This window comes from Acinetobacter sp. TAC-1, from assembly GCF_029025845.1.
Classification (GTDB): Bacteria; Pseudomonadota; Gammaproteobacteria; order Pseudomonadales; family Moraxellaceae; genus Acinetobacter; species Acinetobacter guillouiae.
On record NZ_CP118892.1, the window covers coordinates 346,030 to 403,700 of the forward strand.

The window sequence follows — 57,671 nt, forward strand, 5'->3', positions numbered from 1 at the left end:
CAGCGATATTTCGCTGCTTTTTTTATAAATGCCAAATTAATGATCTCGATTGGCTTTTTCAACTAAGCCAGAAAGCCCTTGACGGCGTGCAAGCTCGTTGAGTACCAATTGCACGTCCAACTCAAAATAACCAAGCATCACAATGGTATGGAACCATAGATCTGCAACTTCATAAATCAGATCATTTTTATGATCTTCACACGCTTCAGATTTAAAATCTTTAGCAGCAATGATGGTTTCAATACTTTCTTCACCAATTTTCTCTAAGATTTTATTTAAACCTTTATGGTAAAGCTTTGCCACATAAGAAGAATCTGGATCAGCTGCTTTACGTTCAGCCATCATTTTGCCTAAATAACCCAAGACTTCGACTTGTTCAGCCTGCGCATTGGAGCTATTCATGGCAATAGTATGCGAATTCGATGAAGGTTTTTCACCGTATATTGCATTTGGATCTTTTAATTGTGCATCGACAATTTCCCAACCCGTTGCAGTGAGCTTGCGATAGAAGCAAGACTCTCGACCTGTATGGCAGGCGATTCCACCATGCTGTTCAATTTGTAAGACGATGACATCTGCATCACAGTCTAAACGGATTTCATAAACGGTTTGAAAATGGCCAGACTCTTCGCCTTTAAACCATAATTTATTTCGTGAACGAGAAAAATAAACGCCCTGCATTTTTTCAGCAGTCAGTTGTAATGCTTCACGGTTCATCCATGCCACCATCAAAATACGTCCAGTTTGATGATGCTGTGCAATAGCAGGAATAAGTCCTTGTTCGTTAAATTTTACTTCATCGAGCCATTGCAGATTGTTCATAGGATTTCACCAAGTTATAAAAAGAAAGAGCGCTACGTTGACATGGTAGCGGTTGTATAGTGTACGTTATTTCCAGCATTTTAGGAAAATATTGATTATGGATTGAGTCGAGATTAAAACGCTTGTCCACACTTTAAAATTACAGAATGGGTAACTTGAGTGCACATTATTTTTCTCTTACCAAGGATGATCGAGCAATATCTTCATACTTCATTTGGGTAAACATACCTGATTTTAATCCCGACACAGTGATTGCCATTTCTTTACGAAAATAAGGGATACGATACATCCAAGAGAAGCTTAGATCTCGTAAACCGCCTGCCCACCAAAGATCAGACTGGTAAAGGGGCGTGAGTAAACGGCTTAAAAATTGATAGAATGCAGATGAGCTTTTGCGATGTTGGTGATAGCACTGCCATAGCTTTGTATAATCGATCGTTTGATTGTTTCGGGCAACTTGAACTGCTTGTCCCAAAGCCCATGCATCTAAAAGCGCCATATTTGCACCTTGTCCAAGCTGCGGGCTCATGGCATGTGCAGCGTCTCCAATGATACCGATACGTCCTTGCCCAAATTTAGACAGCACTACATCACGATAATGGGCAGAAAGCCATTGTTGCTTTTCTTCAGGATTGGCGATCACTTGCTCTAACCACTCTGCTGCGGGCTTCCAGCGTTTGGATAGCGCTTTTAACCACTCTGTACGGGCTTGTTGATGAGGTAAGAAATTTCCAAGCTGATCGGTTGGAAGACTCCAGAAGATACTGGAAAGTCGTTGCTTGGGCTGAGTGGGAATTGCGCCTGTAGGTAAGATTCCCATCATGATCTTAGAGCGATCATAAAATTGGTGCAAAATTTGAGTATCGAGCTGCAAACATTCAGGCACAATGGTCCATTTCGCGCCCCAAGGGTAAGCTTGATCGATTTTAACCCATTCGATCGGTCTTAATTGGCTTCTTGCACCATTGGCAACAATAACGCTATCAAAGACTTCATCAAAAGACTCACCATTGACCTGACCGAAAACTCGGATTTCATCTGCTGATTCTTTAAGTTTTTCAATATCGGCATTCATGTGCCAAGTGATCAGTTCAGGAAATTCATGGCATTTATTTTGCAAAACATGACATAAGCTTGCTCGATGGATACCTAAACCATAAAAATCGGGATGGGCTTGGGCATAATGACTATCTACCAGTTTAAAGCCATTGGCGAGTTGTCCCTCTAAGCCTGTGACCATTGCACCAAGTTTAACCGCATCATCAAGCACACCTAAGTGCTCAAAAACTGCAAGTCCAGACGGTTGAAGCAATAAGCCAGCACCGACAGGTTCAAGCTCAGATACTTTCTCAAAAATAGTAACTTGAATATTTTGTTGTGCGAGTAAAATTGCTGCAGCAAGCCCTGCTGTTCCTGCACCGACGATGGCAAATTTTGGCGTTTTAGTTTGATTCATTATTAGAGTAAGTGCTTTGAATGATTTAAATTTAACAAAAAGCAGGGAATTAACAAGCAGTAATTTGAATCAAGCTCTTTTTTTACTAGTCCCCGCTGCGCCTTGCGCTGCAAACAAAGCAGTGCTTTGTTCTTGCTCAGGGTTGTGGCTAAAATTATCTCAGTACGTTATGAAACTCGGAAATAGTCCCGCTATTCTCTTCGTTTCCTGCTTTACGACGTATACGTCTCATGCTCAATTTTAACCTACAACGCAAACCATTTATGAAATGTCAACAGACCCTAATGGATCTTAGCCAAAAATCAACGCCTATAGGCGAAACCAGATACGGATTAAATTCAGTAAAAAATAATACGTAAAGCTTGAGCCATGACTGGCTCATTTCTCAGGCTGATATCTCAAGTCATCGAGAATACTGTTGTGATGTATTTAAGTTGTTGAAAATCATATTTATTCACCGTTAGATGAGGTAGTCAATGGGGGAGAATAATTATAAATCTAGCATCACTTCAGCAAAATTTTGTTTCTCCAGCATTTCTAAAAATTCATCACCTAGTCGCTGACTTTCTGCCACAGACTGCTTCCATAATTGTTTTCGCTTCTGATCATCCAGACCTTTCATCACAAAATCTTTGCGATCTGGTAACCGTCCTAAAGGCAAAGATTTTAAATAGTCTTGAGAAGGCGAGATCAGTAAAGTCCGTGCTTGGTTTGCAGGATTGGCTGTGCGAGATTTAAACATTTTGTCAAACCAGCCTGGGATGATACTGTCGGCAAAATGTGGATATAAAACAATCCCTTTACTCTCAAAAGGCAAATCGATGTGATAGTCGATCAAACCACCATCTCGATACGCGCCTTGTGGCGCATCGGCAATATTTTTTACCGCAGGTGTAACTGCCGGAATCGAACCTGAGGCCATCAACCAATCCGCAACATTGTGCTGATTAAAATTTAAATAATGGGTTTTAAAAGCATCATCCTGAATTTTAAATTGTGGGAACTGAGCAGGTTGACAAATGACTCGCTGCATAAATTTATTCAGATGGTTTCTTGAAATTGCATTACTGCCGATAATGCCGAGTAAGGAGCTATACAGTGCAAGCTTTTGATCACTTTGAAATAAATGTTCTGCTTTGGCTGCGATAATCGTAAGGTGATATTCGGGATGTTCGACCAATTTTTGGCTGTGTTGGTCTAAAATGCTGTACAGCATCTCGCGAGATATTTTTTCAATCTCTGCAATGGTCATCTTTTTATGAAAGGGCAAGTTGATATATAACTCTGCCAAACGCTCAGGACCGAGTTGTTCACCTTGCGCTAAAATTCCAGCAAAGCGCCATGCACCAACAGATGAACCAATTAAAAAACGTCGTTGTTTGGCACGCTGTAGAAAATCACCGAAAATCGCCTGATCCAAGCCCATTAAACCAATGCCTTTGGGGCCGCCAGCTGCGCCGGGAATCATATCGACTTGATGTGCAGATAAGCCTTCTTGTTGTATGTGTTGTTTGGCGAGTGAGCCTGCACGTAAGGTGATTGCTGCAGGGCGTTTTTGTAGAATTTGGGTCATGATTTCACTCACTCAAACGAATATTTTTATTTTAGAGTGCGTGATAGATTGAACAATGGCGAGAGCTGTCACTCGGTGACTTAGCAGTCATAGACAAAAAAGCCTATTCATTGAATAGGCTGAATCACTTTATTTGGCAATCCGCCAAACTGCTAAAACAGTGGCCAAGACAATCAAAACAATTGAAATATACCACGGTGCAATGATTGCAATAGAGAGCAAAATCGCCATGATGCTGCCGAAAATCCAGCTACGTTTTTGTTGCTGTTCCACTTCTAAACGCATCATTTGCAACTCATGCAGTTGTTTTGCATGCCATGCAGATTGATTTTTTAAACCATTTAAGCTGTCAACCATCAAGGTTGGGAAATCCTGTGCGCCTAAAAGTAAGTCAGGAATTTTCTGTCCTAACTCTTTTAAGTTTTTCTGAGGATTCATTTGTGCTTTTACCCATTCGGTGAGAATCGGTTTTGCCAGTTTCCAAATGTCGAGTTCAGGATATAAATCGGTACCTAAACCTTCCACATGTACTAGTGTTTTGAGTAATAACATCAATTGTGGTGGAATTTCTAAATGGAAACGACGCGCAATGTCCATGACTTGAATCAAGATACCTGCAAAGTCCAATTCATGCATCGGTTTGGACACCATTGGTCCAACAGTGCGACGCATTTCACGGGATAGCGCATCTTGATCGGTACCCGGTGGAATCCAGCCCGCCTGATGCACAATTTGAATCAGTTGTAAGAAGTCGCTGTTCATGACCGCAAGCAACATACGTGCAACGGTCATCTGATCTTGTTTAGATAGCTCACCCATAATTGCACAGTCAAGGGCAATATAACGAGGGTGGCTTGGATTCAAGGTTTCAACAAATACGTTGCCGGGATGCATATCGGCATGGAAGAAATTGTCACGAAATACTTGTGTAAAGAAAATCGTTAAACCCTTTTCAGCAAGATCTTTACGATCCATTCCGAGCTTTTCAAAGGTTTCAATATCCGAAATGGGAACACCGGTGATCCGCTCAGCAACCATAACATCTTTGCTGTCCATATAGACTTCAGGCACATACATCATGCTTGAACCCGTGAAGTAATGACGCATACGACGGGTGTTGTCTGCTTCTAGCGTAAGATCTAGTTCATTTAAAATCACTTGACGATAATTCTGGATGATTTCAGACAAATGCACTGCACGAGCTGCTTCAAGCCGTTTTTCTAAGCTTGCTCCTAGCCATTGCAGAATTTCAAAATCCTGTAGAATCTGACTGCGAATATCTGGACGAGTGACTTTCACCACCACTTCACGACCATCATGGAGCGCAGCAGTATGGACTTGTGCAATAGATGCAGCAGCCAAAGGTTGTTCATCAAAACGGGCAAAAATTGTAGAAATATTGGCTTTCAGCGATTGCTCAATACGCGCTTTTGCAATATTGACCTCGAAGGGTTTAACCCGATCTTGTAATAAAACCAATTGTTGTAAAATTTCAGGTGGAATTAAATCACGACGCGTGGAAAGTAATTGCCCCAGCTTAATTGCTAAAGGCCCCATTTCTTCTAATGCTTCTTTAAGCTTGAGCGGGTTTTTACGTTCTTTACTTGACCATGCCGCAGGGTGTAAGCGAATTAAAGCTAAAGCATGCCGAGCTTTTTCAGGTAATTCTTCCGCAGGGACCAGTGTGTCGAGTCTATAGTGCGCGGCGATGCGCCAAAGTTCGAATAAACGGGCAATATGCGGAATCATATATTAAATTACCTGATCTTGATTTTGAGTAAAGTGAGATTGAAGTTGCTGAATTTTTGCTTCAAGTCGGTCAATATTTTGGTTCAGTTGGCGGGTATCTTGTTGCAGATCATCCATTTGCCAACGCGGAGCCAATACACCCGTATCTTCTTTTAAAAAGTCTTCCACAAAAAATAAATGACTTTGCAGTGAGCGTTTGAGATGCTTTGGCGCCAGTTGGATTTTGCCAATTTCATGTGCGAGTGCAGGACCAATCCACGGGCTAAGCTGGGCTGCCAAATCAGGCTCAAGCTGTTGGATAATATTTTGAATGTCCTGTAACAGGTGATAATCACCTTGTAGAGGAATATTGCCAATATCATCCGCAACAAATAATTTAGCCAATTCAACAACATTCTTTACATGTAATGTTGCTGTCGCTTCTGCAATCGCAACATTTTTGTCAAAAGGACGTTGTTCAAAAATTGAAGGTGTTTCGCTTTTACCAGTCACAGTCGGTTCAAGACGGATTTTATTTTGATCAAAGTAAACATCGACAGAAAGCTGAGGCGTATCCATCACGACACGTAACAGTTTGCCTTGTAACTGATTAAATTGGATGCGGGTAATTGCATCCAAATTAATAAACTGATTGATTAATCGTTCAACTGCACCGAGTGCCAGAATTGACCACATAATTCAACCTTGCTTGTTATATCTTGAGGAAATTACAGTTTAAAGCCACGGTGTACCGCCACGATACCACCGGTTAAATTGTGGTAATCACAGTTTTGGAAACCGGCATTTTCCATCATACCTTTTAAGGTGCGTTGGTCTGGATGCATACGAATAGATTCGGCCAAATACTTATAACTTTCTGCATCATTGGCAACAACTTTGCCCATAAATGGTAAAGCCGTGAAAGAATAGAAGTCATATAGCTTTGAAAATGGTTCAAATACTGGTTTTGAGAACTCAAGGATCAGTAAACGACCACCTGGCTTTAATACACGATACATCGCTTGGAGTGCAGCGTCTTTATCGGTCACATTACGTAGACCAAAGCTGATGGTGAGCAAGTCAAAACTATTGTCTGCAAATGGCTCTAAGGTTTCAGCATTGGCCAATACAAAATCAACATTGGTACAGCCAGCATCAATCAAACGATCACGACCAACATTCAACATTGACTCGTTAATATCAGATAAAACCACATGACCTGTCGGGCCAACTTCGCGGCTGAAAACTTTGGCTAAGTCACCTGTGCCGCCTGCAATATCAAGCACGTGCTGACCACGACGTACACCTGACATATTGATCGCAAAGCGTTTCCAAAGGCGGTGAATACCAAATGACATTAAATCATTCATAATGTCGTATTTGCTTGCGACAGAATGGAAGACTTCAGCGACTTTTTGCGCTTTTTCTTCACTATTAACAGTTTTGTAGCCGAAATGCGTAGTTGCGCCGACATTACCTGTATTGGCACCACGTGGGAGGTTGTATTTTGGCACAGTCCCTGAAACTGGCGTATCTACCAGTTGTTGCTGCAAGGACTGTTGTTGACCTTGTGGAGTACCTTGCGGTAATGGTTCTGTTAGAAATGGACTCACTTTGTCTGTATTCGTTGCCGTTTCAGCAGGGGCTGTAGGCTTTTGGTTTTCATTCGACATTTGAGTCACTCCTGAACACAAAAATGGGAAATTTTATATTGCTCTGCATAATGACAGATTCTGCATAATTTTGCAGTCCTGATCATGAAATTGTTATGAATAATATACAAAAACCGATCTTAGAGATCGGTTTGATACAGCCAAAAATTAAATTAATCCTGAAATGGATTGGGATCTCCAGCATGCACTTTTTCGACAATATCACGTTCTTTTAGGGTAAATGCATGGATAAAATCAGCTGCAGATTTCATCGGTTTCATCGCAATAAAACCTTCGCCAATAAAGTCATACATCAATTCAAATTTATATTTGATTGCAGTGCCTTTACACATTTTAAATGCAGTATGCATAATAAATGAACGCATGTATTTGTCTAGTGCACCACCCAAATCATCCAATAAACCCAGCTGTTGTTGACGGGCTTCTGCTTGATCTAATTTCAGCAAGGTCAGTCGCATCATTTCATCATCAATCACTTGATCAACAGGGTAATCCTTGAGTAATTGTGCCGCGACTTGTTCATCGAGTTGCATAGCAAGTACCGCCAATCCAACAGATTTTAAACCGGTCTTAATGGCATTTTCAGGGAGAATTTTTTCTGCTTTATGTGCATATTTTAATAAACGTTCAATCTGTATCGCCAAATCATCAAATTCAGGTCCACCATATAAGCGGTTGATAAAATATTTTGCCATCAATTGATTTTCTTTTTGATTGAATAGCGCATGATGGGTCTTTTCAATACGCATTTTTAACCAGTCTTGTGCTTCATGCAGGCGTTTTTCTAGAATTGGGTCAGTGTGATAACTCAATTGTTGATATTGTTCTAAAAGCTGATCAAGTGCAGCAAGTTTTGACATACAAAAACTCTAGATTTCGTTTAGTAACAGCATAAAGGCAGTTGGCACGTATCACTATGACAAAAGTTAAAAAACAATAGAGAAATATGGTCAGTGGCTTTTTAAATAGCCAATATCAAAGATTTTATACAGAAAAATAATATAACTCTATTTTAGGGAATGGGTATACTCAGTTGAAGTTTCAGACCATAGAGAAGCAGATGATTGAAGAACAATTAGCGTTTGCATTACGTGATGAAGAAGAGTTATCCGTTGATCTGATTGAGGCACAATATGCCTTAAAGAATTCTAAAGATAAAAATAATGCCAAAAGCTTGGTTATTTTAGTCAGTGGTATCGAGCTTGCGGGGAAAGGGGAAGCGGTTAAACAATTACGTGAATGGGTTGATCCTCGTTACTTACGGGTTAAAGCAGATCCAGCCAGTTTATTTAGCAGTAAACAAAGTTTTTGGCAGCCTTATGCACGGCACATTCCATCAGAAGGGCAAATTCAGCTGTTTTTTGGCAATTGGTACAGTGACTTATTGTCAACAGCGATGCATGTTTCTAAACCTTTAGATGAAACCTTGTTCGATACCTATATTGAAAATATGCGTGCTTATGAACAAGACCTAAAAAATAATCATGTTGATGTGATTAAAATTTGGTTTGATCTACCATGGAAAAGCTTACAAAAGCGTTTAGATTCAATGGATGCGTCTGAACAGCGTTGGCATAAGTTAATGGGTTTGGATTGGCGGAATAAAAAACAATACGACATTGTGCAAAAATTACGTCAACGTTTTACTGATGATTGGTATGTGATTGATTGCGAAGATTGTGTTGCTCGAGATCAACAATTTGCTCAGTATATTTTGCAAGCGTTAAAGCAGTTGCCTCGACATAAAACAGCAGTGAGAACCAAGTGGAAACAGGCGACTGTACCTGAGTCGTTATTGCAACCTGCTACAGAAGAACTGGATAAAGATCAATATAAAGCTGAATTAAAGAAATTAACCAAAAAAGTATCGGAAGCGCTACGCAATGATTCACGCAATGTCATCATAACCTTTGAAGGCATGGATGCAGCAGGTAAAGGTGGGGCAATCAAGCGGATTGTGAAAAATCTTGATCCGCGTGAATACGAGATTTATACCATTGCTGCACCAGAACAGTATGAATTGCGCCGACCCTATTTATGGCGTTTTTGGACCAAGATTCAACCTGAGGAAAAGATCAGCATTTTTGATCGTACTTGGTATGGTCGAGTATTGGTTGAACGTATTGAAGGCTTTGCCAAACCTGCGGAATGGCAACGTGCCTATGATGAAATTAATCGCTTTGAAAAAGATTTAACGGATAATCAAACCGTGTTGGTTAAATTCTGGTTGGCAATCAGCAAAGATGAACAAGAAGCACGTTTTAAAGCACGTGAACAAACACCGCATAAACGCTTTAAAATTACCCCTGATGACTGGCGAAATCGTGGACATTGGGACGATTATTTAAATGCGGCTGCGGATATGTTTGAACGAACCAATACTGAGTATGCACCGTGGCATGTGGTTGCGACCAATGATAAGTACACGGCACGTATTCAAATCCTTAAAACGATTTTAAAGCAGTTAAAAGCGGATTAGACATGATCAGGCGTTGGTTCCTATGAGAACATTACACAAGATTTTGCTCGATCATAAACAGCACTTAACTCAGCCGAGTGAAAAGTTAGTTCAGCAGTTGATTCGAAAACTAGACAATGATTCATATTTACCTGATGGTAAAAATGTTCATAAATTACACCTACTTTCTACCAGTGAAGTAGATAAGTTTTTACTCAATTGTTTAGCTAAATATCAACTGAGCAATGAACTTTATGATTTAAGCAATCATGATATCGGAAGTTTAAGAGCCGTCTGGGCTGTATTGAGTTTCTCTAAAAATCCTGAAGTCATTCAATATTTTGATGATTTTATTTTAGAAAATATTCGTCATCAGCCTGCGTATTTAGCAAATCTTTTTGAAATTTTTAATTTCTTGGAGGCGCCTCATCCTTCTGTTGAGCAAATTCGACAGTATTATGATCAACGCTTGCCCGAGTTGCCTGCTTATCAATTATTGAAGCGATTAGATATTCATCCAGTTGATCTATTCAATTGGTCAATTTCATTTATTTTAACAACCGATGGTGAATGGTTGACACCAAGAGAACTTACTGATGAAGAAAAGAACCGTCGTTATATATTAGAAATTAGATTAAATTCGCCTGAAGCATTGAATGATACTTATAGGGTCGAGATAATGAATGATTTTTCTTTAAAGAGAAAAAGGATCATTTTAAAACAAAGCGGTACATTTACAATTGATATCGATCAGATGAAATTTCCATCAGTGGATTTGTTGAATTTAAACCTGTTTTTGACGCATATAGAGCAATTTTTAAATATACAATTCAATTTCGAAAAGTTTGCATATCTATCTGTAACGAAAGGGATTCAACGTAAAAAAGTCGAGGCATGGATCAAAAACCGATTTGTAATTTAAAGGGTTATTTTTAAATAATGTTTTGTTAATGGAGAAAGCCTATTGCTTAAAATCTCCTAATCTAATGAATGCCCCAGAATTTTTTTAAGTAAAAATTTTAAAGCAATTTTTTCGGCGGGATTTAATGCAGCGAGGGTTAAGTCACTAATACTTGCAGCAATCGGAATCGCTTGTGAAAGCTCTTGAATACCCGATGGTGTAATATGAATCAACACCTTGCGTTTGTCATGTTGATCAGGATCTTGTGAAATAAAAAGCTTGTCTTTTAATCGCTGGATAATGCCACGAATGGTTGCTTGGTCGATACCAGTTTCCTCAACCAATTCTTTTTGCGAACATTCTTTTAATTTATTGATGGCATAAAGTACAGCGAACTGAACCGAAGTGAGGCGAGTTTCATCCAAACTTTGTTGAAAAATCGTTAAATGATGAAAGTAAGTCCGTCTAAGTAAATATCCCACTTGTTCTTCAATTACATATTCATCATTCATGTTTGACTTCTTTATCATGTGAGGAAAATTAGACCCGAAGATTTAAAATATTGAAGCTTTTTTTAAACTTTAACAGGGCCAGTATAAAAGGATTGCATAAAAATAACGACCATAATGCTACTTGGTCGTTATGCTTTGGTTGGATGTATTAAACATTTGATTTTAATAGTTAGTTTCTTCGCGTTAGCTGAGCGCTATAGGAACGCCTTGATCAACAACCACTAAATCATCGAGTTTCACTGTACAGTTACGAAGTGGAATATCCATATGACATGGGGTCTTACGGCTACCACCTACTTCTGTGTTAGGTCCCGTTGAAAATAAAAAGTTACCATTAAAAGCACGTGCATCCATACACATGCCATCATTTTTATCATGCAAACCCATCGCTGTCCATTGTGCTCGAGGTTGTAAGCCCCAACCAATGTGTGAAATTCCATACACCTCTGGATCATTAAAATATTTCATATAATCACGGAGATATTCTGCTTCAAATCCACCATGAATTTGAGTAATTACCCCCTTTTCGATTTCTAAAGTAACTCTTTCACGGGCATAGGTTTTAAAGGGTAATAAAATATCACCAATATCTAAAACCAAGATGCCTTCTGCCATATTTTCATTGGGCCAAGTGAATAAGAAACCACTCGGCCAGTGATCCCAGCGCCCAACTTCGTCAGCAAAGCCATATTCAGTTACAGCAGGGTATTGCCCAAGCGGAGCATAAAAATCTGTGCCTGCCTTTGAGGTCACATGCATACTTTTCGCTTTCTTTAAGTATTTTTCAGCAGTTTGAACCCGATGTTTGTCTTCTTGTGTGGGCAGCATACGAGCGAGAATTTCTGGGGGTTCCACGGCCAGTAAAATTCGTGTTCCTGTTTTTAAAATCTGTTCTTGTTCTGGTGAGTGCAGCAACATCATGGTGTCAATGATGAGGTCGACAGATTCAAGTGCTTGTTGTGCAGCAAAATTACCCGTTAACGCAGTATCACCACAATAAGCGGTCATATCGTTCCCCCATGGCTTGGGGATGATTAAATGAAGGTAATTCTAAAATAAATACTTTGGCTTTTAACCGACATGCTGCATCAAGTGCGGCTTGAACGGTTTGTTGATGTGAATAATGACTTTTTAAAATCGCCACACTTTGTGTTTCATCGATTTTGGATAAGGTTAAAACATGCTCAAACATTTGGGTCAGTTCAGTGCTATTTACAGGCATGATGGTGCTCCTTTTTCATCGCTGTTTTTTGTATTTTTAAAGAGTATACACTTTGATAAGATGGATTGTACATTTATTACATCATTGTAATTAAATTAATTATTAATAATAAACAAATATTTAATTGATTTTATGGATTGAGATTTGTTTGATAATTTAAAGTGTGTAGACTTTAATATTATCGTGGAGTATATCTATTAAAAGAAAAATTTGTTTGATGGAGTAAACAATGAATAAAGCAAAAAAAATTGCAGTGATTGGTGCAGGTCTTGGTGGCGCTTCAATGGGACTGCTACTACAGAGAGCGGGTTTTGATGTTGATGTCTATGAACAAGCAGCAGAATTTTCTCGTTTAGGTGCTGGTATTCATATTGGCCCAAACATTATGAAAATCTTTCGAGAAATGGGTTTAGAGCAAGATTTGGAAGACATGGGATGTCATCCAACGCATTGGGTCAGCCGTGATGGAAATACTGCAGACTATATGTCCAATGTTGGTTTGACTGGATATGGGGCAACCTATATCACGATCCATCGTGGTGATATGCATGCCCGACAAATCGAAGCATTGCAGCAAGACAAATTACATTTTGCCAAGCGCTTAAGTGCTGTTACTCAAAAGCTAGATGGAGTAACGCTAAGCTTTGAGGATGGCACAGTAAGTGATGTTGATATTGTGATTGGTGCTGATGGGATTAACTCAAAAATTCGAGAAATCATTCTTGGACCAGAAGCCCCTTTATACAGTGGTTGGGTTGCGCACCGTGCCATGATTAAAGGAGAACAATTAGAGAAATTAAAACAGCAATTTGATTTAGATGACTGTGTTAAATGGTGGTATGAGGATCGCCATATGATGGCCTATTACACCACCAAAGAACGTGATGAGTACTACTTTGTTACAGGTGTGCCTCATCCAGCATGGGATTTCCAAGGGCAAAGTTTTGTGCCTTGCTCAAAACAAGAACTATTTGAAACATTTAAAGATTTTCATCCAACCATCCAAGCCATGATTGAAGCCAGTGAAGATATTACCAAGTGGCCATTAAACAATCGTAATCCACTACCGATATGGAGCAATGGCCGGATGGTGTTGCTTGGCGATGCTTGCCATCCCATGAAACCGCATATGGCACAAGGCGCAGGTATGGCGATTGAAGATGCCGCAATGCTCACGCGTTGTTTGCTGCAAACAGGGTTGGACCACTATCAGGAGGCATTCAAATTATATGAACAAAATCGTAAACAACGTGCGAGTCGAGTGCAAGAAGTTTCCAATGCCAATACCTTCTTAAAAAGCCAAGAAGATCCAGCTTGGGTGTATGGATATGATGTATATGCACATGCATTAAATGAGGAGGAGGCCGTATGAGTCAATTCCTGTATGGGTCTAATGTAGCGATCAATCAAGTCCGCTTACATTATCTTCGTTATGGTGGGAGAGGGCATGCTTTGGTGTTGATCCCCGGGATTACCAGTCCTGCCATTACTTGGGGATTTGTAGCGGAAAAATTAGCACAATTTTTTGATGTCTATGTTTTGGATATTCGAGGCCGAGGGCTGTCTTCTTCGGGGGAGCATCTGCAATATGACACCGATACCTGTGCGCAAGATATTCTAGATTTTGTTAAAAAATTGGACTTGGAATCTTATTATTTGGTTGGGCACTCGATGGGCGCGCGTTTTGCGATTCGTTGTGCTGCGTTTGAGCCAAAAGGTTTGAAAAAAATAGTCTTAATTGATCCACCTGTCTCAGGTCCAGGACGACGTGTTTATCCGAGCCAATTATCCTGGTATGTCGATTCTATTCAGCAAGCGATTCAGGGGATGAATGCAGAAGACATGAAGCAATATTGCCCATCTTGGACTTTAGCGCAAAGACAATTACGTGCAGAGTGGCTACATAGTTGTTATTTACCAGCCGTTATCAAGTCTTTTCATGATTTTCATCATGTTGATATTCATCAATATATCTCAAAAATCAAAGTACCAACTTTATTAATGGTGGCTGGCAAAGGCGATGTGATCTCGGCAGGCGATATTGCAGAAATCCAATTGCTTAATTCACAGATTTTGGTGAGCCGTGTGGAAAATGCAGGGCATATGATTCCTTGGGATGACTTAAATGGTTTCTTAGCCGGCTTTTCAGATTTTTTAGGACAGAGGCTTATTTAAGGAGGAATGCTCATGCAACGAATTTATAAAATTGGTCAAATCGTACCCAGTTCCAATACCACGATGGAAACTGAAATTCCAGCGATGTTGAAAGCACGTCAACTGATTCGTCCTGAAACATTTACCTTCCACTCTAGCCGTATGCGGATGAAACATGTCAAAAAAGAAGAGCTTGCGGCAATGGATGCACAGTCTGACCGTTGTGCTTTAGAACTTTCAGATGCCCAAGTGGATGTATTGGGATATGCCTGTCTGGTTGCGATTATGTCCATGGGCATCGGTTATCACCGGGAGTCAGAAAAACGTCTACATCGAGTCACGGTTGATAATGATGCTGCAGCGCCTGTCGTCACCAGTGCTGGCGCTTTGGTTGACTGTTTGAAGCTGATGAAGGCGAAAAAAATTGTTGTTGTTACGCCCTATATGAAACCCTTAACCGAATTGGTGGTGAATTACATTGCTAAAGAGGGTTTTGAAATTCTCGATTATGTGGCCTTAGAAATCGCTGACAACATTGCTGTTGCGCAACATGACCCTGCTGATTTGCCCAACATTGTGCAAAAGCTGAATTACCAAGATGCAGATGTGATTGTGCTTTCAGCATGTGTGCAAATGCAGTCACTTCCTGTAGTCGCTAAAGTTGAGGCACTTACGGGTAAGCCCGTGATTTCAGCAGCAATTGCAACAACCTATCAGATGCTTAAAGCAATGGATTTAGAGCCAATTGTACCGGGTGCTGGTGCATTGCTCTCTGGCGCATATGCATAAGGAGTGTGAAATGAATCAACAATCCCTAAATGATAATTATCAAGGCGTGTGGGGAAATCGAATTGGTTTTGGCAAGAAACCCGTGCTGCTGTTGGTCGATTTTATCCAGTCTTATATTACGGCATCTGAGCCTTTATATGCGCCTGATGTGATTATTGCAGTTCAAGAAACCGAAGCGGTTTTGGCACTGGCACGTGAACAGAATATTTTAGTGATTCACACCAATATTCTTTATCACGCGAAAAACCAAATTGACGGGGGAATGTGGGTAAAAAAATCACCCGTAATGGCAGCGATGACAGTGGGTAATCCAGCCACTCAATTTTGCCCACAAGTTCAACCGCTCGACACTGAATTGGTGATCACTAAAAATTATGCAAGTGCTTTTTTTGCAACAAGTTTGTCATCGGTTTTAAACGCTGAGGCGATAGATACCGTGATTATTGTGGGTTGTTCGACCAGTGGGTGTGTTCGCGCAACAGCCGTGGATGCTGTGCAACATGGATTTAGAACCATTGTGATCCGTGACTGTGTTGGGGATCGTCATCGTGAACCCCATGAAGCCAACCTGTTTGATATCGATAGTAAGTATGGAGATGTTGTATCAAAACAAGAGGTCTTGAATTATTTCACTCAAAACAAAAATTGATGATTGATACAGCTAAAAATTATGGACGTTAGGGTAATAAAAAACCAAGGATAGAATGGTTTTTGGTGATGCATTAAAACAAAAGAGAATGTGCAGATCATCAGTGACATAAAAGCTTTGTTCATTTTGTTCTAAGTATTACAAGAAAAACAACTCACTTGGTTTGTTATCTAAAGGAGTTAGATATGTCTACCAGTGTTGTAAAACCACAAGAAATTTATCCTGAACAAGAGGTTCAGGTTTATAAAAAAGTGATTTGGAAACTGATTCCATTCCTGTGTTTCTGTTATATCGCAGCCTATTTAGACCGAATTAATGTCGGGATTGCCAAATTACACATGTTAAATGATGTGAACTTGAGTGAGGCTGCGTTTGGGTTAGGTGCAGGGCTTTTCTTTGTTGGCTATATTATTTTTGAAGTACCCAGTAACTTGGTTCTGGAAAAGGTCGGCGCAAAAATTTGGATTGCGCGGATTATGATTACATGGGGGATTTTGTCTGGTTTAACCATGTTTGTGACCACACCGATGCAGTTTTATGCGCTACGGTTTCTGCTCGGTGCTGCGGAAGCAGGCTTTTTACCCGGGGTTTTGTATTATTTAACCACATGGTTCCCAACATATTATCGCGCTAAGATCATTGCCTTATTTATGATTGGTTTACCCTTGGCGGTGATTATTGGTAGTCCGCTATCAGGTTGGATCATGACCACCTTTGATCAAGTTTATGGATGGGCAGGTTGGCAATGGTTGTTCTTTTTAGAGGCACTTCCAAGCGTGATCTTGGGTATTTTGACATTTAAAATGTTACCGAATCACTTTTCCAAAGCCAAATGGCTCAATGATGCTGAAAAATCAATCATTGAAAAAAACCTCAATAAAGATTTAGAAGGCAATGACTCTGCCAAACAAAAGCATAGTTTTAAAGATGGATTTTTCAATACCAATATCCTAAAACTCGGTGCAATTAATTTTTCGATGTTGCTGTGTACCTATTCTATGGGCTTTTGGTTGCCGACATTTATTAAAACCACAGGCGTTGCCAATTTATTAAATATCGGATTACTGGTTGCCATTCCAAGTATTGTTGGTTTGATTGCAATGTTGGTCATTGGGCGGAGCTCAGATAAATATAGAGAGCGTCGTTGGCATATGGTCGTACCATTTATTTTTGGTGCAGTCGCACTGTTTTTAACCACAATGTTTAGTAGCAATATTGTCATGACCTTGATTTTGTTCTCGATTGCTGCGATTGCGACCACAGGCACCATCCCCGTGTTTTTTAGTCTTCCTGCAACTTTTTTATCAGGAACTGCGGCGGCGACAGGGTTTGCACTGGCGTGTTCTATTGCCAACATTGCCGGCTTAGTCAGTAACACTTTGGTGGGTTATGCCATTCAGATTACCGGTAAACCAGAAGGCGCACTCATCGTGTTCTCAGCATGTTTATTGTTGAGTTGCTTCATTGTGCTGTCTTTGCCTAAAACATTAGTAAACAAATAAATTAAAAAAATTGAATGGCAATGCGTTCGGGAGAACAAATTGCTGAGGAGGTTCTCATGTTAAAAATTAAATATTTAGGATTAATTGTATCGAGTTTGATCTCATTTCAAGCCTATGCCAATGCACAACCTTCACCGTTCCAATGGGAAACTGAAGATGGTTTAAAACAATTGAAATTAGGCGGTTTTGTCCGAACCAATTATCGCGATGAGCGATGGGAAAGCCCCAATAATGGCAAATTTTTGTTTGATAATGCCCGTTTAAATATTAAGGGAAAATATGATCAATTTTATTTGGATGTAAGTTATGCCTTCCAAAGTGATCATAAACGTTCTGTTGAACATGGTTTTGTCGGGTATAAGCCTGATGACAATAATGATTTTCAGGCCGGAATTATTTATAAGCCTTTTGGAATTTATCCATTCCCAGAGCATGCATGGACTTTCCCGATCCCATTTTTCTTAGGATTTGCCGATAGCGTAGCGCCGGGATTGAGTTGGAAAAATACCTCGCCAACACATGATTTTACCGTGGCGTATATGCCAATCATGAGTCCAGGCAATATTCGTTATTCGCCAGAGTCAGGTTCGGCGGATAAATTGGATAATGTGCTGCCTCACCAACAGCAATATCTCAATGAAAAAAGAAATCAGCTCAATCTACGTTATGCCCATAAAATGGATTTGGAATTTGGTAAACAGGAGTTTGGTGTCAGTGGGGCATATTCACAATTGCGTAATAAAGCGACGGATAAAAATGGCAATTATTATGCATTTGGAGTGCATGGCTTAAACAATTACGAAAAATGGAATGTGCAAACTTCAGCGATTCGCTATAAATATGATGCAAAAAACCCAGAGGGTTTAAATAATGATCAAATTTTAATGCAAGCGAATGGTATAACACCTGCTTATTTTGTCGCAACTGAAGGGACGATTGGTTCTTTTAATATCGGTTATACCCAACCTGTGCAAACCAAGTATTTCCCTAATTTAAAAACTGTAAAATTCTATAATGATTATAGTGTGTTATGGAAAGACAAAGCTGGTTGGGATCGCTCGCAAATGGACACCTTTGGAGTGCAGTTTAATGCAATGCCTTTCTTAATTTGGGTAGATGGAAGTGTCGGGAAGAATGTCAATGTGTTGGGTGGGGCTAAAAACGCAACTGGCTATACCTCGACGAATTCAGACTATAGTAATGACTGGAAATTTAGGTGGAATATCAACGTTGGATATAACTTTTAGTCTTGACCTATGAGGGAATAAATGGAATTGACAGCCAATAATCTGGTCGAAGCAGTGATTTTAAATCGACATTCTGTACGTGCATTTACAGATCAGGCTGTAGATCCTGAGATCATTCAGGATCTGCTGCGAAAAGCCAGTTATGCACCCTCTGGAACCAATACGCAACCGTGGAAAGTCTATGTGGTTCAGGGCAATAGCAAATTGAGGATTAGCCAACAAGTGATTGCAGCGGCGGATTCCATTTATTCTGGTCAAAGTTCAAGAAGTGAATTTACTGCCCCTTATCTTTATTATCCTGAGCAATGGTTTGAACCGTATATTAGCCGTAGACGGGAGAATGGTTGGGGGATGTATGCTGTACTGGGCATTAGTAAACAACAACGACAGGAAATGCATCAACAACACCTTCGAAATTTTAAGTTTTTTGATGCGCCTGTTGGTTTATTTTTTACCACGCATCGTCAATTAGAAGCGGGCGCAAAAATGGCGATCGCCATGTTGATGCAAAATATTATGTTACTTGCAAAAGCGCAGGGTTTAGACACCTGTCCCCAAGCATCATGGAATGATTATCACAAGATTATCATGCCAATTTTATGTGCTACAGATGATGAACAATTGGTTTGTGGCATGTCTTTAGGCTATGCCGATGTGAATGAGAAAATTAATTCTTTTCATCCCTCGCGACTCAGTCTTGAAGAATTTGCTGTATTTTTACAATGAACAAAAAACAAAGAGATATCAGATGATATCTCTTTGTTTTACTAAATATAGATCTTAAAGTGTAGCAGCGCTTAGCTGACTAACTTTTGCGTTTGTTTATTTTGAATATTTTTGGCTAATTTATAACATTCATCTACATGCGCTTCAGCAACTTTTTTCATCACAATATAGCCTAAACTTGCTGCAATGATTGAGCCACCCAATGGGATAAATTTGGTCACTTGTTTGGTAATGATTTTAGCCGCCATATTATTTAAGGATGCCTTTACCGCTGTACGCGCAACCACTAAGCCTGAAAACTCAAAACCACGTTTACGTAATTCATTCCAATGAATTTTCTTGGTTGCAGGATCATATACACTGATTTGATCTGGTGCTAAACCAAAGCGGGCATTGATTTCAGGAATCAGAAGCGACAACATCCCGACATCAATCACCACATCTAAAAACGGAACAGGAATCACTGCGACACCAGCAGAGACATAAGAGCGCTTTTTCACTTGCTCCAAGCATTCATCACGAATTTGTTCTAGGTTTAAGCTTGGATCGATTGCGTCTGGAAGTTTATCAATTTTCATAAAACAATTACCTTTGTTTCAAGCTTTTTTTCATATTTTTGAAAACGCATGTTTAAGCTTGAAATTGTGAAGTTATTTCCAAATAATGTTTTAAAAATGCCATAGTATGGTGTTGTTGTATAGTGGCGAATGTTTATGTTTTGTGCATAAACGTAGACAATAGAAGATTGAAAGTTGAGGAATTATGGCCATTCATGTGATTCAAAGCCAACGCATTGATGTTTTGGTGCAAGGGCTTTTGCAAAATACCATTCGGCCATCCAAGAATCCTTTTGCAGTCTTGCAAACACAACATTTTATTGTCCCAAGCCCTGCGGTACAAGAATGGTTGAGCCAGCGTATTGCTGAACAACAAGGCATCAGTGCCAACAGTCAATTTCATCAACGTATTCGTGGTTTTCAGTGGTTTGCTTATCAGCAAGTTTTAGACGACAAAGACAAAGTCCGTAAAGCCAATATTCCGCGTTTGATTATGAAGTGGCGAATTTATCAAACGTTGAAAAGTTTTATTGAGCAGGATGAAAATAGCTTAGCCCAAGAGCATCCTTTGCATGGCATTATCCAGCGTATTTATGATGCAGCCTCGCAACTGGAACAAGGTTTAGAAAAGCAACTCAAAAAACAAAGTATGTTGTATTGGGTCTCTGAACAAGTGTCAAAATTGTTCAGTCACTACATGCTGTATCGTGGAGACTGTCAACGCGGTTGCCAACAGAACAATGGACAAGCATGTAGTTGCCCAAGCAATTGGCTAGGGCAGTGGGGACGTGGTCAAGCACTTGACCTCGAACAGCAATTCTTTAAAACCAATCAACAAATTTCAGTATTTACTTTAAATCAAGCACAAGAACTGGAAACTTGGCAACGTTGGTTGTGGCAACATACATTTCATGATGATTTTATTGAAATGCAAAGTATTGATCATGATTTTTGGCAAATCATGGATGATGAGGTACAACGCCCTCAAGCCTTAAAGAAATTACCCAGCCAGCTGATTATTTTTACTTTATTGGACTTGCCACCGAGTCAATTACAGTTTTTAAGACGACTGGGACAATATTTGGATGTGGTGATTTTACATTACAACCCATCACAAGAATATTGGGCCGACAGTGTCGATCCAAACTGGAAAAAACAATATGATTTGCGGGTAAAGGCGCGTTTTGTCAGTAAGTATCCCAAAGCGACCGATGCAGATATTCAAAAGTTTTTTGATGAATTTACTTTGAATTTTAATGCGGAAATTCGTGAATCACGACATCCATTATTAACCCGTTTTGGTAAACAAGCCCGTGATCACTTTTCGATCTTGTCCAATCTGTCTTCAGGTGAAGAAGGGCAATGGGTGGATGCCTTTGTCGATGAAGAACCGATTCATTTATTAAGTAAATTACAATCAGATATTTTGTATTTGGTTGAGCCTGAACCGCATGCTTATCTAATTGCCCAAACGGATGACTCGATTCAAATCCATGTGTGTCATTCGTCTTTACGACAGCTTGAAGTGTTAAAAGACCAGTTGGTTGCTTGGTTGATGAAAAGCACTGCTGAACAACCACATCGCCCAAGTGATGTTTTGGTGTTAGTGCCCGATTTAAAACAAATTGAACCACTTATTCGCAGTGTGTTTCCGCATACACCAAACCAAGACAGTATTTATCTGCCAGTGAAGATTGCTGGAGTAACGCAACTGGATGCCAATAATGCTTGGCGTGCTGTTTTAGGTCGGATTCAATTGGTGGAAGGTCGTTTTAGTGTTGAGGATTTCGCAGATTGGTTAAGTTTAAATGCCACGCAATTACGTTATGGTCTGGATATTTCAAATACAGAAAGAATGATTGAATTATTGATCAATGCTGGGTTTAAACGTGGTCTAGACGCACAACATTTACGACGATCTTTAAGTCAGGATGATGAAGATTTCCGTTTTAGTTTTAAATTTGCCCTTGATCGTTTGGCTTTAGGTATTGCGATTCCAGAGCATACGATTTTTGAAAATACTCTAAGTTATGCTCAAATTTTGCAAAGTGATTTTGAGTTAGTGGCTAAGCTGATTCAGATTTATCAAGATTTTGATGTGCGCCGTGACTGGATGATTGCGCATGAGTTGGGAAAAAATACCACGTTAAAATGCAATGTTGAGGCGTGGTTAAAACTGCTGATGCAAGACATTGTTGAGTTTGAACAAGCCGGTGTTGAGTCGTTACAAGTCGTACGTGAAATTGTCAAAAAACAAGAGCGTATGCTGACCTTAGCCAGTTTTTATGATGAGCACGCGCAACCCATTCTTAAAAATATTTATTTACCTTTACCTTATCTATTGAATGAAATTCAAAATTTATTAGAAGGTCAAATCGATCAGGCTTTACCGACAGGACAAATTACCTTTAGCCAAATTGGCCAGATTCGTCCTTTGCCTTATAAGTTGATCGTCCTATTAAATTTGGATGGGGGTAAATTTCCAGATCGAAATGTACATTTACCCTTTGATTTAATGCAAATTCTCAAGCCGCAGTTGGGGGATCGCTCCCGCCTAGATGATGATCAAGGCGCTTTCCTCGATGCTTTGTTATTGGCGCAGGAAAATCTATGGTTATTCTATAATGGCTTTGATGTGAGTGATGGTGAAGTTCGTGAGCCATCCAGCGTGTTACAGGAATTGATCAACCATATTGCCCTGATTGCCCAATCTGAAACGGCATTATCTAGGGACAATAAAGATATCAGTCCTGTTGATCAGATGATTGAGCTGAAGGGGATTCAAGTCCCTGAACATTTACAGTCTTTATATCACATTCATACCTTACAACCTTTTGATCCAAATGGTTTTGAGTCAACAACACCGCTTCGTTTTCAAGATCAATGGTTCAATGTTGCACAACACATCCGTCAAGCGGAAATGCTTGCTAAACGTGAGGCTTGGGCAAATACACAATATCCTGTTGTTCAAGAAGAGCTCACTGTTTTGGATGCGCGACAGTGGATTCAAGATGTCACTTTCCCAGCACAGTTATATTTAAAAACTTTAGGCGTAGAGAATCTGCGCGCAGAAGATATTCCCGCAATGAACGAACCCTTAATTCTGGATGGTTTGGCACGTTATCAGATTCGAGATTTCTTGCAGAAACAATCGACTCATTCTGCTGAAGACTCTTGGTCTCAAGAGATTGGATTACTGCAAAATCAATTACCCATTGGTAAGGTTCAGCACAGCGCATGGCAAATCAGTTTGGCGGAGCAAGACAGTTTAAAAGAGCGGTTACAGCGTTATGCTGCTGATGTGACGGTGACAACGCAACGGCAATGGCGAATTGACGCTGGTTTGGTCATGAATATTACTGTACCTCAGCAAGCAGGGCAGCATTGGGTGAGTTTGGATGCGTCAAGCGGTCGTGCTAAACGTCGTGCCAAAGTTTGGTTAGAATATTTACTTTGGTTAAGCTATTTAAATGTCGATGCTGAAAAGTCTAAAACACTACAACGTATTGCGGTATTTAGTGATGTCACGATCATCAGTACTGGGTTAAGTTCAGAACAGGCGAAAGCATATTTATTGCCGTGGTTTAAAGCATTTGCCTATGCCCAATCGGAACCTTTGGTTCTACCTGCTGCTTTGTTATTAAAGCCCGCTGAAAATAATAAGCAGTTGCAATGGTCACTCGGGACGGTTGAAGCTGGCTTAGCTGAACATCGTTTAAATGAACGTAGTTTAAATGCGGATACACAACATCATGTGGAAAGTATGTTGATCGATAACTTTGCAGATCTTTTAAATGAATGGAATAAAAGCGATGCGTTTCTACCTTATGATTTGACTGAAATGGAATGGAGTAAAAAGCATCGGGATTGGCAATTTATTTTGCAAGAACAAGATGCGACCGCATTGTTAAAACATGCCTGTGATCATTTTGGCTATGCGTTGTATCAGCCGATTTATCAGCATCAATTTGTTGCGGAGGAATAAACATGACTTCCGTAAATTCACAGTTACCGGCAGCACAAAACGGCACAGCCAAAAAAGTTTCGATTCAGCCGATTGAAGATATGCAATTTGCCGGATTGCACTGGATCGAAGCTTCAGCAGGTACAGGTAAAACCTATACGCTCTCAAGCTTGATGGTGCGGATTTTTTTAGAAAAATACTTACCGAGCCAAGTCATTGCAACCACATTTACCCGTAAAGCTGCGGCAGAATTGAAAACACGTATTCGCTTACGATTACAGGAAACATACCGCTATTTTGACTCATGTCGTGAATTAACCGAAGCGCAAGTCTTGACCAAAGCAGCCCAAGAGTCAGATCCATTATTTTCTAAAGTGTTAAAGATGTTTGCCTCACGGATTGCATATGCCTGTGAACGCTTGAAATTGGTGATTGATCAACTGGATGAACTTTTTGTCGGGACTTTAGACAGTTTTAGTCAGAAATTACTGCGTGAGTTTGCTTTTGAAAGTGGCAAAATTGAGCGGGCTGAAATTACTGATGATGCGAAAAGTTATAGTCAGCAATTGATTCATGATGTACTTCGTGCATGGATTCAAAAACAGCCCCAAGATATTGTGGATAGCTTGATGTTTGCGGGCGAGTTACATGGTGTCGATTATTATGTTGCAACGGTGGAACAAAGCTTAAATTTTGCCTCGGCAAATTTTATTGAGCCTAAATTTTCCAATGCAGATGTTCAGCTATTCCAACAGGCGATTGAACAGCTTGCCAAGATTCAACTGGATCAATTGCAGACTTTGCAAAGTTATTATTTATTGGATGGTGAGTTTTATAAATTTGCGAATGGGACAAAATTTAGAAATGATCGATTGAATCGTATTTTTGCCAAGAGCTTGCCGCGAATTATTCAAACCCTACAACAGCATGAATATAAGCATTATCTAAGTTCAAAGCTGAGTGTTGAAAAGTCCGACTTTGCAACCTTGATTAAGGTGATTCGGGAGCAGCAAATTTTTAAAAAAGCCGCACCTGAAAATGTACAATCCGATTTTTATCAACACACGCTTATTCAACAATTACTCAGTATTTATGCGCAGATTGAGATATATGAAAATCAACTGCTTGGAACCAATACGTTCTTAAAATACTATTTGGCAAAAGAAGTTAAAACACGTTTACCTCAAGTGTTACAGCAAAAGGGTGAAACCACCTTTGCACAACAAATTCGTACCCTTGCAGAGGCTTTGCAAGGTGAACAAGGCCAGCGTTTTGCGACCTTTGTACATGCGCGTTATCCACTGATTCTGGTCGATGAATTTCAGGACACCAACCAAGATCAAGATGATATGTTGGCACAAATTTGGCGGCATCCCAATCGTGTCAAACAGGGTTGTATGATTATGGTCGGAGACCGTAAACAGGCAATTTATGGTTTCCGTGGTGGGGACATGTTGACCTTTTTAAAAGCACATCAGGATGTGTTTGGTAAAGCAGGGCATGAATATAATCTGATTTTTAATCATCGCTCAGTCAAGCCTTTGGTTGAAGTGGTTGATGCCTTATTTCAACGCCAGATGGATTTTGGTGAACAGGTCTGGTATACCCCAGTACAAGCTGGTCCTCGTCCGCATCCCGATTTACTGGATCAAGGCCATGTCAATCCACAGCCTTTAAGGTGGATCAAGCTTGAAGATAAAAATCAAGAAGCTGAACAAGTGGCATGGAAAATTCGCGAGCTACTGAATCAGGGTATTCAAGGCAGCTTATATTTTATTGAAAAATCAGTGCATCGTGCAGTAGATGAAAATGATATCGCCATCCTCTCCAAAAACCATGATGGCTTAGATAAAGCACAATCCGCGTTGGAATTTTTAGGGATTCGAACCAGTCGGCCCTCGAAAAAAAGTGTTTTTGAAAGTCAGATTGCAGGTGATGTTGGGGCTGTGCTTGCTGCAATTTTGCATCCTTATCAAGAAGCCAAAGTAAAACGGGCTTTGTTAAGTCGCCTGATCGGCTTTGATTTAAAAGCGTTGATTGCCTTGGAACAACATGCCGATGGTTTGAGTGTCTATATTGAACTGTTCGATCAGATTCGTGAGATGTGGCTCAATCAAGGGTTTTTAACGGCTTGGCAATATCTGCTTAACCAATTTTCTGTCTGGACAAAATTGGTGGAAAAACACAGTCGTGACAATGAACGTGTGGTGGTGAATTTACGTCATTTAACAGAGTTATTGAGCCAGCACAGTGAAGACTATCAAGGTGCACAAAATCTTTATCATTGGTATTTAAAACAACTGACTTCACCGATGGAGAGAGAGTGGGAGATGGAACGGAAACTGTCCAATGAGGCAGGGGTTCAGTTGATGACCATTCACCAATCCAAAGGGCTTGAATTTAAGTTTGTGTTTTTATTGGGCGCTGATAAAGACTTTAAAGAGATCAATAAAACGCTGAATTTCTCGACGGTTGAACAGCTGAATGTACGAACAGGACAGAATGAACAACAGCGTGTGGTGGCGATCAATGATGCCAATCTACTCGATAAAAAAGACATTGAGCAGCACAATGAGCGCGCTTTAGCAGAACATCACCGTTTGTGGTATGTGGCATTGACCCGCGCCAGTTATCGGGTGTATGCAATGCTGAGTGATGTAAAGGAAAAATCTACAACAGGACTGGCATTTTGGCGCGGTCAAGGCGAAAATACGTTTCAGCATGCTGGAACTGCCATGCAAGCTTTATTGACCAAACGCCCACCACGTTTAGAAAAGGCTAAGAGCGATGTTCAATTGCCTTTACTTGCACAAGTCTTTCCTACTCAACGTTTTTATCCGCGGGGTAAAACCAGTTTTAGTGCTTTGGCTCAGCATTTAACTCGGCAACAAATTCAGGATGCTTTGGCCGTTTCTGAACAAAAACAGGATCGAGCAGAAGATGAAATTCAACAACCCATTGTTGAAATCATTACAGATGTGGTTCCTAGTCAACCGCTTGCATGGATCAAAGCCAATTTCCCAATGGGTACAATTGCAGGAAATTTCCTACATGAAATTTTTGAGCATATTGATTTTAAAGATACGCATTATTGGCGTTTGGAAATACGTCGTCGCTTTAAAAATGATTATTCAAGTTTATGGACGGAGTTACTGGAAAAATATCAGCAAGCGTTTCTCAACGACAATTCGAGTGAGGGCATTTCTCAAACAGAACAGGCTGTAGAAGAGACGCTGATTGATTGGATGGCTGAGTGGCTACAGGATGTTTTATCGACTCCGATTCTCAGTCATTTTAAAATGGGGCAACTTGAACCACATGAGCATTTAGCTGAGTTTCCATTTTATCTGGCCCTTTCAGATCGAGTTTTGGCAATTAAACGTATACATCAATTGTTTGATGAGCATGCCATTGCAATGCCTGAGTTTAAAGATGCCAATTCAGCACGTTATTTAAATGGGTCAATTGATTTGGTGTTTTTTGATGGTCAGCAATATCATATCGCCGATTATAAAAGTAATTTTTTGGGTGTAGATCAGCAAAGTTATTCATTTGAAGCTGTTCAGGACAGCATGTCACATGCCAGTTATTGGCTACAGGCTTCGTTGTATTTGGTAGCATTGCATCGTTATTTGAAAATCCAGCTCGAAGATTATCAAATTGATCGTGATCTGGGAGGTGCAACCTATTTGTATTTACGTGGTATGAATGGTCAAAGCGGACAAGGTTACTACTTCTGGCGACCCACGACGGAATTTATTTTAAGACTTGATGCCATATTGGGCTATTTTACTGAGGATAAATCCAGTTGAATCGTGTGAATAGTTGCTTGAACATCTTTGCAAACAATAAGTTATTCTGTGGATAACTCTGTTGAAAACCTTGTAGATAACTCTGAGGATAACCGTGTGGAAAATAAACAGGATTTAGAAAGCCAAGTCCCGCAATGGATTGAGACTTGGAGTAAATACATTTTAGCGCAGTATTCCACAGCTTCAGGATTAGATGAACAGGCACTTGAATTAGTACAAGAAATTTTATTGGCAACCACACAAGGAGATAGCTGTATCTCCGCAGAGGCGCAAAACACCGCCTTATTAAAGCCATTGATTGTAGCGCATGATATTGAAGAACCTGATATTGTAGAACATGGTTTAGCTGAAACAGTGGTTGCACCATTTGTGCAACAGCATGGCTTGATTTATCTATATCGTTATTGGCAACTTGAGCGCCGTTTGGCGATACAAGTGGCACGGTTAAAACAGCAGAAGATTCAACATGTTAGTGTTGTTGCGTTTGATTCGCTTCTCACCGATCCACATCAAAAAGCTGCTTTAACTATGGTGGCAGGCAATGCTTTTAATATTATTACTGGCGGACCAGGTACAGGTAAAACCTATACCTTGGCTAGAATCATTGCAGTATTGCAGCAAACCATTCCTGATATTCGTATTGCAATGGCTGCACCGACAGGCAAAGCCGCACAGAGAATGGGGGAAGCATTACAAAAATCATTGAGTGATCCAAAACTACACAGTTTTGGACTGAACCAACATCAATTTAATCCTATGACCTTACATCGATTATTGGGCTTGGGAAATCAGCATATTCCTCGTTTTAATCTGCGACAGCCATTGCCTTATGATGTGATCGTGGTTGATGAAGCATCGATGCTAGATTTAAATTTAGCCACGATGTTATTTGAGGCGATTCCTGAACATTGCCGTTTAATTCTTTTGGGCGATGCCAATCAGTTGGCTTCTGTGGATGTCGGTTCGGTGTTGGCAGATTTACAGAATGTACAATCATTACAGCACAATCGGCTCAATCTACAGACCAGTCAGCGTTTTAAAGACGGTGCCTTAATTGGAAAAATGGCGCAGTTTATTCAATCACAGAAAAATCAAAGTATAGACCGTGCAGAATTATTGGCGAATTTTGAGCAAGAGATTGTTGAGGCGAGTGCGCTTAAACCCGTTGAACTCAAAGCAAATATGCAAGATGTGATTCAGCTTGAATATCTGCCTGAAAAGATTTTGCCAGCAGATCTAATCCAGTATTACCAAAAACTCAGTTTAGGTTTTCAAGCTTATTTTCAAAGTTTAAACAGCTATCTGATGGCCGAAGAGCCTCATCATCAGATTGAAGCGGTGACACAAGCATTTGACCTCTATCGTATTTTAACGGCTGTTCGGCATGGTGCATTGGGATTGAATAGCTTAAACCATGAAATGGAAAAAGCATTATTTGAATATCTTCCAACATTGGCTCGTTATGGTGATTGGTATGTTGGGCGTCCTGTGATGATGAGCTATAACGATTATCAACTTGGTCTTTCCAATGGAGATATCGGAATTTGTCTAAAACATCGCCAGTATGCTGATCAATTTGAAGTCTATTTTCCCAGTTTAGACAAATGGATTGCTGCAACGCGTTTGCCTAAATCGATGCAAACCGCTTTTGTTTTAACCATTCATAAATCTCAGGGCTCAGAATTCACCCATACCGCCGTGGTTTTGGATGTTGCAGCAACCCGCTTGTTGAGCCAAGAGTTGATTTATACCGCCATCACACGGGCCAAATCAGTGGTGAGTTTACTGGTCGATCGACAAGCATTTATCCACGCTTTAGACACTGCCACAACCAGAATGAGTGGATTGGTTAGCATGATTAACACGGCATAGTTATTTTGTAGTTTTTATTGATAGTTTATCTCTATGTACGAAATTGCTTACATGAATTCGAGAGATTTGCGCATAGAGCTTCTTGTTACTTTTTGAGATGATGAAGCCATAAAGAACTCAGCAAGGATCGTTGAGTAAAATCGCAAAATAATAACAATTTAAAGTCGTGAGACTGCGAACTTACATGAAAGTAAGTGATAAGAGGAAACTTACAGCCGCTAAGCCTTGTAGTTTTGGGAGAGACTACAGGGCTTTTTTATTGAAATTAAATTCTGAATTTTTTACTTCAAAGAGAATCAAATTATTTAAATTTAGTAGGTTTTTTCAAAGGCTACAACCATTGCCTCTATGTACGTTATTTCTCACATAATCTTGCGGTAAATGCGACTTCTGTTCAAAGTCTGTCACAGGCATAATAAGTCACATAAGGACATAATTGGTCACATGGTTGTGAAATGAGTGTCATGTACAAAAACAAAAACTGCTTAGGGTACAAGCAAATACTATAAATAAGATAAGCACAATAACTAAACAAGAAACTACAGCGCAAAGGAAAAGCCCTAAGAGTAATCTTAGGGCTTTTTCATATTTTATCTGTTGCGTTTAAACCAAAATCGCTGTTTAAACTGACAATTTAAACCAATTCGGTTTCTGTTCGATCTGTGCCAAATAATGCTCGACGTTGTGTTTTAGGGATTTTAGGGCACTGGCTAGAAATTTGATAAAGCGTTTGCGCCAGAGCAGGAATATGTGTTCCAACTACAGCTTTGCCTGTATTTAAAATACTGACGCTAATATCACGCTCTGGATCAGCCCAGCAGAGAATATTGGAAAAGCCTAAATGACCAAAAGCTTGCCCCGTCATTGGCCCAAATATACCCACTGGGTTACTGCCGAGCATAGGCCCCAAAGCATAGCGCATCGGTGCAAGTAAGGTTCGGTCGATGTTGGTGGTTGAGGTGGGCAAAGTTGCACGAAATACCGTTTCAGGACTCATGATTTGCTTGCCATTATATTGACCGCCATTCAATAACATCTCAAAGAAGCGATTGGCTTGTTCAGCACTGGTGTAAATATTGCCCGCAGGGCATACCGTATCCATAAAACGTGGATCATTGGTCACATCGACAGCAAGTTGTAAGCCACCACCGAGCACATGGTTTAAATATAAGTCTGTACCGAGTTTAGGGTGTACACCAGTCGGATAATTTAAAGCAACTTGATCTCTATATTCTGGTTTTAAGCCATAGTTAAAAAACTGCATATCCATCGGTTTTTCAATATGTTCATGTAAAAACTGACGAATATCTTGCCCTGTTACCCGCTCAATCAATTCACCTAAAATATAGCCTGCAGTAACAGCGTGATAAGCCAAATGGGTACCAGCCGGTGAAATGGGTTGTGCAGCGTAAAGGTGTTGTAAAATTTGATCTTTGTCAAAAAGCAGTTCTGGAGTGACTTCCATTTCTATCCGTGGAATTCCACCACGGTGGGACAATAAATGGAAAATTGTGGCACGGCGCTTGCCATTTTGTGCATATTCAGGAATGTAATAACTGATCGGATCTAATAGATTGATTGCACCTGTTTCATCTAACATGTGAATCAACATTGCTGTAATTATTTTTGATGCTGAAAATAAGCAAATCGGGGTGTCTGGATTGGCAAGTACTGCATCTGAAGCCAGACCATCGGCAGAATTACCAGATGCATAACCCAGACTACGATTGAGAATAATCTCACCTTTGCGTCTTAAGCACATGGTGATCAGGGGGTGGTTGCCTGTTTGATACAGGTTTTCAATACTTTGCCAAATCTTTTCAATTTGTTGTTGGGTCATCCCTCCCAGTTCTGGAGAAACTTCATTTTTGCGCTGCGTGATACTGCTTAAGTCCTTGGGTACATAGCAGGTATTGGTTGAAAACAATTTCACAATCTTTTTCCATGATTATTTTTATTCCACGGCAGTGTGAACTGAGTTGAGCATGATGTCAGTGTCCCAATTGCCATGCGATTTGTAAAAAAAATGCAATAGTTTTGTAATTAAGCCTTATGGGATATGGTTGTACGATATTTTTGCAATCTCACCCCACTTCCTTTAAAATAGGCGACTGCTGTAGTGATGCACGGCAGTTAAATTGATTTTGAAGAATCAATTTGATTTGTATCAAATATTTAAATTAAGCATCTCGGAGAAATCGAATGGCTTTAACAAACGCAGATCGCGCAGAGATCGTTGCAAAATTCGCTCGTGCTGAAAATGACACTGGTTCACCTGAAGTACAAGTTGCTTTATTGACTGCTCAAATCAATGATTTGCAAGGTCACTTTAAAGAACACAAACACGACCATCATAGCCGTCGTGGTTTGATCCGTATGGTTAACCAACGTCGTAAGCTTCTTGACTATCTTAAAGGTAAAGATGCTACTCGTTACAGCGATTTGATTGCTGCTTTAGGTTTACGTCGTTAATTCGATTTAAACTTTTATTTTCGGATTATTGCATGCTGAATGCTGTACTGATGAAAACTAAAGTCTATCCAGTATTTACTGGATAAAAGGGAAGGGGCGAATATTCGCTCCTTCTTCGTGTTTAAAATTAGTCTAACTAAAGATTTATTGTCTAGTGAGGTCGGCTTCTAAGCTTTGTCATTTATGCGGTTGATGTGAATGCCAAACCTTAGGGGTCTCCACTAGAATAAAATTAGGAAACAAAAATACATGTCAATGTTTAATGTTATTCGTAAAGAATTTCAATATGGTCAACATCAAGTTGTACTAGAAACAGGTCGTGTTGCTCGTCAAGCAAACACGGTTCTTATTACAATGGGTGGCGTAACAGTACTGGTTGCTGTTGTTGCACAACCTACTGCTAAAGCGGGTCAAGACTTCTTCCCACTTACAGTTAACTATCAAGAAAAACAATATGCTGCGGGTCGTATCCCAGGTGGTTATGGTAAGCGTGAAGGCCGTGCTTCAGAAGCAGAAACTTTAATTTCTCGTTTAATTGACCGTCCAATTCGTCCGTTGTTCCCAGAAGGGTATTACAACGAGATCCAAGTTACTGCAACAGTTGTGTCTTCAGACAAAACTATGGACGCTGACATTGCTGCAATGTTAGGTACGTCTGCTGCACTTGCAATCGCAGGTACACCTTTCCGTGGTCCAATCGGTGGTGCGCGTGTTGGTTTGATCAATGGCGAATATGTCCTTAACCCAAATTTAGAACAACTTGCTCAATCTGACCTTGACCTTGTCGTTGCTGGTACAGAATCTGCAGTATTGATGGTTGAATCTGAAGCAAAAGAACTTTCAGAAGACCAAATGTTAGGCGCTGTGCTTTTCGGTCATGACGAAATGCAAATTGCGATCCAAGCGATTAAAGAGTTTGCTGCTGCCGCTGGTGCAACAGAATCAACTTGGACTGCTCCAGTTAAAAACGAAGATCTTCGTGCAAAATTAAAAGACGCATTTGAAGCTAAAATCTCTGAAGCGTATACCATTGCTGTTAAGCATGACCGTTATGCTGCTTTAGATGCACTTCAAGCTGAAGCAACGGCTCAATTCGTTCCTGAAAATGACGAAGCTGGTATTGCAGATGACTTAAACGAATTATTTGAAGATCTTAAATACCGTACTGTACGTGACAACATCCTTTCAGGAAAACCACGTATCGATGGTCGTGATACTAAAACTGTTCGTGGATTAGACGTACAAGTGGGTGTGTTAGATCGTGCTCATGGTTCATCATTATTTACACGTGGTGAAACTCAGGCGTTGGTTACAACGACTTTGGGTAATACACGTGATGCGTTGATGGTTGATACCTTGTCTGGTACAAAAACTGACAACTTCATGTTGCATTACAACTTCCCTGCATATTCTGTAGGTGAAACAGGTCGTGAATCTGGTCCTAAGCGTCGTGAAATTGGTCATGGTCGTTTAGCACGTCGTGGTGTACAAGCTGTTCTTCCACCAGCTGATCGCTTCCCGTATGTGATTCGTATTGTATCTGACATTACTGAATCAAATGGTTCATCTTCAATGGCTTCTGTATGTGGTGCTTCATTATCACTTATGGATGCAGGTGTTCCTCTTAAAGCGCCAGTTGCGGGTATCGCAATGGGTCTAGTAAAAGAAGGCGAGCGTTTTGCTGTTCTTTCTGACATCTTAGGTGATGAAGATCACTTAGGTGATATGGACTTTAAAGTTGCTGGTTCTGCAAACGGTATTACTGCGCTTCAAATGGATATCAAAATCGAAGGTATCACAGAAGAAATTATGGAAGTTGCGTTGAATCAAGCCTATGCCGGTCGTATGCATATTCTGAATGCAATGAACCAAGTGATTTCACGTGCACGTCCTGAAATTTCTATGCATGCGCCAACATTCCAAGTGATCAACATCAATCCTGATAAGATCCGTGATGTGATTGGTAAAGGTGGTGCGACAATCCGTCAAATCACAGAAGAAACAAAAGCAGCGATTGATATCGAAGATAACGGTACTGTACGTGTATTTGGTGAAACCAAAGCGGCTGCTCAAGCTGCGATTGCAAAAATCCAAGCGCTTACTGCTGAAGTTGAACCAGGTAAAATCTATGCTGGTCGCGTAATTCGTATTGTTGAATTTGGTGCGTTTGTAAATATTATGCCAGGTACAGATGGTTTACTTCACATCTCGCAAATTTCAAACGAACGCGTTGCAAACGTGACTGATATCTTGGCTGAAGGTCAAGACGTTAAAGTTCAAGTTGCTGACGTAGACAACCGTGGTCGTATTAAATTAACTATGAAAGATGTAGACCAAGCATAATATTTGCAAGGTTTAAATCCTTTAGGGTTTGATTAAAATTTAATACAGAAAAGATTGCCTTGTGCTTTGCCAAAGTTACAACTTTGGCTTGCTCAGGGCTTTTTTTATGGCATGATGCATAACAAGAAAGACCAAAAATATCGTGAATATGCAAAGCTTTTATTTTTTTCAACACACAGATGAACCTTATACCTGTATACAAAAAGAGCCTGTTTTTAATGCAGAGCAACAATTTGTCTGGGTGGATTGTACCCGTGAAGATGTGGTCAATCGTGCTGAGCTATGGCAAAAAGAAATCTATAATGCGACCGAAATTCACCTCAATGAATACCATATTCGAGATATTTTAAATATCGAACATCCATGCGCATTTGATGCAATGGAAGATTATGATTTATTGATTTTTCGTAAATTAATTACCCCAGATGATCAAATCGATAGTGGCGAAGATGCCCTTGAACAGCATGATCGTGTTTTTGGTTTGGCGTCCTCGCCAGTCAGTTTTATTATTACTTCACAAGCTTTAATCACCATTCATGAAAAGGGCAACCATGCTTTTGAGAGTTATCTTGCCCGTATTTTCAATATCATGAATAAGAGTTTAGAAGAACAGAATAAACCACGTAAATTACCGACTACGCCTTTAGATTTAACACTGCGCTTGTTGAATAGTATGATTGATGGCTATTTAGATTTACGTAATCCTTTGTCTCGTCGCGTTGAATTTTGGCAACAAGAACTATTGCAAGGCAATCGCCGTTTTACCAAGTGGCATCAACTGTTTCAGGAAAATCTGGTTTTTCAACAAATTGAAAATTTGTGCGAAGAACAAATAGATTCCTTACAGGAACTTCGAGATGAAATTGTTGAAAATTATGCGCATTTAAAAGGTAAAAAACGCACTGAGAAGCAGGACATTATGCTGGTTCGCGTGGATGATCTGGTTAGCCATGTTGAGCGTATTCAAAAATATACGGTACGCTTAAGTACCGCAATTCAAACTGCAATAGATTTACACTTTTCTGCAATCGCCAATCAAACCAATGAGAATATGCGAATTCTTGCGATTATTACTGCGGTGTTTGCGCCATTAACCTTATTAACAGGGGTATATGGAATGAATTTTGAGTTCATTCCAGGTCTACGTAGCCCGATAGGTTTCTGGGTGATGCTGGGTGTGATGTTGGGCTGTACGATTGGGCTGTTAATCTATTTTTACCGCCGTCATTTGGTTGGACGCGGTGAAAGAAGTGTGATTGATATGTTGGCACAACAACATAAAAATCAGCACGTCAATTTACTCTGGTTTTTAGATTATGAACCGATCAAACAAACCATGAAAGAAGTCGAAAAAATCACAAAACTGAAATAATTAAGCATTATTCTAGTTGAGGATTTATCTGAGCTGTCTTTTGTAAAATTAAGTAGAGTTGATCTTTTAATCTTAATTTTTTCCGCTTGAGCTGCTCAATATTTTCATGAATATGATTGAGTGGATCAAGCTCAAGGTGACTGATTTCACGATCAAGTTCATCGTGGTCAATCAAAAGTTTAGCAAAATGCGGATCTTCTTGTTTTAAACTACACATGAGATCGCGGTGTTCTGGGAACATGTGTTTCAACTTTTTATTCATTACTTTCGAATTCATCAGAGCTCATTAACCTCTTTGTCAGAAAATTCTAAACGAAAAAACAAAAACGGAGAGACAAGTTCTCCATCATGACAGGTTAAATATTAACCTGTCACTAGGCATTAACATTTTGAAATGAATTAATGAGTATGAAGGTGAAGATGTTTGACTTGTTTACGCAATTGTTGAACTTCATCAAGTAAATCCATCATCTTATTCATTACTTTCGAATTCATCAGAGCTCATTAACCTCTTTGTCAGAAAATTCTAAACGAAAAAACAAAAACGGAGAGACAAGTTCTCCATCATGACAGGTTAAATATTAACCTGTCACTAGGCATTAACATTTTGAAATGAATTAATGAGTATGAAGGTGAAGATGTTTGACTTGTTTACGCAATTGTTGAACTTCATCAAGTAAATCCATCATCATTGCAACGGCAGATAAACTGGCTTCAAAGTCACGTTGTAAACGATAAGCACGACGTGCGCGTGAGATGTCTTCTCCAAAAAATTGATGAATACGGTCTTCAGGACGTGCAGGTAAAATTTCATATTCAAGCAATTGCAAAATCCAATCCGGACTTTGACCGCATGCCTCAGCAAAGTGCTTGAGATCTAGATTTAGGTTTTCATCCACGATTTCTGCATCATGGAAACCGTCATAGACAATTTCACGATATTGAATAGTTGTCATGATTGCTCTCCTTTAGCAAGGCTATGTTGGTATCTATAAAATTATGAACGGGGATTAAAGTCAGTAAAAGCATCAGCAAATTGTTGATAGGCTTTTTGCTGTGTTTCGGTGGTTGCTTTGGGATAAACAATATTGATCACCAAATAAAGATGACCTGGAGTTTTATGCGGTATCCCTTTGTCTTTTAAACGGAGTTGCTGATTGGGTTTGGCATTTTGTGGCACAGTAACTTTTACTTTACCTGCTGGGGTATCAATTTCAATACTTTGACCAAGTGCTGCTTCCCAAGGTGTAACATCAACTGTGTAATAGACATCAGCACCTTCAACACGGATACGGTCAGTGTCTTGGTATTGGATCTCAATATAAAGATCGCCATTTTCACCACCGTTAATTCCAGCTTGCCCTTGTTTTGCAAGACGGATTTGCTGGCCTTCTTTCATGCCTTTCGGGATTTTAACTTGGAGGGTTTTCCGTTGTACCTCGGGTTCACCATAGGCATTATAGGTTGGGATTTGTAAGGTGATACTCTGAGTCGCGCCTTCATAACCAATGCTTACAGGAATTTCAATACTGGCATGTTGATCTTCACCCTTATAGCTGCGCTGTTGCTGAGAGCCGCGTTGCCCAAAATCTTGTTGATGTCCACCGCCAAAACCGCCACCGAAACGTCCAAACAGATCTTCAAAACCACTAAAATCTTGACCACCACTGCTACTGTACGAACGATGGAATTGGCTACCATCAAAACCACTTTGTCCTGTAGATTGCCCTCCAAACCCACCTGTATTGGCATAGGGGTTGTCGAGTTCAAAATCGTATTGCTTTTTCTTTTCTTCATTACTTAAGGTGTCGTAGGCGACATTGATGGTCTGCATTTTTGCTTCAGCATCGGCTTCTTTACTCACGTCAGGATGATATTTACGTGCGAGTTTTCGATAAGCTTTCTTAATTTCGTCTGGTGTCGCATTTCTAGAAACACCTAAATCTTCATAATAATTTTTTGCCATACTTAAGGTCATTATTTTGTTTAACTTTATTCTAGTTTTATGCCTTTTTGGCTACAGATGGAAGAGCAACTTAGTGTGGTTATTGTTTCAAAACTTATCTAGCACAAAAGCCCGCTTATTGCTGATAAAGGTGGTGTTTCATGTTCTAGGGGCTTTGTGTGTTCAGGTTGGTACTTTGGATAAGTAAATGACGATTCCAAATAGCTATTTAACCTTTTAATTTATAAAACTTGCTGATTATGCTTTGAATTTTAATTGAAAAAAAGAGCAAACTGAATTTGCTCTTTTCTTGGTAAAAATCGATAGTTAAATTTCTGCAAATTTAAACCATTCAGATCTTAATAGATTAACTCAAATGCTCACCAAACAGATTCAAAGCTTCTTTTGCAGTGAACTGATATTTTTTATTGCAAAATTGGCAATCCATTTCAATTGGATTTTGAATTTCTAGGGTTTCTTTGACCGCATCTAGACCAATCTGGATCAATGCATTTTTGCATTTATCGCGTGAACAGGTGCAATTGAATTGAAGCTGTTCAACGTCTGGCAGACGAACTTCTTCTTCATTGTATAAACGGTAAAGAATTTCTTGTGCGGTTAAATCCGTCAATTCTTCAGGCTTTAAGGTCTGCGTCAACATAATCAAACGTGGCCATAAATCTTCATCTACACGTTGTTGTTCTTCTTCATTATTACGAGGTAATAACTGAATCAGTAAGCCGCCTGCATTGTGATGGGTACTTGCCAAGACAATACGTGTTGGGATTTGTGCAGAAAGGTCATAATACTGCATTAAACAAGCCGCAAGCGTTGGTTGATCAAGTGGCACAATCCCTTGATAACGTTCACCAAACTCAGGTTCAATATTGATAAATAACACAGGTTGTTGCAACGTGCTGAGCACAGTACTGCTGTCTTCACTCAACATAAAATGCGGATCTTCTTCATAGTCTGCAAGTGCACGTACATCACCTAAATGGTTGCATTCAGCCATCGCCCATTTGAATGTACCTTGTGCTTGAATTTGTAAGCTAATACGTCCTTTAATTTTTAATGTGCTTGCAAGTAATGCTGTTGCACTCAACATTTCACCCAATAAAATGCGCACAGCAGGTGCATAATTACGCTGCGATAGAATCGTTTGTAGTGCTGTATCTAAATGTACAATTTCACCACGTACAGGGCTATCTTCAATATAAAAACGTTGACGTAAATCAGACATAAAATTCTCCAAATCCCTGTTTAGATGGTGGCGATATTATAAATCACAAGTTTATTTCACCTGAAAAACGCTGCATCTTAAAGTTAATTTTCGTCATCACGCATAATATTAATACGATCATGCTTGGCATGTGTGGTTTGAGCTTTTGCTGTGGGTCTTTCTAAGCCTGATTCATCCAAATCTGGAACATCTTTGTATTGTTCAGGATTGTGGTTTTCAACTTGCGCATCGCTTTCAAACAGGTGCTCAAGCTCCGAAATAAAGTCCCGATAGCTTTCAAAAAGCTTTTGCTCATCGGTATAAATACGCTGTTGACGTGTTAACAGTTCTTCATCGTAGTTTCTAAATAGCTCAACACTATCATAGGCCTCTTGTTTACTCATGCCCAGTTCACACAATGCTCGATAACCCATCCCCAATGAAGTTAAATAGGTTTCACGCCAAATATGTTTAACTCCGACATCACGCAGGAGGTGCATGTGATAACGATCTCGTGCTCGAACCAATAAGGTAAGGTTTGGATAATTGAGCAAAATATGTCGCGCAACATTCATTGAATCTTCAACATTATCAATTGCCAATACAAAAACCTTGGCCTGCTCAATTCCGGCTGCACGGAGTAAATCGGGTTGAGTCACATCGCCATAATACAAAGTACCACCATAGCGTCGAACAAAATCAATTTTTTGTAAATTATTATCAATGGCGGTAAAAGTAAAATGACGGATACGTGCCAAACGAGCAACAATTTGCCCTACACGACCAAAACCAGCAACAATAAGAGCAGGGTGTTCGTTGGGAATCTCATCGTATTTCGGCGCACTGTCTTTATTGATTAATGGTAATACTTGCGTACTTACCAGCCAAAAGAAGATAGGGGTCAGTACCATGGATAAGGTCACAATTAAGGTGATGGGCTCCATGATTGCTTCAGCCAGTACTTTTTCGCTTTTTGCCACGTTTAATACCACAAAGGCAAATTCACCCCCTTGGGCTAAACAGGTTGCGACCATTAAACTGTTGGTCCAACTCATTTTTTTATAACGTGCAATGGCTGCCATCACGATCATTTTGATTAGGATTAAACTGACTGCGCCACCAATAATTAGTAATGGCATATCTGCAATTAACGAGATTTGTGTGGTCATTCCCACCGTCATAAAGAATAAACCAAGCAATAAACCTTTAAAGGGCGCAATACTGGCTTCAAGCTCATGACGGAATTCAGAGTCAGCCAGAAGCACACCTGTTAAAAAAGCGCCTAAGGTTGTGCTGATCCCGAGTGTATCCATCAACAACACCACACCCAGCACAATAAATAGGCCAACAGCTGTGATCAGTTCTGTTGCACCACTTTTTGCCACAAAGCGGAAAAATGGTCGCATCACATAACGACTAAATAGAAATAAACCCGTGAACGTGGCGATAATCGCAGCAAAGTAAGCAACGCCATGATGACTCGATTCACTGCCTGCTAAGAGAGGGATGATGGCAAGTAATGGAATCGCAGCAATATCCTGAAACAGTAAAATCGAAAAGGATTGCTGACCATGAGTGGTATTGAGTTGTTGTTTTTCTTCCAAAAGCTGTAAAACAAAGGCGGTTGAAGAAAGTGCTAAGGCAAAACCAATCACAAAACTTGCGGGGAGTGATTGTTGAAAGATTAAATAGATGGTTCCCATCAGCACTAAACCAGTAACCCCGACCTGTAAACTTCCCATCACAAAAATGGATTGGCGCATTTCCCATAAACGCTGTGGGCGAAGTTCTAAACCGATCAGGAACATCAGTAAAATCACCCCAAATTCTGCAAGGTGCATGATTTCCTCTGGATCATTGGCGATGTTAAACGCACTTGGACCCAGAAGTATTCCTGTAAATAAGTAACCCAGTACGGTGGCGATACCGAGTTTTTTCCCTAAAGGAACCAGGATTAATGCTGCACCAAGGAAGATGGTGATTTGGAGTAACAGTGACATTCACTTGCCTTAAGTTTTTTTCTTTCTTTAGAAATTGTAGCGTGATTTTGTGATTGACTTGGATATATTTATTAAGAAATTGTCTTTTTACCCAATAAAAAATTAAAAGTGATGAGAGAGGTAGGGGAGTGGTTCTATAAGCTCACTTAACGATGACATGCTTATCGCCATGTAGTAGATCCATTGCGCGTAGATAAACGATGCAAAATGCACAAGCGGTTTAATTGAGACCAGGTTCATTCTCTCGGTTTGTATAGCAATAAGCTAAATTAAGACTTTAACTCAACTCTTGCGGATCAACATCTATGGTGACTTTCATCGTAGAGGGTTTGCTATGTAACAGCTGTTGCCACCATTGGCGAATATAAAAATGCATTTTTGCCCGATCTTGAGAAAGCAAAACCACATGGGCTTGGTAACGCCCTGCTTTACGTTCCATTGGCGCTGGAATAGGTCCCCAGATATCAATTAAATTCTCTTCGGCAGTTTGTCTAAGCAGCTGCGTCATTTCAGTCAGAAACTTTAAATTTTCTTCCTGATGCTTTGAATCACAGCGGATCAAAGCTGTATAACGAAAGGGTGGAAGCAGTGCGGCTTGGCGATCTTTTAAGGTTTGTTTGGCAAAGGTCCGATAGTCATTATGAATCAAGGTGTTTAATAACGGATGATCAGGTCTTAGGGTTTGTAAATAGACCTCACCTTTCATTTCACCACGACCCGCACGACCTGCAACTTGAATAATCAATTGCGCAGTACGTTCTGTAGCACGGAAATCCACACTCAACAAACCTGCATCAATATCCAAAATTGCCACTAAGGTGACATAAGGAAAGTGATGTCCTTTTGCCAGCATCTGCGTGCCAAGTAAAATGGTCGGTTCGCTTTTCTGGATTTGATCATAAATCTTTTGCCAACTGCCAACCCGACTGGTTGAGTCACGATCTACGCGCAAGACGGGGAAATGAGGGAACAGCTCATTCAAGGTTTCTTCAACTTTGGCAGTTCCCATGCCAATTGGCTTTAATTGTTGTTGATTGCATTGAGGGCAAGCATCAGGCATACGATTAATCGTGCCACAATGGTGACAATGTAAATGCTGATAAGGCTTTAAATGCAGGGTAAAGTGAGCATCGCAATTGGGGCAATTGGCCTGCCAACCACAGCTTTCACAGATAAGCACAGGGGCATAACCGCGGCGATTTAAAAAAATCAGAACTTGTTCTTTTTTCTCTAAACGTTTTTTGATTTCAGCAATCAAAACATCACTTAAGCCATGCTGTTTTTTTGCCACTTTTAAATCAATCAAATGCATTTTCGGCATGATTGCGGCACCAGCACGTTGATTTAACTCAATCCGTGTCAGCTTTTCTTGGCGAGCAAGATAATAACTGTCAATACTAGGCGTGGCAGAACCTAAGATAATCGGGCAATTTTCTAAATGTGCACGATACATGGCCACATCGCGAGCATGATAGCGAAAGCCTTCTTGTTGTTTAAACGAAAGATCATGCTCTTCATCTAAAATAATCAAACCCAAATGTGGCAAAGGTGTATAAATTGCAGAACGTGTGCCTAAAATAATAGAGGCTTTGCCCGTTTGCGCATGCTGCCATGCTTGTAAACGTTTAGTGTCATTTAAGCCTGAGTGCAGTAAGGCAATATTGCAATGAAAACGTGATTGAAAACGGCTGATGGTTTGTGGAGTTAAGCCGATTTCAGGCACTAAAACCAAGACTTGTTTGCCTTGTTTAAGTACTTCATGCATCACTTGCAAATAAACTTCGGTTTTACCACTCCCAGTTAAACCATCCAATAGAAATGCTTGATATTTTTTCTGCGCTTTTAAAATCGCTTGAATGGCTTTCTTCTGATCGTCATTTGGCGTGAGGGGCATCTGTGCCAATTGCACAGGTTCTGGCGTGACATTTTGTGGTTCTAAATCACAACGAACAATGTCTTTTTTCTCAAGGACTTTGAGTGTGGCTGTTTCAACACCACTTAAATTAAGAATATTTTCCTGTGTCCCTTTCGGGTGTAGCTTTAAAATTTTATAGGCTTCTTGTTGTTTTTCAGAACGCTTAACTTTGTCTTCGGCATGTAAGTCTAAAAGTTTCCAGATACGTGCCAATAAATTATAAGGTTTACCTTGGCGTAATAAGGTAGGTAACGCCGTTTGAATCACTTCACCGATAGGAAATTGATAATATTGTGATGACCATGTCAATAAACTTAAAACTTTACTGTCTAGAATGGCCTGTTCATCTAACAGTTCAGTAATGGCTTTGAGTTTAAAATGAGAATCCACAGGTTCATCAATCGGTACTTTCTTAACAATAACACCAATCAGATTTTGTCTGCCAAAAGACACTGCAACACGCGCACCGACTTCAGCTTGCGCATATTGTTCAGCGGTGACTTGGTAATCAAAGCAGTCATTCAAATAGACTGGAACAGCAACTTGAATACGATAAATCGTCTGTGGCGTAGCAAGGGTATTCGACATTTTTAATTTAGTGACTCATTAATTTAGTGAGGCTGTGATGAAATTGTTTCATGTGCAGATTCGGCTTGTGTTAGAGTGTAACAGTCATCTATAAACATGAATATGAATGATTTATAGGGTATGACGCAACAGCCTAATCAAAAAATTTTGGAAAACTAGAGCATAATAATGCCAGCATATCAATTTACTGCAATTGATGCTTCAGGAAAGCAGCAAAAAGGCGTGTTAGAAGGAGATTCCGCACGCCAGATTCGACAACAACTACGGGACAAGGAATTGATTCCTGTCACGGTGGATGCTGTTGAACAAAAAGATAAAAATAAAAGTTCAGGATTTTTTCAACGTAAATTCTCGGCTTATGATCTGGCCTTAATGACACGTCAACTTTCTGTTTTGGTCGCTGCTGCAATTCCTTTAGAGGAAGCATTACGAGCAGTTGCCAAACAAAGTGAAAAAGTGCATGTACAAAATCTTTTACTTTCGGCACGTTCAAAAGTGCTTGAAGGGCACTCTTTGGCTCAAGCGATGCAACAAACAGGACGCTTTCCAGATTTGTATATTGCGACCGTTGCTGCGGGTGAACGTTCAGGGCATTTAGATTTAATTTTAGATCAATTATCTGATTACACCGAAAACCGCTTTGCCATGCAAAAGAAAATTCAAGGTGCGATGATCTATCCAATCATCTTGATGTTTATGTCTTTTGCGATTGTGATGGGGTTGATGACATATGTTGTTCCAGACATTGTTAAAACCTTTGACCAAAGTAAGCAAGCCTTGCCATGGATCACTGTGGCGTTGATGAAAGCCAGTGAGATTATTCGGCAGGCTTGGCCCTTTATGCTGGTGTTTAGTGTGGTTGGGATCTTTTTATTGATTCGATTCCTACGAACTTCTGCGGGGCACTATGCTTTTGATCGTTTAACACTCAGATTGCCATTATTTGGTAAATTATCTCGTGGTATAAATGCAGCGCGTTTTGCCAGTACCTTATCTATTCTTACCCAATCAGGCGTGCCATTGGTCGATGCTTTGAAAATTGGAGCAGCGGTGAGTAGCAATTGGGTGATACGAGATGCAGTTAATATTGCAGCAGAGAAAGTCACAGAAGGTGGAAATCTTGCAACACAATTGGAGCGTTGTGGTTATTTCCCACCGATGATGGTACAAATGATTAAAAGCGGTGAAGCTTCGGGTGAGTTAGATCGAATGTTAAGCCGTGCATCAGATATGCAGGATCGAGAAGTATCCTCATTTATTTCAACATTATTGGCTTTACTGGAACCCTTAATGTTGGTGTTTATGGCTGGTATTGTTTTGGTTATTGTGATTGCAGTCATGTTGCCAATCGTCAATATGAACAATATGATCTAAGCCAATTATTTTTATAAAGAATATATAGAGAGTAAGCAGATGCAACGAAAGATGAATAGGACTCGTCAGTCAGGTTTTACCTTAATTGAAGTGATGGTTGTGATTGTTATTTTAGGCGTACTTGCAGCATTGATCGTACCCAATGTGATGGGACGCGGTGAAAAAGCCAAAGTTGACACCACTAAAATTGCATTAAAAGGTGTAGCGGGTGCTTTAGACCAGTATAAACTGGACAATGGGCGTTATCCGACAAGCCAAGATGGTGGGTTAGACGCGCTTGTAAATCAACCTGCAACAGCTAAAAACTGGTTACCTGGTGGTTATGTTAAAGGTGGTTATCCGAAAGACAGTTGGGAAAATGATATTCAATATGTGATCCCTGGTTCTGAAGGTCGTAAATTTGATTTATATTCTTTTGGTGCCGATGGTAAACAAGGTGGTGAAGGAAATGATGCAGATATTTATTACCAACCTTAATTGAAGATTATTTAAGTTATTATTTATGGGATTAATCACTTCATTTAATCGAGTTAATAAATCTTGTGTGAAGTGATAATCTTTCTTGTTTGCTAAAGTGTATTTAATTTATTGAAATATAACAGCTATTTAAAATAACGATGTTTGAGAGTTATAATAAGAATTATTCCCATATTTAATAGTTACAAGAAAGTTAAATTGTGTATAAAAATAGACTTTTTATTTAATTAAAAGCTTGCATAATAGTTCTCAGGGCAATCTGAATTGCTTAGGAGGATGAGATGAAAGCATTATTATTACCAGATGAAATCAGCCAATTTCATTGGACTATGCTCAAATCTGTTCTTTTAATTTTGAGCCTATTACCGATTAGCCAGTTTTTTCTCAATATTTGGCAAGTTGCCGATGCCAATAGCCAGATCATGATTGGTTTTATGGCGATTAGCGTATTTAGTGCATTATTTATTATTAGTTTTTATAATGCCTTAAATTTGACAGTATTTCAGTTAAAAACTGAATTCTCATCATTATTAGAACAATATTTAGTACGTTCATATCGTTATGTGCCAATGTTATTTTTAGCTGCAATGATGTCTTATTTGGTGACTCAACTTTAGTTGAAATATCATGGAAAACCGAGGGTGTAATCCTCGGTTTTTTTGCACTACAATTTAATGATTCAGGTTTATTCAACTAAGTCGGCTGAACAAGGCTCATGGTGATTTTGCGCACAATAGGTAAGATAAAAAGTAACACTGGAAAGGCAATCAGCCAAGAAATCCCCCAAGCTGAAAGCCATGTATATAGCGAAAAATTCTCAAACCCCATGCTTCTGAATGTACTGATACATGAAACAATAAATGTCATGATAATAGACAGTAACAAAGGTAAAACAATCGCTGCATAGCGATGTGGAATCTTTTTAAAATTAAAATAAGACGATTTAGAATTTTGCATTTTTTACTCCGTAAACCAACAAACGCCAGTGCCGCATCAAAATATTAAAATTTTGATTAAAAATAGCCCCAAGCCTTGTTGGAGATATGTTGGCACGTTGATTGACGTAAACGTTTACGGCTTTATGATCAGCGAAAATAATTTAGCATAAACTTGAAAAAAATATAATAAAAAATGCGCCGAAAATATTTTCAATTTCGTTTTGATAGGGTTTGGATTGAACATGATTGTCTTTTTAACAGGATCATTTGTCTGTTTTGTATAAGGTTGATCGCTTTAAATTTATCTAAAATGATTTTATCTCTTGAGATGAACTGATAAAAATACGAGGACTTAGCAATGCAACAAATAGAATGGAATGACTTTCTTAAAGTAGAGTTACGGGTAGGAAAAATTATTCAAGCCGAAGTGTTTGAGAAAGCGCGTAAGCCTGCTTATATTTTGCATGTTGATTTTGGCGAAGCACTCGGTATAAAGAAATCGAGTGCGCAAATTACCAACCTATATCAACCTGAAGATTTAATTGGGAAGCTTGTGGTTGCTGTTGTGAACTTTCCAAAAAAACAAATTGGACCGATTCAGTCAGAGTGTTTAGTGACGGGTTTCCATAATCAAGATGGGCATGTGACGTTGTGTGTGCCTGATACAAATGTGCCATTGGGAACAAAGTTACTTTAATCATTGAATCAAGCGCTTTGTTGAAGCTGACCTCATCTCCTTAAACCAGAGATGAGGGATTCAAGCATTAACGTCTAGATTTAAAGCTAATATCGACTGCTTTAGGTCGATAGATCCAGCCTAAAATTAATAATAAGAAGGATAGCAATAAAATAGGGTAATCGCTAAAGCGGGTGTACCAAGTTTCACCTTGCATGGCCGGTAAATCACCACGAAGTACAGCTTTTTGATCTACAGGGGCTTGTTTTACAATATGCCCATTGTGGTCAATAAATGCTGTTACACCTGTATTGGTAGCACGAATAAACCAACGTCCATTTTCCTTGGCACGCATTTGCACCATTTGAAGATGTTGTAATGGGCCTGCTGTACCAGTGAACCAAGCATCATTAGAAACAGTCACTAAAAAGTCACTATTAATCGCATTTCGTCGAGTGAGATTCGGATAGGCCACTTCATAACAAATGGCTGCAGCTAAATCATGTCCTTTAATATTAAAAGGTTTTTGATTGGATGCACCTTGTGAAAATCCACTCATGGATGGATCATTTTGTAGCGCAGGTAACACCCAAGCCAACAATCCTGAAAGTGGAATATATTCACCAAAAGGCACCAGACGTTGTTTTTTATATAAGCCTGAAGAATCTGCGCCAGAAGCCATCATACTGTTGTAGTACATTGGATAGCCATTTTTCTGTGACTCTTTTAAGTCCCAATAAGGAATACCCGTTACCCATGCTGTGCCTGAACTTTTGGCTTGTTGATCCATCATATCCAAGAATTGTTGAATATCTGTTTGGAACAGTGGAATCGAGGATTCTGGCCAAACAATCAGATCACGCCCCCATTCAGTACGGCTTAAATTAACGTAAATTTCTAAGGTTTTAACCTGATATTCAGTTAACCATTTTAAATCTTGCGGAATATTGCCTTGAATCAAAGAAACGGAGAGCGGCTTTTCTGCTTTCGGTTGTACGAAAGTGATAAACGATGCGCCCCATGCGCCAAGGATTAAAATGATTGCAGGAAAGATCCAAAAGACTTTTCTATTTAAAATTTCAACCAATGCACAAGCAAGGACAATTACAACAAAAGATACTGCAAACACACCAAACAGTGGAGCATAGCCATCTAAAAGTCGTTCAGTGAATGCGTAACCTGCAAATAACCATGGAAAACCAGTAAAGACCCAAGTCTTCGACCATTCAAAAATAACCCACAAAGGAGCGAAAGTTAATGGCGTTTCAGGGAAGAATCTACGATATACCCAAGTCTGAATCGCGGTAAAAAGCCCCATGACAATGGCCATGATGGCGATCATCAAGACACTCAATACAGCATTGGTATCTCCATACACATGAATCGATGTATAGAGCCAGAATGCGCCAACAAACCATAGACCAAAGCCATAGCTTAAGCCAATCGCAAATGCTTGGCGTGGTGTACGGCCTTTTAAGCAAGCATATAGCAGGGCAGGCGATAAAATTGCCAACCACCACCAATAGTAAGGCGCCAGTGCTAAACTGAACACTGCGCCTGACATTAACGAAATCAATAATGGGAAAATGAAGGGCAGCTGTTTTTGTTGTTGTGATGAATTTAACAGCTTGTCAAAGTATGCTCTCATTTATGTACAGCTCGAATCAGATGAATAGTGCGTGCATCTGCTTCAATAATTGTAAATTCCCAATCCTCAAGCTCAACCACTTGGCCTTGAAGATCACTCACTAGACCAATTTCTTGAAGCAGTAATCCGCCCATAGTCTCTACTTCATCGTCAGGAAATTCAGCATCTAAAACATTGTTAAAATGTTCGATTGGTGTAAGTGCTTGCACAATCCATGTATTGGCTGTGGTATGAGTTGTATCTGGAATGATAAATTGTGCTTCTTCGTCAACGTTATCATGCTCATCTTCAATTTCGCCAACAATCTCTTCCAGAATATCTTCTAAAGTAACCAGCCCTGCTGTTGAACCATATTCATCAATCACAATAGCAATATGGGTTTGAGTGTTTTTTAACATTCTCAAAACTTGGTCGGAACGGGCACTTTCTGGGACAAATAATGGCTGACGCATTAACGCATGCACATCGACAACAGATGAACGATCAGTTAAAAAGGGTAAAAGATCTTTAGCAAGTAAAATACCCACGACGTTTTCAGGCTGATCAGAAGAGAAAACAGGGAAACGTGAATGTGCAGATTCAATAAGAATATCTAAAATATCAAGAAGTTGATCATCTTCTTGCAAACTGACCATCGCTGTGCGCGGAGTCATGACTTCACGGATTTTTGTTGCTGGAAGGTCTAATACGCCTTCTAACATTGCAACAGTATCGGGTTCTAAAAAACGACGTGAATCTTGTACTAATTTTAGCAGTTCATCCCGGGTTTCTGGCGCTGTTCCTAACCATTTGCGTAAGCCACGCATTCCCCACGATGGGCCTGATTCCTCGTGCATGATCTTTCCTAAAGACGCTTAATATCTAGTAAATGTTTTTTTATCATACCGAAGAAAACACAGATGTCTATCTATTAAATAAGGTAAATAGATGAATGTATGTGTCATATTATAGATATATTGCAAGCCTTATTCATTATTTGAGTTTGTGTTAAAATTATTGATTGATTTCGCTTCTTTTTGAGAATAGATAATGTCTGAACCGATGCCTACAGCAAGCATTCAATTAAACACGCGTGGACTACGTTGTCCTGAGCCTGTAATGATGTTGCATCAAGCAATTCGTAAATCTAAATCAGGTGATGTCGTTGAAGTATTTGCAACTGATAATTCAACTTCTTGGGACATTCCTAAATTTTGTATGCATCTCGGTCATGAGTTGATTTTACAAGAAGAAGTACTAGATGATGCCGGAAATAAGGAATTTCACTATTTAGTGAAGAAAGGTTAAAAGATCATGATGGGTGGAAATCAGTCTATGTTATATGTAATGATTTCCCTTTTATTGATTTAAAAATATTGAAATTTATTTAGCCTGTTTTTAATGGCTAATAAATTTATGTTATATGTAATTTATTGAATTTTAATAATTATACTGTGGATATTAAATTATTTTACAAAATTAAAAATGACAGAATTTTGACTTATGATTATAATCTAAACATATTTTTTAATAATAATTAACTCATTCAAATGAACAGCTTAGTAAATAGCATTTATAAAATATTGGATCAGCTTGGACTAAACGCACAAAAACGAGCTTTGCATATCCAATTTAGCAATACAGACTTAAACAACCAAGTCTTCTTACAACGTATTGATGGACAACATGGTCTAAACCAAGGAGTGTCTGTTGAACTGATTTGCCTTGCCACTTCGGCTGCGATTCCACTTAAACAATTTATCGGTAGCCAAGTGGCCATCGATCAAGTCACAGATCATGGACAACTGTTTCGTAGCACAGGGGTGATTACTGAAGCGGCACAAGGGCAGAGTGATGGCGCACTAACGCTATATAAACTCAAACTCGAAGATGCTACTTCATTGTGGCATAAACGCCGTAACAGCCGAGTGTTTATGAATAAGTCGGTTGTGCAAGTCATAGAAACGCTGTTTAAAGAATGGCAAGACAAAAGTCCACTGTTTGCCTCCAGTTTAAGCCTTGATAAAAGTGGACTGAAAAAAGACTACGATATCCGACCATTCATTATGCAGAGTAATGAAAGTGACTACGCATTTTTAAGCCGCTTGATGCGCAGTGAAGGGATCAACTGGCTGATTGATGAAGCACAATTGATTGTGCCTAGTTCTGCGACTCAAATTCAGCCACAAAAACTGCGTTTGGTGGATGATAACAGTGAATACAAAGCACTAGAACGAAGAAAGATCCGCTTCCATCGCAGCAGTGCCACAGAACAACAAGACAGCATCACCAGCTTTATCGGACAATGTAGCTTACAACCCACCGCTGTCCACGTACAACGCTGGCAAGCAGATGTGTTAGAGCAAGAAGAAGGTGCAGGCAGTGTTCAAAGCAAACACCAACACAGTCAAAGCCAAAACAATGCCAGTCTTGGTTTAGAACAAGCTTGGCATATTAGCCCAGCTTGGATTCAAGACCTCAATGGTGAAGATCAAGCAACCGCTTCAAATAACAATCAAATTGAAAAGATCAACCAAAACCTCAGCCATTATTACGATGCCCAATCCAAACAATTTATATCCAACTCCACTGTACGTGATGCGCAAGTGGGGTACTGGTTTGAGTTAAACGAACACCCAGAAATAGACCAACACAATGGCTCAGACAAAGAATTTCTGATCACGTCAAAGACATTCTATAACCAGAACAACTTACCCAAAGACCTGAGCGAACAAATCAATCGCTTGCTCCAACAAAGCAATTGGGTAAACGAAAATAAAGCAGATTCAAATAACCCAGAACGCCAAGCCAATCAATTGGTACTACAACGCCGTAATATCACCACTGTTCCTGAATACCACCCACTACAACATCGCCCTAGTACCCATCCACAACGTGCCAAAGTGGTTGGGCCAAGTGGAGAAGAAATCCATGTCGATGAATGGGGACGTATTAAAGTTCGCTTCCTGTTTACCCGCAATGAAGACCACAGCCATGATGGTGGTGCAGGGAGCAATGACAACGATACTGATTCCGCTTGGGTGGATGTACTGACCCCGTGGGCAGGTGAAGGCTATGGTGCGCGGTTCTTACCGAGGATTGGTGAGATTGTCGTGATAGATTTCTTTGATGGCAATATCGACCGACCATTTGTGGTGGGGCGTATCCATGAAGCGCAACGAAGCCCAACTAAATTTGATGACAAAGGCCAATTGCCTGATACCAAAAAACTGGCAGGGATCAAAAGTCGAGAAGTTAAAGGCAGTGGCTATGGCCAACTGAGATTTGACGATACCACAGAGCAAATCAGCAGCCAGCTACAAAGTAGTCACGGTGCGAGTCAACTTAACCTCGGTAACCTGAGTCATCCTAAAGAAACCGAGACCAGTGAAGGACGAGGTGAAGGCTTTGAACTAAGAACAGACCAATGGGGTGCAGTGCGTGCAGGGCAAGGCCTACTACTCAGTACCTATGCTCAAGATTCAGCTTCAGGCAATCATCTCGATGCAACAGCCGCGAAAAGTCAGTTAGAAAGTAGTCTAAATAACTCTAAAGCCTTAAGTGAAGTTGCTAAGAATCAGCAAACGGATCCTTTAGAAAATTTAGATCATTTGAAATCGTTTATTTCATTTTTGGAAAAAGATGAATCCAGTGAAGCAAAAAGCCAAGCAGATACCTTTAAGCAAGCTCTCATGTTATTGGCTTCACCCAATTCGGTTGCGCTTGCTACTAATGAAGATCTACATCTTTCTGCCGATCGACAAATCTATGAAACTGCGGGTGATAGTATCAACCTGAGTACGCAAAAGAATTTAGTCGCACATGCACAATCAAAGATTAGTCTTTTTGCGGCACAAGAAGGGGCAAGATTATTTGCAGGGAAAGGTAAAGTTGAGATCCAAGCACAAGGCGATGGTGCGGATTTGATTGCACGTAAAGGTATTCAGATTATTTCAACTGAAGATAAGATTGAGATTAAAGCGGATAAGAAAATTATTTTGATTGCAGATGGTTCGCAAGTTGAAATTAGTGGAGCAGGTGTTTTACCGACCACTGCGGGTAAGTTTGAGAGTAAGGCGGGGCAGCATAAATTTTTGGGTGGTGGGAAAGTTATTAGTTCTAGCATCAGCTTACCTAAAATAGGTGAAAAAAATGCATATGATTTGAAAATGCTGGTGAAAGATAATAATGGAAATATTAAGAGAAATATGAAGTATTACTTTTTCTTAGCGAATGGAAGTAAGGTAGAAGGTATAACAGATGATAATGGCTATACTAAAACAATAACAACAATTCAACCTGAAAAAGTGGATTTACATTTAATAAATGATGAGCTTATAAATATTGATGAGATAGATAATGGCTAATTACGATTTTTATCCATATGTTTCTTTGGAATCTAATGTTGATATTAATGATTTGAGATATTCATTGCGAGTTTATGATCCTGTTAAAAATATTAATTATTTAGATCAGAGTAATAATAAAATATCACCATATTCAAAAAATTTATTGATTAAGTCAACTAAGAATTTTAGAACACACATTTTAAAAATAGTTGTTAATGATCCTGCTAAACTAAAAGAATGTATTTTAATTTTTGATTTATTTAGAATGTCTAAGAGTGGTGCTGAAGTTCATGTTATTAAAAGATATTTGAGTGCAAACAGAATTGAAGAGTTTAGTTCTCAAAATAGATATAATGTTAAATTAGATATTGTTAAATATAAAGAAACAAACAATGTTACGAAACAGACACAACCTAATAATCCAAATATTGTGGAAGTGAATCTACCATCGAATAGGATTTTTATTGAAGAAAAATACCCTCTCGGTAATTCAAATGATCCTTTTACTAAAGAACGTGTTGAGACTAGTTTATATAGTAGAATTAAAGATCCATACCCAAATCAACGTAGTACATATTTGTGCGGGCCAGCTGCATTTTTTTATTGCGTTTTAAATAGCAATAAGAAAATATATGCTAAAATAGTAAAAGAGTTATGGGAGAAGGGAGAGGTAAAGGTTAATAATCTTAATATAAAACCTTCTTTAGATGGTGCTAGAAAAGTGAATGGTTTCTATAAGGAGAATAAAGGTGTTAATAATAAAATAACATTAAATCCAAGAATTTCACCAGTAGATTGGATAACAATGGGGAGTTTAAGAGATTCAGAGAATTCAGTTTTTGATTATAATACAGCAGAAAGTCAGAATATTGTAGGTGATAGTTTTAATGGTTTTACGGCATTTACTCTACCATCAGATATGGAGCGTTGGTTAAAGAATATTGGTTATAAAATAGTATATACTGAAAGAAATTACAGTAGCCGTGTTGATAGCTTAATAAAAGCAAATGCATTTTCGATGCAAAATCATTATTTGATAGCATTAACAATGGGTGCTATTGTAGAAGGGCAGCCAGAAATTCCTCGATTTAGCAAACTTAAAGTTAGAGGTCCTTCACATTGGATTGTATTTACAGATAATATTAAAACAAAAAAAGGACAATTAATTACTTCCTCAACTCAACATAGTGAAATAGTATCAGCTTATTGTGCAACTTGGGGAAGTAATCAAAAAATTAAAGATCAAGAACTGAGTTTTTTTTCTAGTAATTTATATTGGTTTATTGTTGTTGAAAAGACATTGAATTAGGAAATTTATGAAAAATATATATTTACTTTTATTGTCAGCTTTTTTTATATTAGGCTGTAGTAATACTCCGACTATAACACCTGATAATTTGCCAAAAGCTTCAGTAGGAAAACCTTATAACGTTAAAATTGAAATTGAGAAAGTTATATTGGTTGATGACTTATTTGTTGATAGCAATATCACTAATGATTCTGGTTTGGTTTTAAATACTGGTGTTGGAGAGCCTCCTTATAGTGATAATACAATTGAAGTTAAAGGGACCCCCATTAAAAATGGAAAATATGAAATTATATTAGAGGGGCAGACTAGAAATGCATATGGTGGTAATATTAATTTTAGAAAAAAATATGATTTGATTGTTTTGCAGTAAATAAAATTAAGTAGGTTTTTTAAGTGATGTATTTTTGTTTAAATAATCTTAATATGGTTGTTTAAATCAAGTCACTATTAATTATTGGATAAAGGAAAAAAATTTAAGTATACAATTGATTTATATGGTTTTTCTAAAGCCAAGTTATTCAATTAGTGAAGATAAAGCCGTCATGTGTATTTATTAATATTTTTTAGTATGCTGTATGAAAATTCTATGGTTGTATTGAAAATAATTTAGTTGTATTAGTAAGGCTAAAATGACTGAAAAATCTAATAATTAAAGTCGAGATACAGGATGATTTTAAAGAAAATTATTCGATTTTTGGTAATCACATTGTTATCGAGTTTGGTCGCTTGTAATTCGTCATCTGAGACGATGAGTAAAAATGAACAAGAAATGAATGAATCTGATTATATTGTTGGTGTTGTGGCTGGCAACCCTAGTGAAAATTTAATTAATAGTAATGCTAAGTTTTTTTCACAATATAGTTTAGGTGTAAGTGTTGGATTTATACGACCAAAATTAAATGTAAATGAAGAAAGTAAACTAAAATTAAATTTAAAAGATGGATATGACCACACAGTTTTAGTTTTTAATAATTTAGAAAATTTGGTTTTTGTCTCAGATGCTAACTATCCAAAACAAGGCGTTACAGATATAGGTTTTGATATTAGTAATATAAAATCTAAAAAAATTAATGAAAAAAATAATTTTTTTTCTTATGAGAAAATTGTAAAGCAATTAAATAAAAATGGTTGGAAAGTCTTTTACTTCGAGTCTGAACCGAGAGTGTTTGGAAAACAATCATTTGAAGCCAATAATAAAATACCTAACTATCAGGGGAGTTTGGATGGGTTTTATTTGGATAGTGAGGAAAAATGGGAGAAGTATTCGAGTGCGTTAAAACGCCAGCCTCTTAGATTTTATAAAAATAATGTCATATTAACGATAAATTTTCGCGAATCTATTGATGAAGTAAAAATTCACTTGGATTTTATTACTTTTTTTTCTCACTATTTTTATCAATATGATGAGAAAATTAGAGATAAAGATTGGAAAGTGTTATTGAGTAAAGATTTAAATAAGTGGGAAAGAGAGAGACAAAGTACAGAAGTTAAAATGGAAAAACTAGGTTATGATATTAAAAAAGAATATCACAACCCAAATGTTTGGGATTTTTTAAAATAGAAAGACATAGATATAAATCATCGTTTTAATAATCTACATCTATGTAAGCAAACTTAAAAATTATTAGGTTTGACATCGCTCTAACGAGATTAAATTAAAAAACCCGCCGAAGCGGGTTTATTTATTTACATATTCGGATAGTTTGGACCACCGCCACCCTCAGGTGTTACCCATGTGATATTCTGAGATGGATCTTTGATATCACAAGTCTTACAGTGAACACAGTTCGCAGCATTAATCTGGAAGCGCTTAGAACCATCATCATTTTCCATAATCTCGTAAACACCAGCAGGGCAGTAGCGTTGAGCTGGCTCATCCCATTTTGGTAAGTTGACATTGACTGGAATCGAAGCATCGGTCAGCTTTAAGTGAGCTGGCTGATTCTCTTCATGTACGGTATTCGATACAAATACAGAAGATAAACGATCAAAGGTTAATTTACCGTCTGGCTTTGGATAGGTCGGTTTAAATGTCGCAGCATCTACAGTTTTTAATGCACTAAAGTCAGGTGCAAGGTCATGTAGGGTAAATGGCACTTTAAAGATATTTTGATCGATAAAGTTAAATGCACCACCCATCCATAAACCGAATTTATGCATTGCTGGACCAAAGTTACGCGAACGATGTAACTCTTCTTTTAACCAACTGTTGTTGAATTTGTCAGTATAGGCAGTCAATTCTTTAGCAAAGAAATCTTCGCCTTCAGCGACACGCGCAACCGCTAAATCACCACCTTTCTCATGACCCGCTTGGATTGCTTCGAATACAGCTTCACCGCACAACATACCCGATTTCATCGCAGTATGAGAGCCTTTGATTTTAGCAAAGTTTAAGAAACCTGCATCATCACCAATTAAGCAACCGCCTGGGAAGGTTAGTTTAGGTAGAGAGTTTAGACCACCTTTAACAACTGCACGTGCACCATAAGAAATACGTTTACCACCTTCAAGATATTGCTTGATTAGAGGATGTGTTTTCCAACGTTGCATTTCAGCAAAAGGATACATGTGTGGATTTTCATAAGATAAATCGACAATCATCCCCAAGGTCACTTGGTTGTTTTCAGCGTGATATAACCACCAGCCGCCTGAAGAACCTGTTTCTGCCAAAGGCCAGCCTGAACCATGCATTACTAAACCCGGTTTATGTTTAGCAGGGTCAATTTCCCAAAGTTCTTTGATCCCGATACCGTAATGTTGCGGATCAGCATCTTGGTCTAAGTTGTATTTTGCAATCAAACGTTTACCAAGGTGTCCACGACAACCTTCTGCAAAAATTGTGTATTTTGCATGAAGCTCGTAACCAGGGGTAAAGTTATGAGTAGGTTCACCATCTTTACCAATACCCATATCACCAGTTTGGATGCCTTTTACAGAACCATCTTCATGATAAAGGATTTCTGAGGCAGCAAAGCCAGGGAAGATAGAAACTTCTAACTCTTCCGCTTTTTGACCTAACCAACGCACGACATTACCCAATGAAATAACATAGTTACCATCGTTGTGCATGGTTTTAGGAACCATCCAGTGTGGTGCTTCTTGTGACTTTTCAGCAGACATGAGGAAATAAGTTTTGTCCTCAGTCACAGGTACATTTAAAGGTGCACCTTGTTCTTTCCAGTCAGGGAAAAGTTCATTGATTGCACGAGGTTCAAGTACAGCACCAGAAAGGATATGCGCACCAACTTCAGAGCCTTTTTCAACCACACAGACGGAAAGGTCTGGAAGATTGTTTTCAAGAGCTAATTGACGAATTTTAATCGCAGCAGAAAGACCCGCAGGGCCTGCGCCTACGATCACTACGTCAAACTCCATCGATTCGCGTTCGATGTGTTCCATGTAGGACTCCTCATATTTCTAAGGGTGGCAACCGTGAGCATTTATTGG

Annotated in this window: 44 protein-coding genes and 1 pseudogene; 24 read left to right on the plus strand and 21 right to left on the minus strand. The window is 39.2% G+C overall.

Going from position 1 to position 57,671, the window contains the following annotated elements:
* Positions 1 to 36: 36 nt before the first annotated feature.
* The 7 genes from hisIE to PYV58_RS01605 form a co-directional block, all read right to left on the minus strand.
* Positions 37 to 822 carry a bifunctional phosphoribosyl-AMP cyclohydrolase/phosphoribosyl-ATP diphosphatase HisIE gene (hisIE, locus tag PYV58_RS01575; RefSeq protein WP_034615017.1) on the minus strand — a complete coding sequence of 262 codons (786 nt, stop codon included), beginning with the start codon at positions 820 to 822 and terminating at the stop codon, positions 37 to 39.
* 166 nt (positions 823 to 988) lie between these two features.
* Positions 989 to 2,278 (minus strand): NAD(P)/FAD-dependent oxidoreductase, encoded by a 1,290-nt coding sequence (locus PYV58_RS01580; RefSeq protein WP_034615015.1) that lies wholly within the window; start codon positions 2,276 to 2,278, stop codon positions 989 to 991.
* 490 nt (positions 2,279 to 2,768) lie between these two features.
* On the minus strand, positions 2,769 to 3,851 hold the full coding sequence (locus tag PYV58_RS01585) for a patatin-like phospholipase family protein (RefSeq protein WP_034616390.1): 1,083 nt from the start codon (positions 3,849 to 3,851) through the stop codon (positions 2,769 to 2,771).
* Between the two features lie 129 nt (positions 3,852 to 3,980).
* Positions 3,981 to 5,600: an AarF/UbiB family protein gene (locus PYV58_RS01590; protein ID WP_034616387.1), complete on the minus strand. Its 1,620-nt coding sequence runs from the start codon at positions 5,598 to 5,600 to the stop codon at positions 3,981 to 3,983.
* A 3-nt stretch (positions 5,601 to 5,603) separates the two neighbouring features.
* Positions 5,604 to 6,275, minus strand: a complete 672-nt coding sequence (locus PYV58_RS01595) for a hypothetical protein (protein WP_004725474.1) — start codon at positions 6,273 to 6,275, stop codon at positions 5,604 to 5,606.
* 32 nt (positions 6,276 to 6,307) lie between these two features.
* Positions 6,308 to 7,252 carry a bifunctional demethylmenaquinone methyltransferase/2-methoxy-6-polyprenyl-1,4-benzoquinol methylase UbiE gene (ubiE, locus tag PYV58_RS01600; protein WP_004725476.1) on the minus strand — a complete coding sequence of 315 codons (945 nt, stop codon included), beginning with the start codon at positions 7,250 to 7,252 and terminating at the stop codon, positions 6,308 to 6,310.
* 152 nt (positions 7,253 to 7,404) lie between these two features.
* Complete coding sequence (locus tag PYV58_RS01605) at positions 7,405 to 8,112, minus strand: hypothetical protein (RefSeq protein ID WP_004725477.1); 708 nt, start codon at positions 8,110 to 8,112, stop codon at positions 7,405 to 7,407.
* A 200-nt stretch (positions 8,113 to 8,312) separates the two neighbouring features.
* Between PYV58_RS01605 and PYV58_RS01610 the strand changes: the two genes are divergently transcribed.
* Together PYV58_RS01610 and PYV58_RS01615 are read left to right on the plus strand one after the other, a co-directional pair.
* Positions 8,313 to 9,731 carry a phosphate--AMP phosphotransferase gene (locus PYV58_RS01610; protein ID WP_034616384.1) on the plus strand — a complete coding sequence of 473 codons (1,419 nt, stop codon included), beginning with the start codon at positions 8,313 to 8,315 and terminating at the stop codon, positions 9,729 to 9,731.
* A gap of 22 nt (positions 9,732 to 9,753) precedes the next feature.
* Positions 9,754 to 10,632 carry a hypothetical protein gene (locus tag PYV58_RS01615; protein WP_004816712.1) on the plus strand — a complete coding sequence of 293 codons (879 nt, stop codon included), beginning with the start codon at positions 9,754 to 9,756 and terminating at the stop codon, positions 10,630 to 10,632.
* A gap of 56 nt (positions 10,633 to 10,688) precedes the next feature.
* On the opposite strand, the gene PYV58_RS01620 is transcribed toward PYV58_RS01615, so the two are convergent.
* Together PYV58_RS01620 and PYV58_RS01625 are read right to left on the minus strand one after the other, a co-directional pair.
* Entirely contained in the window at positions 10,689 to 11,123 is a 435-nt protein-coding gene (locus PYV58_RS01620; RefSeq protein WP_004816714.1) for a MarR family winged helix-turn-helix transcriptional regulator, read from the minus strand.
* Between the two features lie 183 nt (positions 11,124 to 11,306).
* Positions 11,307 to 12,345: pseudogene (locus PYV58_RS01625) on the minus strand (2,5-dihydroxypyridine 5,6-dioxygenase).
* A 229-nt stretch (positions 12,346 to 12,574) separates the two neighbouring features.
* Between PYV58_RS01625 and PYV58_RS01630 the strand changes: the two are divergent.
* The 7 genes from PYV58_RS01630 to PYV58_RS01660 all read left to right on the plus strand — a co-directional run bounded on the left by PYV58_RS01630 (position 12,575) and on the right by PYV58_RS01660 (position 19,412).
* Complete coding sequence (locus PYV58_RS01630; RefSeq protein ID WP_034616383.1) at positions 12,575 to 13,717, plus strand: FAD-dependent monooxygenase; 1,143 nt, start codon at positions 12,575 to 12,577, stop codon at positions 13,715 to 13,717.
* Positions 13,714 to 14,520 carry an alpha/beta hydrolase gene (locus tag PYV58_RS01635; protein ID WP_034616381.1) on the plus strand — a complete coding sequence of 269 codons (807 nt, stop codon included), beginning with the start codon at positions 13,714 to 13,716 and terminating at the stop codon, positions 14,518 to 14,520. The genes PYV58_RS01630 and PYV58_RS01635 overlap by 4 nt, the downstream gene beginning before the upstream one ends.
* A gap of 12 nt (positions 14,521 to 14,532) precedes the next feature.
* Complete coding sequence (locus tag PYV58_RS01640; RefSeq protein WP_034616377.1) at positions 14,533 to 15,288, plus strand: Asp/Glu racemase; 756 nt, start codon at positions 14,533 to 14,535, stop codon at positions 15,286 to 15,288.
* Positions 15,289 to 15,298: 10 nt separating this feature from the next.
* Positions 15,299 to 15,937 carry an isochorismatase family protein gene (locus tag PYV58_RS01645; RefSeq protein WP_034616374.1) on the plus strand — a complete coding sequence of 213 codons (639 nt, stop codon included), beginning with the start codon at positions 15,299 to 15,301 and terminating at the stop codon, positions 15,935 to 15,937.
* 185 nt (positions 15,938 to 16,122) lie between these two features.
* Positions 16,123 to 17,439, plus strand: a complete 1,317-nt coding sequence (locus tag PYV58_RS01650; RefSeq protein WP_004816727.1) for an MFS transporter — start codon at positions 16,123 to 16,125, stop codon at positions 17,437 to 17,439.
* Positions 17,440 to 17,495: 56 nt separating this feature from the next.
* Complete coding sequence (locus PYV58_RS01655; RefSeq protein WP_034616371.1) at positions 17,496 to 18,686, plus strand: hypothetical protein; 1,191 nt, start codon at positions 17,496 to 17,498, stop codon at positions 18,684 to 18,686.
* A gap of 21 nt (positions 18,687 to 18,707) precedes the next feature.
* The gene (locus PYV58_RS01660; RefSeq protein ID WP_034616368.1) at positions 18,708 to 19,412 is read left to right on the plus strand and encodes a nitroreductase; all 705 of its coding nucleotides are present in this window, start codon (positions 18,708 to 18,710) and stop codon (positions 19,410 to 19,412) included.
* Between the two features lie 71 nt (positions 19,413 to 19,483).
* On the opposite strand, the gene PYV58_RS01665 is transcribed toward PYV58_RS01660, so the two are convergent.
* Positions 19,484 to 19,990 carry a hypothetical protein gene (locus tag PYV58_RS01665; RefSeq protein ID WP_004725502.1) on the minus strand — a complete coding sequence of 169 codons (507 nt, stop codon included), beginning with the start codon at positions 19,988 to 19,990 and terminating at the stop codon, positions 19,484 to 19,486.
* A 184-nt stretch (positions 19,991 to 20,174) separates the two neighbouring features.
* Between PYV58_RS01665 and PYV58_RS01670 the strand changes: the two genes are divergently transcribed.
* From PYV58_RS01670 to recD, 3 genes are all read left to right on the plus strand, one after another.
* Positions 20,175 to 23,954, plus strand: coding sequence for an exodeoxyribonuclease V subunit gamma (locus tag PYV58_RS01670; protein WP_034616366.1), 3,780 nt, complete (start codon positions 20,175 to 20,177; stop codon positions 23,952 to 23,954).
* A 2-nt stretch (positions 23,955 to 23,956) separates the two neighbouring features.
* Positions 23,957 to 27,745 carry a UvrD-helicase domain-containing protein gene (locus tag PYV58_RS01675; protein WP_034616357.1) on the plus strand — a complete coding sequence of 1,263 codons (3,789 nt, stop codon included), beginning with the start codon at positions 23,957 to 23,959 and terminating at the stop codon, positions 27,743 to 27,745.
* Positions 27,746 to 27,841: 96 nt separating this feature from the next.
* On the plus strand, positions 27,842 to 29,617 hold the full coding sequence (gene recD / locus PYV58_RS01680) for an exodeoxyribonuclease V subunit alpha (protein ID WP_034616355.1): 1,776 nt from the start codon (positions 27,842 to 27,844) through the stop codon (positions 29,615 to 29,617).
* 634 nt (positions 29,618 to 30,251) lie between these two features.
* Here the strand turns inward: recD and PYV58_RS01685 are convergent.
* Positions 30,252 to 31,550, minus strand: coding sequence for a serine hydrolase domain-containing protein (locus PYV58_RS01685; RefSeq protein ID WP_004725512.1), 1,299 nt, complete (start codon positions 31,548 to 31,550; stop codon positions 30,252 to 30,254).
* Positions 31,551 to 31,819: 269 nt separating this feature from the next.
* On the opposite strand from PYV58_RS01685, the gene rpsO reads away from it, so the two are divergent.
* The 3 genes from rpsO to PYV58_RS01700 all read left to right on the plus strand — a co-directional run bounded on the left by rpsO (position 31,820) and on the right by PYV58_RS01700 (position 35,804).
* Entirely contained in the window at positions 31,820 to 32,089 is a 270-nt protein-coding gene (gene rpsO / locus PYV58_RS01690; RefSeq protein WP_004725514.1) for a 30S ribosomal protein S15, read from the plus strand.
* Positions 32,090 to 32,344: 255 nt separating this feature from the next.
* Entirely contained in the window at positions 32,345 to 34,432 is a 2,088-nt protein-coding gene (gene pnp / locus PYV58_RS01695; protein WP_171066865.1) for a polyribonucleotide nucleotidyltransferase, read from the plus strand.
* A 148-nt stretch (positions 34,433 to 34,580) separates the two neighbouring features.
* Entirely contained in the window at positions 34,581 to 35,804 is a 1,224-nt protein-coding gene (locus PYV58_RS01700; protein ID WP_034616347.1) for a magnesium transporter CorA family protein, read from the plus strand.
* 7 nt (positions 35,805 to 35,811) lie between these two features.
* Here PYV58_RS01700 and PYV58_RS01705 read toward each other — a convergent pair whose 3' ends face one another.
* The 6 genes from PYV58_RS01705 to PYV58_RS01730 form a co-directional block, all read right to left on the minus strand.
* Entirely contained in the window at positions 35,812 to 36,081 is a 270-nt protein-coding gene (locus PYV58_RS01705; protein ID WP_004725519.1) for a DUF465 domain-containing protein, read from the minus strand.
* A gap of 340 nt (positions 36,082 to 36,421) precedes the next feature.
* Entirely contained in the window at positions 36,422 to 36,760 is a 339-nt protein-coding gene (locus tag PYV58_RS01710; RefSeq protein ID WP_004725521.1) for a chaperone modulator CbpM, read from the minus strand.
* 41 nt (positions 36,761 to 36,801) lie between these two features.
* Positions 36,802 to 37,770 carry a DnaJ C-terminal domain-containing protein gene (locus tag PYV58_RS01715; protein ID WP_034617833.1) on the minus strand — a complete coding sequence of 323 codons (969 nt, stop codon included), beginning with the start codon at positions 37,768 to 37,770 and terminating at the stop codon, positions 36,802 to 36,804.
* Between the two features lie 346 nt (positions 37,771 to 38,116).
* Complete coding sequence (locus PYV58_RS01720; protein ID WP_004725526.1) at positions 38,117 to 38,992, minus strand: Hsp33 family molecular chaperone HslO; 876 nt, start codon at positions 38,990 to 38,992, stop codon at positions 38,117 to 38,119.
* Positions 38,993 to 39,075: 83 nt separating this feature from the next.
* Positions 39,076 to 40,971, minus strand: a complete 1,896-nt coding sequence (locus PYV58_RS01725) for a monovalent cation:proton antiporter-2 (CPA2) family protein (protein ID WP_004816746.1) — start codon at positions 40,969 to 40,971, stop codon at positions 39,076 to 39,078.
* 277 nt (positions 40,972 to 41,248) lie between these two features.
* Complete coding sequence (locus PYV58_RS01730; RefSeq protein ID WP_034617817.1) at positions 41,249 to 43,474, minus strand: primosomal protein N'; 2,226 nt, start codon at positions 43,472 to 43,474, stop codon at positions 41,249 to 41,251.
* A gap of 168 nt (positions 43,475 to 43,642) precedes the next feature.
* Between PYV58_RS01730 and gspF the strand changes: the two genes are divergently transcribed.
* The 3 genes from gspF to PYV58_RS01745 all read left to right on the plus strand — a co-directional run bounded on the left by gspF (position 43,643) and on the right by PYV58_RS01745 (position 45,942).
* On the plus strand, positions 43,643 to 44,848 hold the full coding sequence (gene gspF / locus PYV58_RS01735) for a type II secretion system inner membrane protein GspF (RefSeq protein WP_004725548.1): 1,206 nt from the start codon (positions 43,643 to 43,645) through the stop codon (positions 44,846 to 44,848).
* 39 nt (positions 44,849 to 44,887) lie between these two features.
* Positions 44,888 to 45,325, plus strand: a complete 438-nt coding sequence (gene gspG, locus PYV58_RS01740; RefSeq protein WP_004816754.1) for a type II secretion system major pseudopilin GspG — start codon at positions 44,888 to 44,890, stop codon at positions 45,323 to 45,325.
* 281 nt (positions 45,326 to 45,606) lie between these two features.
* Complete coding sequence (locus PYV58_RS01745; RefSeq protein WP_034617821.1) at positions 45,607 to 45,942, plus strand: hypothetical protein; 336 nt, start codon at positions 45,607 to 45,609, stop codon at positions 45,940 to 45,942.
* 76 nt (positions 45,943 to 46,018) lie between these two features.
* Here PYV58_RS01745 and PYV58_RS01750 read toward each other — a convergent pair whose 3' ends face one another.
* The gene (locus PYV58_RS01750; RefSeq protein WP_034617824.1) at positions 46,019 to 46,282 is read right to left on the minus strand and encodes a DUF2798 domain-containing protein; all 264 of its coding nucleotides are present in this window, start codon (positions 46,280 to 46,282) and stop codon (positions 46,019 to 46,021) included.
* 339 nt (positions 46,283 to 46,621) lie between these two features.
* Here PYV58_RS01750 and PYV58_RS01755 point away from each other — a divergent pair, with 339 nt between their 5' ends.
* Positions 46,622 to 46,960, plus strand: coding sequence for a tRNA-binding protein (locus tag PYV58_RS01755; protein WP_034617827.1), 339 nt, complete (start codon positions 46,622 to 46,624; stop codon positions 46,958 to 46,960).
* Positions 46,961 to 47,027: 67 nt separating this feature from the next.
* On the opposite strand, the gene lnt is transcribed toward PYV58_RS01755, so the two are convergent.
* Both lnt and PYV58_RS01765 read right to left on the minus strand, forming a co-directional pair.
* On the minus strand, positions 47,028 to 48,587 hold the full coding sequence (lnt, locus tag PYV58_RS01760) for an apolipoprotein N-acyltransferase (RefSeq protein ID WP_034617830.1): 1,560 nt from the start codon (positions 48,585 to 48,587) through the stop codon (positions 47,028 to 47,030).
* On the minus strand, positions 48,584 to 49,423 hold the full coding sequence (locus tag PYV58_RS01765) for a CBS domain-containing protein (protein WP_004816763.1): 840 nt from the start codon (positions 49,421 to 49,423) through the stop codon (positions 48,584 to 48,586). Before PYV58_RS01765 ends, lnt begins: the two co-directional genes overlap by 4 nt.
* A gap of 193 nt (positions 49,424 to 49,616) precedes the next feature.
* Between PYV58_RS01765 and tusA the strand changes: the two genes are divergently transcribed.
* The 5 genes from tusA to PYV58_RS01790 all read left to right on the plus strand — a co-directional run bounded on the left by tusA (position 49,617) and on the right by PYV58_RS01790 (position 55,785).
* Positions 49,617 to 49,874: a sulfurtransferase TusA gene (tusA, locus tag PYV58_RS01770; protein ID WP_004725563.1), complete on the plus strand. Its 258-nt coding sequence runs from the start codon at positions 49,617 to 49,619 to the stop codon at positions 49,872 to 49,874.
* Positions 49,875 to 50,116: 242 nt separating this feature from the next.
* Positions 50,117 to 52,933 (plus strand): type VI secretion system Vgr family protein, encoded by a 2,817-nt coding sequence (locus tag PYV58_RS01775; RefSeq protein WP_275059691.1) that lies wholly within the window; start codon positions 50,117 to 50,119, stop codon positions 52,931 to 52,933.
* Positions 52,926 to 54,224: a hypothetical protein gene (locus PYV58_RS01780; RefSeq protein ID WP_051671138.1), complete on the plus strand. Its 1,299-nt coding sequence runs from the start codon at positions 52,926 to 52,928 to the stop codon at positions 54,222 to 54,224. The genes PYV58_RS01775 and PYV58_RS01780 overlap by 8 nt, the downstream gene beginning before the upstream one ends.
* A 7-nt stretch (positions 54,225 to 54,231) precedes the next feature.
* The gene (locus PYV58_RS01785) at positions 54,232 to 54,594 is read left to right on the plus strand and encodes a hypothetical protein (protein ID WP_227504302.1); all 363 of its coding nucleotides are present in this window, start codon (positions 54,232 to 54,234) and stop codon (positions 54,592 to 54,594) included.
* Positions 54,595 to 54,993: 399 nt separating this feature from the next.
* Positions 54,994 to 55,785: a hypothetical protein gene (locus PYV58_RS01790; protein ID WP_275059692.1), complete on the plus strand. Its 792-nt coding sequence runs from the start codon at positions 54,994 to 54,996 to the stop codon at positions 55,783 to 55,785.
* A gap of 125 nt (positions 55,786 to 55,910) precedes the next feature.
* Here PYV58_RS01790 and PYV58_RS01795 read toward each other — a convergent pair whose 3' ends face one another.
* Positions 55,911 to 57,623, minus strand: coding sequence for an electron transfer flavoprotein-ubiquinone oxidoreductase (locus tag PYV58_RS01795; protein WP_004725573.1), 1,713 nt, complete (start codon positions 57,621 to 57,623; stop codon positions 55,911 to 55,913).
* Positions 57,624 to 57,671 lie beyond the last annotated feature (48 nt).

Excerpts from the sequence above, each read along its gene's own strand:
- hisIE (WP_034615017.1), bottom strand. The coding sequence starts at position 822 with ATGAACAATCTGCAATGGCTCGATGAAGTAAAATTTAACGAACAAGGA.
- PYV58_RS01580 (WP_034615015.1), bottom strand. The coding sequence starts at position 2,278 with ATGAATCAAACTAAAACGCCAAAATTTGCCATCGTCGGTGCAGGAACA.
- PYV58_RS01585 (WP_034616390.1), bottom strand. The coding sequence starts at position 3,851 with ATGACCCAAATTCTACAAAAACGCCCTGCAGCAATCACCTTACGTGCA.
- PYV58_RS01590 (WP_034616387.1), bottom strand. The coding sequence starts at position 5,600 with ATGATTCCGCATATTGCCCGTTTATTCGAACTTTGGCGCATCGCCGCG.
- PYV58_RS01595 (WP_004725474.1), bottom strand. The coding sequence starts at position 6,275 with ATGTGGTCAATTCTGGCACTCGGTGCAGTTGAACGATTAATCAATCAG.
- ubiE (WP_004725476.1), bottom strand. The coding sequence starts at position 7,252 with ATGTCGAATGAAAACCAAAAGCCTACAGCCCCTGCTGAAACGGCAACG.
- PYV58_RS01605 (WP_004725477.1), bottom strand. The coding sequence starts at position 8,112 with ATGTCAAAACTTGCTGCACTTGATCAGCTTTTAGAACAATATCAACAA.
- PYV58_RS01610 (WP_034616384.1), top strand. The coding sequence starts at position 8,313 with ATGATTGAAGAACAATTAGCGTTTGCATTACGTGATGAAGAAGAGTTA.
- PYV58_RS01615 (WP_004816712.1), top strand. The coding sequence starts at position 9,754 with ATGAGAACATTACACAAGATTTTGCTCGATCATAAACAGCACTTAACT.
- PYV58_RS01620 (WP_004816714.1), bottom strand. The coding sequence starts at position 11,123 with ATGAATGATGAATATGTAATTGAAGAACAAGTGGGATATTTACTTAGA.
- PYV58_RS01630 (WP_034616383.1), top strand. The coding sequence starts at position 12,575 with ATGAATAAAGCAAAAAAAATTGCAGTGATTGGTGCAGGTCTTGGTGGC.
- PYV58_RS01635 (WP_034616381.1), top strand. The coding sequence starts at position 13,714 with ATGAGTCAATTCCTGTATGGGTCTAATGTAGCGATCAATCAAGTCCGC.
- PYV58_RS01640 (WP_034616377.1), top strand. The coding sequence starts at position 14,533 with ATGCAACGAATTTATAAAATTGGTCAAATCGTACCCAGTTCCAATACC.
- PYV58_RS01645 (WP_034616374.1), top strand. The coding sequence starts at position 15,299 with ATGAATCAACAATCCCTAAATGATAATTATCAAGGCGTGTGGGGAAAT.
- PYV58_RS01650 (WP_004816727.1), top strand. The coding sequence starts at position 16,123 with ATGTCTACCAGTGTTGTAAAACCACAAGAAATTTATCCTGAACAAGAG.
- PYV58_RS01655 (WP_034616371.1), top strand. The coding sequence starts at position 17,496 with ATGTTAAAAATTAAATATTTAGGATTAATTGTATCGAGTTTGATCTCA.
- PYV58_RS01660 (WP_034616368.1), top strand. The coding sequence starts at position 18,708 with ATGGAATTGACAGCCAATAATCTGGTCGAAGCAGTGATTTTAAATCGA.
- PYV58_RS01665 (WP_004725502.1), bottom strand. The coding sequence starts at position 19,990 with ATGAAAATTGATAAACTTCCAGACGCAATCGATCCAAGCTTAAACCTA.
- PYV58_RS01670 (WP_034616366.1), top strand. The coding sequence starts at position 20,175 with ATGGCCATTCATGTGATTCAAAGCCAACGCATTGATGTTTTGGTGCAA.
- PYV58_RS01675 (WP_034616357.1), top strand. The coding sequence starts at position 23,957 with ATGACTTCCGTAAATTCACAGTTACCGGCAGCACAAAACGGCACAGCC.
- rpsO (WP_004725514.1), top strand. The coding sequence starts at position 31,820 with ATGGCTTTAACAAACGCAGATCGCGCAGAGATCGTTGCAAAATTCGCT.
- pnp (WP_171066865.1), top strand. The coding sequence starts at position 32,345 with ATGTTTAATGTTATTCGTAAAGAATTTCAATATGGTCAACATCAAGTT.
- PYV58_RS01700 (WP_034616347.1), top strand. The coding sequence starts at position 34,581 with ATGCAAAGCTTTTATTTTTTTCAACACACAGATGAACCTTATACCTGT.
- PYV58_RS01705 (WP_004725519.1), bottom strand. The coding sequence starts at position 36,081 with ATGAATTCGAAAGTAATGAATAAAAAGTTGAAACACATGTTCCCAGAA.
- PYV58_RS01710 (WP_004725521.1), bottom strand. The coding sequence starts at position 36,760 with ATGACAACTATTCAATATCGTGAAATTGTCTATGACGGTTTCCATGAT.
- PYV58_RS01715 (WP_034617833.1), bottom strand. The coding sequence starts at position 37,770 with ATGGCAAAAAATTATTATGAAGATTTAGGTGTTTCTAGAAATGCGACA.
- PYV58_RS01720 (WP_004725526.1), bottom strand. The coding sequence starts at position 38,992 with ATGTCTGATTTACGTCAACGTTTTTATATTGAAGATAGCCCTGTACGT.
- PYV58_RS01725 (WP_004816746.1), bottom strand. The coding sequence starts at position 40,971 with ATGTCACTGTTACTCCAAATCACCATCTTCCTTGGTGCAGCATTAATC.
- PYV58_RS01730 (WP_034617817.1), bottom strand. The coding sequence starts at position 43,474 with ATGTCGAATACCCTTGCTACGCCACAGACGATTTATCGTATTCAAGTT.
- gspF (WP_004725548.1), top strand. The coding sequence starts at position 43,643 with ATGCCAGCATATCAATTTACTGCAATTGATGCTTCAGGAAAGCAGCAA.
- gspG (WP_004816754.1), top strand. The coding sequence starts at position 44,888 with ATGCAACGAAAGATGAATAGGACTCGTCAGTCAGGTTTTACCTTAATT.
- PYV58_RS01745 (WP_034617821.1), top strand. The coding sequence starts at position 45,607 with ATGAAAGCATTATTATTACCAGATGAAATCAGCCAATTTCATTGGACT.
- PYV58_RS01750 (WP_034617824.1), bottom strand. The coding sequence starts at position 46,282 with ATGCAAAATTCTAAATCGTCTTATTTTAATTTTAAAAAGATTCCACAT.
- PYV58_RS01755 (WP_034617827.1), top strand. The coding sequence starts at position 46,622 with ATGCAACAAATAGAATGGAATGACTTTCTTAAAGTAGAGTTACGGGTA.
- lnt (WP_034617830.1), bottom strand. The coding sequence starts at position 48,587 with ATGAGAGCATACTTTGACAAGCTGTTAAATTCATCACAACAACAAAAA.
- PYV58_RS01765 (WP_004816763.1), bottom strand. The coding sequence starts at position 49,423 with ATGCACGAGGAATCAGGCCCATCGTGGGGAATGCGTGGCTTACGCAAA.
- tusA (WP_004725563.1), top strand. The coding sequence starts at position 49,617 with ATGTCTGAACCGATGCCTACAGCAAGCATTCAATTAAACACGCGTGGA.
- PYV58_RS01775 (WP_275059691.1), top strand. The coding sequence starts at position 50,117 with ATGAACAGCTTAGTAAATAGCATTTATAAAATATTGGATCAGCTTGGA.
- PYV58_RS01780 (WP_051671138.1), top strand. The coding sequence starts at position 52,926 with ATGGCTAATTACGATTTTTATCCATATGTTTCTTTGGAATCTAATGTT.
- PYV58_RS01785 (WP_227504302.1), top strand. The coding sequence starts at position 54,232 with ATGAAAAATATATATTTACTTTTATTGTCAGCTTTTTTTATATTAGGC.
- PYV58_RS01790 (WP_275059692.1), top strand. The coding sequence starts at position 54,994 with ATGAATGAATCTGATTATATTGTTGGTGTTGTGGCTGGCAACCCTAGT.
- PYV58_RS01795 (WP_004725573.1), bottom strand. The coding sequence starts at position 57,623 with ATGGAACACATCGAACGCGAATCGATGGAGTTTGACGTAGTGATCGTA.